Source organism: Pseudomonas sp. GW821-FHT02H06 (assembly GCF_059421525.1).
This window is the reverse complement of the sequence record NZ_JBWKVD010000006.1, coordinates 1-57,671: the sequence shown is the minus strand read 5'-3', so window position 1 is coordinate 57,671 and position 57,671 is coordinate 1. Positions and strand designations below refer to the sequence as shown.

Here is a 57,671-nt window from a genome sequence, read left to right as displayed (position 1 = left end):
TACAGGTCAATCACAGGAAATGCTGATGTCAGGACCCCACTGCACGTGGCTTCACCTGATGACATAAGGGCTAGCAGGCAGGTTTCCCGCAACGCCCACCCTTGAACCAAACAGCTCCGCTCGAAGGTAATACCATGTCCTTTAACCACTACTACCAAAGCGAACTCACGGCGCTTCGCCAGTTGGGCCGCCGATTCGCCGAGCGCAGCCCGGCATTGGCGCCTTTTCTGGGGCAGGCCGGGCGGGATCCGGATGTAGAGCGGTTGCTGGAGGGTTTTGCGTTTCTGACGGGGCGCCTGCGGCAGAAGCTCGATGACGAGCTGCCCGAGCTCAGCCATTCGCTGATGCAGCTGCTGTGGCCCAATTACATGCAGCCGCTGCCGGCTTTCAGCATCCTCCAGTTTGACCCGTTGAAGCTGGCAGGGCCTGCGTTGAGGGTAGAGCGGGATACGCCGGTGGACAGCCTGCCGGTCGATGGCGTGCAGTGCCGCTTTCGCACCTGCTACCCAACCGATGTCCAGGCGCTGGATCTGGTAGACCTGACGTACTCGGTCAAGGGCGACGGCGCGCTGTTGAGCTTGCGGCTGGAACTGAGCGGCGAAGGCCATTTGGGTGAGTTGGACCTGAGCCGTTTGCGCCTGCATTTTGCGGGCGAGCGCTACATCAGCCAGACGCTCTATCTGAGCCTTCTGCGCAATCTGGAGAGCATCGAGCTTGTGCCTTTGGACGGAGACGGCAAGCCTATACCCGGCGTCAACGGCGTGCCCATGGCATTCAGAATGCCTGGCGATCGTATCCAGCCCGTGGGGTTTGCCGAAGACGAAGCGCTGATTCCGTATCCGCTGAACACCTTCCGGGGTTATCGCTACCTGCAGGAATACTTCGCCTTTCAGGACAAGTTTCTATTCGTGGACGTGGAGGGCCTGGAGCTGCTCGCCGCGCTGGCGGAAGACACGCTCAAACAAATACGCGGGCTTGAGTTGCGTTTCGACATTCGCAAGGGCGGCGTCCAGCGCCTGCGACCGACACTGGACAACGTCAAGCTCCATTGCACGCCCATCGTGAACCTGTTCAAGCACGATGCCACGCCGATCCGCCTTGAGGGCAAACAGGACGAGTACCTGTTGATGCCGGCGCTCTACGCCATGGAAAACTGTGGCGTGTTTTCGATCGAGTCGGTGATTGGCTGGAAGCCCGGTGGCCTGGGTTACGAGGCCTACGTGCCGTTCGAATCCTTCGAGCATGACCCCAGCTTCGATGTGCCGAACCGCCGTCCGCATTACAGCATCCGTCAGCGTTCATCGTCGTTGCACGACGGCCTCGACACCTACCTGAGCTTCGGCATCCGTCACACCGAAGCCTCTGAAACGTTGTCGATCGAGATGATGTGCACCAACCAGAACCTGCCGCGCAGGCTCAAGCTTGGCGACATCTGCATCGCCTGCGAACAGACACCTGAGTTTCTGACCTTCCGCAATATCACCCCGGCCACACCCAGTTATGCGCCGCCGCTGAATCGAGACTTCCTGTGGAAGCTGATCAGCAATATGTCGCTTAACTACCTGTCCCTCGCGGACGTAAACGCCTTGAAGGTGATCCTCGAAACCTACGACCTGCCGCGCTATTACGACCCGCACGCTGAAAAGGTCAGCAAGCGCCTGCTGGGCGGACTCAAGTCGATCAGGCACCAGCATGTCGACCGGCTGCACAGAGGGCTGCCGGTACGCGGGTTGCGCACCGAGCTGACCATCGACCCGCAAGGCTATATCGGCGAGGGCGACGTGTTTGTGTTCGCCTCCGTTCTCAACGAGTTTTTTGCACTTTACGCCAGCCTCAATTCGTATCACGAGCTGCGCGTAAAAAGCACACAAGGAGAGGTGTACCAATGGACACCCCGTATGGGCCTGCAGCCCCTGCTTTGAGCGGGCTGACCCGAGGCATACGCGAATACTCGCTGTTTCAGGTCGTGTTGCTGGTCATCGACAGACTGCGCACTGCACACCCGCGTCTGAGCGATGACGACTTGTATGACCAGCTGGAGTTTCAGGCCAATCCGAGCCTTGGTTTTCCGGGCAGCGATGTGGACCGCGTGGAGTTTTTTGAAGAATCCGGGCTGATGCGTGCACGCCTGCGCTTCAACCTTCTGGGGCTTGTCGGGTCTGGATCACCCTTGCCTGCGTTCTATAGCGAGCAAGCCCTGGGTGACGGTGAGGGGGGCAATCCGACCCGCCAGTTCCTCGATCTGTTTCACCATCGCCTCCATCGGCTGATGCTGCCGATCTGGAAGAAATACCGCTACCACGCCCGTTTTGAAAGCGGCGCGATCGATCCGTTTTCGTCGCAGTTGTTCGCGCTGATCGGACTGGGCAGCGAGGAGATTCGAAGCGCACGGGAGTTGAACTGGAAGCGACTGCTGCCGTACCTGGGTTTGCTCAGCCTGCGCGCCCACTCGGCAGCACTGATCGAGGCGGTGCTGCGGTACTACTTCAAACACGCAGAGCTGACGATCGAGCAATGCATGGAGCGCCGCGTGGACATTCTCGAAGAGCAGCGCAACAGCCTTGGCCGGGCCAGCACCCAGCTAGGCGAGGATCTGGTGCTCGGCGAACACGTTCGGGACCGCAGTGGCAAGTTCCGTATTCATATCCGAGAGCTTGGCTGGCAGCGCTTTCACGAGTTCCTGCCGATCGGCGCGGGTTACCAACCGCTGTGCGCATTGGTGCGATTCACGCTGCGTGACCCGCTCGATTACGACGTTCGCCTGGCGCTGCGTCGGGAAGAAATTCGCGAACTGCGCCTGGCGGGCCAGAACGCGTGTCGACTGGGATGGACCAGCTGGCTGGGCCGAGAACGCGCGGACGGCGTGGTGACCCTGGGGAGCAAATCATTAAGGACAGCCCAACGATGACTAACGTCAACCTGCAACAACTTATCCAGGCGCTCGACGCCGAATGCCGACGCGACCTGGAGCACGCTGCCGGACGCTGTGTGGGAAGGGGCGGCAGCAAGGTCCTCGTCGAAGACTTGTTGCTGTGCTTGCTGGAACGCCCGCAGGGCCTTCTTTCCCGCGCACTCCAGGATGCCGATATAGACGCCGGTGAACTCGGCGCGGTGCTGCAGGCGCGGATGGAAGACAGCGCCTCGCGCAACCCGGTGTTTGCGCCGGAACTGGTGCAGTGGCTGCAGGATGCGTTGCTGGTCGCCAGCCTCGAACTGAGTCAGACCCTGGTCGATCAAGGGGCGTTGGTGCTCGCGCTGTTGCGCAACCCCGAGCGTTACGCGGGCAGCCGCTATCAGGCATTGCTTGCCCGGCTGAATACCGAGCGACTGAAAGCATTCGCCTTGTCGCAGAAGGAGCATTCCGACTCGGGCAAACACGGTACGGCCGGCGAGTCATTGCTGATGCGCTATACCCATAACCTCACCCAACAGGCCCGAGACGGCAAACTTGACCCGGTGCTGTGCCGTGACGAGGCCATTCGGCAAATGGTGGATATTCTCGCTCGCCGACGGAAAAACAATCCGATCCTCGTGGGGGAGGCGGGTGTCGGCAAGACGGCTGTCGTTGAAGGGCTGGCGTCGCGCATCGTCGCGGGGGAAGTGCCCCGGGCCATAAAGGGCGTTGAAGTGCTTTCGCTGGACATGGGGCTGTTGCAGGCCGGCGCCAGCGTCAAAGGGGAGTTTGAGCGGCGCCTCAAGGGCGTGATCGACGAGGTCAAGGCGTCGACCAGGCCGATCATATTGTTCATCGACGAGGCCCATACCCTGGTCGGCGCCGGCGGTGATGCAGGGGGGGCCGATGCGGCCAACCTGCTCAAGCCTGCCCTGGCACGCGGCGAACTGCGCACTATCGCGGCGACCACCTGGACCGAGTACAAAAAATACATCGAAAAGGACCCGGCACTGGCCCGTCGCTTTCAGCCAGTGCGGCTGCACGAACCGACCGTCGATGAGGCGGTGACCATTCTGCGGGGCCTCGCTCACGTCTACGAGGGAAGCCACGGCATCTATTTGCGTGACGATGCGGTGGTGGCGGCTGCGGAGTTGTCCGCTCGCTATCTCGCCGGGCGCCAGTTGCCGGACAAGGCCGTCGATGTACTCGACACGGCGTGCGCGCGCGTTCGCATCAGCCTCGCCGCTGCGCCGCAATGCCTTGAGCGTCTGCGCAGCGAACTGGCCGAAGGCAGCCGCCAGCATCAGGCGCTGCGTCGTGACGCCGAAGCCGGTCTGCCCATCGATCATCCGGCACTGGATGCATTGGAAAACCGTTTGCGCGCTGCGGATGAAGAAAGCCTTGCTCTCGAAACGCTCTGGTTGGAACAGAAAGGATTGGCCGAGCGCCTGCTGGACTTTCGTCAGCAACTGGCGCAGGCCCGTGATGCCGACGACACACACAGCATCGAAGTCCTGCAGGCCGCCCTCCACGAGATTCACCGGACGCTGACCCAAGCCCAGGCCAAAGAAAGGCTGGTGAGCTTTGAAGTCTGCCCGCGTCTTGTCGCCGAAGTGATCAGCGCCTGGACCGGGGTGCCCGTGGCGCAATTGGCGCGAGAGCACAACGCCAGAATCGCCAGCTTTTCAACTGACCTGCGCACCCGCATTCGCGGTCAGGAGCAAGCGGTCCACGCCCTTGATCGTTCGATGCGCGCTAATGCAGCCGGCCTGAACAAACCTGATGCACCCGTGGGTGTGTTCCTGCTGGTCGGGCCGAGTGGTGTCGGCAAGACTGAAACCGCGCTGGCGCTCGCCGATTTGCTCTACGGCGGCGAGCGGTTCATCACCACCATCAACATGTCCGAGTTTCAGGAGAAGCACACCGTCTCGCGTCTGATTGGCGCGCCGCCTGGCTACGTGGGTTACGGCGAAGGTGGCATGCTCACCGAAGCGGTGCGGCAGAAGCCGTACTCCGTGGTTCTGCTCGATGAAGTCGAAAAAGCTGACCCAGACGTCCTGAACCTGTTCTATCAAATCTTCGACAAGGGCGTGGCAAACGACGGGGAAGGGCGGGAGATCAACTTCCGCAATACGCTCATCCTGATGACCTCGAACCTTGGAAGCGACCTCATCAGTCACCTCTGCGCCGACGGCGCGCGTCCCTCCGCGCAGGTGCTTGAGGAGCATATCCGTCCGGTTCTCGCGCGACATTTCAAACCGGCGCTGCTCGCACGCATGCGCGTCGTCCCGTACTACCCGGTGAGCGGGTCGGTGCTGCGTGAGCTGATCGAGATCAAATTGCGCAGTCTGGGCGAGCGCTTGAACCGTCGCCAGCTGACGTTCACCTTTTCCGAGGCGCTGGTCGATCAACTGGCTGAACGCTGCAGCCAAGGCGACAGTGGCGCACGTCTGATCGACCACTTGCTGGAGCTTCACGTACTGCCCCGGGTGGCTGACCGGCTGCTCGACGCCATGGCCGCAGGCCAGCGTCTCACCTCTGTGCACGCAACGCTTGATGCTGAAGCCGCCGTGACCTGCGAGTTTGCCTGAGGTGGGCGCTATGTTCATTCAGGTGCCGCAACCGCTGGCCTATGCGGAAGCGTTACTGGAGCAATTCGCCCGGCTTGCACGCGCAGCGGACGATGCCGCGCTGCTGAGCGGGCTCGTGCTCGGACTCGGCGAGTTGAGCGGGTGCGAGCTGACTCAGCTTTATCTGCTGGACGCGACCCATACGTGTCTGGGCATGACTGCCGAGTGCCTTGAGGGCAGCGTGCAACCCCGTGAGGCTCAGAGCCTGCCAACCGATTACAACGGTGAGCAACTGCTGCAGTTTGCGCTGTGCCAAAACCGCGTTGTGTGCCTCGTCGATTTGCCGGGCAGCCTGCACGCAACCCGTTTCCTGCCGCCCGGAGCGAAGCCCTGGCAGTCCCTGCTGTGTGTGCCCATCGTCAGTGATCAACAGGCGGTGGAAGGCTTGCTCGTCTGCGCGAGCAGTCGACACCTGGAGCTGCAGGCTTTTGCCGACTCCCTTGGTCGACTGGGCACGTTCGTGCTGCATCAATTGCAGCTGCTTCAGCGCTTGAGACGACGTACCGATGATTCACCACCCGTGCGCGTCAGTGTGCCAAGCATCAGCGCCTATGGGTTGATCGGCAAAAGCGCGCCCATGCGCCACACCTGTTCGATGATCAGTAAAGTCCTGCACAGCCCGTATACCGTTTTACTGCGCGGAGAAACGGGCACCGGCAAGGAAGTGGTGGCACGCGCCATCCACGACTACGGTCCGCGTCGCTCGCAGCCCTTCATCGTGCAGAACTGCGCGGCACTCCCTGAAAGCCTGCTGGAAAGCGAGTTGTTCGGCTATAGCAAGGGGGCGTTCACCGGCGCTCTGCGTAATCGCGCCGGACTGTTCGATGCAGCCAATGGCGGGACCCTGTTGCTCGATGAAGTCGGCGACATGCCGCTGTCGCTGCAGGCCAAGCTGCTGCGCGTGCTGCAGGAGGGAGAGATACGCCCGCTGGGCTCCAATGACACGCACAAGATAGACGTGCGCATCCTGGCAGCGAGCCACCGGGATCTGTTGGCCATGGTCAGCGAAGGCACCTTTCGCGAGGACCTCTACTACCGTCTCTCGCAATTCCCCATCGAGCTGCCCGCTCTTCGCCAGCGAGGCGATGACATCGTCGATCTCGCCCGGCATTTCGCCGACAAGGCCTGCGCATTTCTGCAACGGGATGCTCTGTGCTGGTCTGACGCGGCGCTCGATCACTTGTCCGGGTACGCCTTTCCCGGAAACGTTCGCGAGCTCAAGGGGCTGGTCGAACGTGCTGTTCTGCTGTGCGAAGGCGGCCAATTGCTTCCCGAACATTTCACCCTCCGCGCGGATGCAGCCCCTGGTGCTGCCCGCCTGAATCTGCGCGAACGCCTTGAGCAGGTCGAACGCGGCCTGCTGCTCGATTGCCTGCGTAAAAACGAAGGGAATCAGAGCCTGTCCGCCCGAGAGCTTGGGCTGCCCAGGCGAACGCTGCTGTACCGCCTTGGCCGCCTCAATATCAATTTGGGTGAAATCAATGCGTAGGCACGAACGATTTTTTTCCCGCTCGCTTTCCCTCGCGCCAACCGACGGCGCCCTGTGCTCACCTCTGGAGATCCCCTGATGTTCGCTCGTCACCGGCAAGCTGCTCTGCTGACCCTTGTTCTTCTCTGTGGCGTCTCGGGCTGCAGCGGCAATTACAAATTCAACGACAACACCTATCGCCCGCTGGGTGATCCGCAGGCAGCCAACCGCGGTAACTGACCACAAGGAGCACCACCGTGGAACTGGTTTTCGAAATGCTGAGCACCCGGCAGTTTGTGCCTGCGGAGCAATGCCAAAAGACCTTCAGGCAGGCGGGCGGCGTGATCGGACGGTCGGTGGACTGCGATTGGGTCATTCCCGACCGCAGCCGGCACGTGTCCCACCACCACATCACGATCAGCTACCGCGATGGCAGCTTTTATCTCACCGATACCAGCAGCAATGGCGTGCTGAGTGGGGAGAGCAGGGTGCGTCTGCCCAAGGGGCAAGCTGTTCGCATCGAGCATGGCAGTCTGTATGTACTGGGCGATTTCGAGCTGCGTGCCCGACTGATGCGTGAGCCGGCCTCGTTTGACGGTGACGTGGGTCGCACTTGTGCAGCCGGCAGCATCATCCCCGACGACTCGTTTCTGGACCTCGACCCGCTGAGCGCGCTCGACCAGCAGGAACGCGTCCACTCGGACATCGACGAACTGATTTCGCCAGCTGCCGCCATCAAGGACGGTCCACAGCGTGCGGACTATGCCCGGGTGGACATGGAAAGCCTGCGCGTGCCAGAGCTGGTCGAAGATCCTGCAGCACACCCCGCTCCAGCACCCGCGCCAGCCGCTGTTGAGACCGAACGCCAGACCGATGATTTCTGGACCCGGTTTTCCGACGCGCTCGGTCTCGAATTCGACGATCTTGATCAGGCTGCCCGGGAGGCGCTGGCGATCAATGCCGGCCATCTGCTCAGGCAGTGCGTCGGCGGTCTCCAGCAGCACCTGCAAACGCGCAGCGAGTTGAAAAATGAATTGCGCCTGTCGCAGACCACCGTGCAGGGCGCCCAGCGCAACCCGCTGAAATCAGCGGTCGATGCGGGCGAAGCCCTGTCGGCAATGCTGCGTCCTGGCAAACCCGGGCAACTGCCCGGCGAGCTGGCGATAAGCCGAGCCTTCCATGACGTGCAGGCGCATCAGGTCGCCTTGCTGGCCGCCTGTCGCGCGACAACGCGCGCCACGCTGGAGCATTTTTCACCGGAGCAACTCACCCTGCGATTCGAGCGCGACAACCCGCCACTGCTCGCGACCTCCGGCAGTCGCTGGAGAGCCTATGGCCGCTATCACCAGGCGTTGCGTCAGGACAATGACTGGAGCGAACGCCTGCTGGCGCGAGATTTCGCCCAAGCCTATGAAGAGCAGATTCGTCTGATTTCCACCCTCCACACTGATCATCAGGGATGAAGCGCATGTTTCGCCGTACAACTTTCTTTCTACACGCGCTGACCGCGTTGATTGCCGTGCTCATCCTTGCAGGTTGCTCGACGCTGTCGCCGTACTCACACCTCACCAAACTCGACCTCAGGCTTACGGCCAGTGATCAGCTGAACCCGGATCTGAATGGTCGTCCTTCACCGATCGTGGTCCGCCTGTACGAACTCAAACACGCAGTGGCCTTCGAGAACGCTGATTTTTTCAGCCTCTATGAGCGGGCCAGAGAGTCCCTGGCTCCGGACATGGTCGCCACCGAGGAGCTTGAGCTGCGTCCGGGCGAAACGGTCGAGCTCAAGCTCAGTGTGCAGAAGGGCAGTCGCTATGTCGGCGTAGTTGCGGCGTACCGCGACCTGTCACAAGCCTCGTGGCGCTCCACGCTTCACCTCCCGCCGCGAACCGCCACCGAAGTCGATCTGACCCTTGATGAAAGCGGCATTCGGACTTCACTTGAAGCGCTTGCCGAGGCGGTTGACCAGCCATGAATACGCACAAAGTCATCTGGCAGGAGGGCATGCTGCTGCGTCCTCAGCATTTCCAGCACAACGACCGGTATTACGACGACCAGCTGAAAATCCGCACTCGGTTAATGGGTGGCTACGCCTGGGGATTCCTGGCGCTGGAGATCGATCTGCAGTTTCTGAACATGGGGAAACTGGTGATCAGTCAGGCATCGGGCATCCTGCCTGACGGCAGCGTGTTCGAGTTGGGCGGCAACACGCAGTCGCTGGCCCTCGACATACCGCCCAATACCGTCAACACGCCTGTTTATCTGGCGTTGCCGCTGGTCACCGGCAATCACGTGGAAGCCAGGCGACCGGAGCAGTCCGATGTGCTGGCGCGTTATACCGCGTATGAAACGCAAGTCGCCGATTCAAATGCAGGTGATGACGCGATCTGTCAGGTGAGCTGCGGCCGGCCCGACTTCAGATTGCTCCTGGGCGAAGAGCAGAGCGACCATGCTTACGTCAAGCTGAAGATCTGCTCCGTGCTCGACACAACCCCTGACGGCGTGGTCAGTCTCGCCCCGGATTTCGTACCGACTTACCTTCAGTCCCATGCTTCCGCCTATCTTCTGTCGTGCCTGAAGGAAGTCATCAGCATGCTCAGCCATCGGGGCGACAGCATTGCCGAGCGCATCCGCTCCAGCGGCACGGTCGCCAGCGCGGAAATGGGCGACTTCATGATGCTTCAGCTGATCAATCGTGCCGAACTGCTGCTTCGTCACTACCTGGGTCTGGAGCACGTGCATCCGGAAGAACTCTACCGCGCGTTGCTGACCCTGCTGGGCGATCTGGCGACCTTCTCGAGTGACAGCAAGCGGCCGCGCCTGGACAGCCGCTACCGGCACAGCGATCAAGGGGAAAGCTTTCGCAGATTGGTGGAAGCGCTTCGGCAGATGCTGTCGATGGTGCTGGAGCAACACGCCATCGAACTGGTGCTACAGCCGCGTCAATACGGCATCACCGTCTCGCCGCTGCACGATCGCACGTTGCTGGGTTCGGCCTCCTTTGTATTGGCGGCGAGTGCCAATTGCGATTCCGAGGAACTGCGCCATCGTCTGCCCGCGCATTTCAAGGTTGCACCGGTGGAACGTATCCGCCAGTTGGTGAACCTGCACTTGCCCGGTATCAAGCTCACCCCGTTACCGGTGGCGCCGCGGCAAATTGCGTTTCATTCGAAAAAAACCTACTTCGTCCTTGAACTCAGCTCCGAAGACTTGGCGCAGCTGGAGCGCTCCGGCGGATTCGCGTTCCACGTGTCCGGCGAGTTTGCCGAGCTTGAACTCAACTTCTGGGCCATCAGGAATTGAACGCCATGATCAGGGATAGCGATTATCAACAGGACGACAAAACCGTCCTGGTCACTCGACAGGGGCACGGCCCGGCGTCGAAGCCGATGACTGATTCCACGCCGCCGCCGCGCTTCGAGCAACTGGAAGAACGCATGATCTACGCCGCGCACCTGCGACCGGCGCAGACGTTCAATGTCGGCATGAACCCGCTTGTTGCCGCTGCCTCGGAGCTGTTGTCCGAGGTTGTACGGCTCAGAAGCGGTGACATTCCTCACGATATGGCCGCGCTGCATGAGCACCTGACCCACGTGCTGAAATCGTTTGAAGCGCGCGCGCTGCACAACGGTGCCGAGAGCAGCCAGGTCGCGGGCGCCCGCTATGTGCTCTGCACTGTTCTGGATGAGGCCGTGGTAACGAGCGGCCGGGGCAACGAAAGCGAGTGGTCGCAGATGAGCCTGCTGAGCAGGTTTCACCAGGAAACCTTCGGTGGGGAAAAGTTTTTCCAGCTGCTGGATCGACTCTCGAAAAACCCGGTGAAGCATCTGTCGATGCTGGAACTGATGTACCTGTGCCTGTCTCTGGGTTTCGAGGGCCGCTACCGGGTTCAGACCCGTGGCGTGCAGGAGCTCGAGAACATTCGCGACGCGGTTTACCGGCAGGTTCGCCAGCTGCGCGGTGATGCGCCCCGCGAGCTGTCGCCCCATTGGGAAGGCCTGAACCAACAGCGCCGCAGCCTGGTGCGCATCGTGCCCGGCTGGATGATGGTGGGCTTCACCCTGGTGTGTCTGATCGTGATGTATTCGGGCTTCGCCTGGGTGCTGGGCGAGCACCGCAAGGCCGTCCTTCAACCTTATCAGCTGTTCGATCAGCCTGCCGCTCACCCGCAATCCCAGCGGCAAGCGCAAGCGCAATCACAGCCGCAGCCGCAGCCGCAGCCGTAAACAGAGACGTGTGATGAAAAACCTTTTCAAGAAAACCGGCGCGCTTCTGCGTCAGACGTGGTTGTGGACGCTCCTGCTGGTGTTGTTCGTGGCGCTGATGGTCTGGTTCGTCGGGCCGCTCCTGGCGGTTGACGACCGAAAGTTCTGGGAGGGTTCAAGCGCCCGGCTGTTGACCATCAGTTCGCTGTTCCTGCTCTGGGGCCTTGCCATGGTGTATGTCAGCCGGCGTGCCGGGGAGCGCAAGAAAGCGGTCGAGGACAGTGAAGACGGTCAGGCGCGCCTCTTGCGCGACGATCAGATCGACGAGGAGCAGGCTGAACTGACGACGCGTTTCAAGGACGCGCTGAAAACGCAGAAGACCTCAAGCCTGTATCGCGGCCGCAGCGAACACTGGCGCACCGAGCTGCCGTGGTACCTGCTGATCGGACCCGAGGGCAGCGGCAAGACCAGCCTGCTGGAGTTTTCAGGGCTCGAGTTTCCGCTCAACACAGTCGGGCGCAAACTTACCCGCGACACCCGAGGCACTCGCCACAGTGACTGGTATTTTGCCAACAATGCCGTGCTCGTCGATACCCCAGGCCGTTACCTGACCCAGCCGAACGCCGACATCGACCGCAGTGCCTGGTGCACGCTGCTTGATCTGCTGCGCAAATATCGCCGCAACCGCCCTCTGAACGGCGTACTCGTCACGCTCCCTGTCGACACGCTCCTCCACGGCAGTGATCCTGAACTGGAGACCCTCGCGGGACAGGTGCGTGCGCGGTTACAGGAGGTGAATCAGAAGCTCCATGTCGAGGTGCCTGTCTATCTTGTGCTGAGCAAGGCCGACAGCCTTCCGGGCTTCGACGCGTTTTTCGATCAACTGACCCGGGAGGAAAGTGATCAGGTCCTCGGCACCACCTTCAAGAACGGGCAGAGCGGCACTGACGCCGCCATGCTGCGCAACGAATTCGGCGAACTGCTGGTTCGGCTCAACAGTCAGGTGATCACCCGCATCCATCAAGAGCGTGATACCTCGCGCCGTGGCGGCATTCTCGACTTACCCCATCAACTCAGCGGAATCGGCGAACGCGTGTGCGTGTTTGTGGAACTGGCGTTCACGGGCAATCGCTACCAGTTGGCGAGCCAGTTGCGTGGTTTCTATCTCACCAGCGCGCCAGGCTTTGAACAGGACATGCACTCGCCCGCTCTCGGCAGGGGTGCCAGTCCCGGGATGAGCACAGAAACGCTGCCGACACTGGGGAGGGGCCGATCGCGTTTCATCAATCACCTGCTTAGCAGAGTCATCTTCCCCGAGGCTGACCTTGCGGGCCTGGACATGCGCGAGCGCCGCCGTATCCATTGGGCCCAGCGCGCGCTATACGCAGGCGCACTGGCGTCACTCGCGCTGTTCGGCAGCCTTTGGGCCGTGAGTTTTTCCGGCAACTATGAACGCCTGGACAGCCTGGGCGCCCTTGCCAGAACCTGGGCCCAGCAGCGGTCGGCGAACGCGGTCCAGGATGACCTTTTCGCAGCGCTGAAAGTGCTGGACAGCGGCTATGCGGCGACCCGGGTTTTCCCTGGCAAAGAGGATGTCGGTTACCAGACGCGTGGCGGCCTTTATCAAGGCCAAGCGGTCAATCCGGTGGTCGAAAGCGCTTACGATCGCGAGCTTGAACGGCTGCTCTTGCCTCAGGTAGCGACGATGCTGGAGAGGCAGATTGCCGCGAGCCTTGACGATCGCGAGGGGCTCCTCAAAAGCCTGCGTGCCTATCTGATGCTGGGCATGAAAGACCGGCGGGATGCGGCGTGGCTCAAGGAGCAGGTCGCCGCTGCCTGGTCCGATCTGTACCCCGGCAATGCGGCTGCGCAAAACGGTCTGAACGCCCACTTCGAACGGTTGCTGACGCTGCCGTTTGTCCATGGCCTCAATGAACAGCGCGTGGTGCAGGCCCGGCAGGTGCTGCGTGGTGAGTCGCTGGCGAACGTCGTCTACCGGATGCTGCGCGAGCAGGCGGCGACCTTGCCGGATTACAGTTTCGACCAGCATCTCGGGCCGCAGGCAGCGCTGTTCGTCGGCACCGATTATGTGATTCCGGGGTTTTACACCCGGCAGGGCTACGAGCAGTATTTTTCGGTGCACGGCTCCCGGGTGGTGACCGATATCCTGCGGGACAATTGGGTGCTGGGCGAAGGCTCCGGTCTCAGCGACATGGATATGCGGCGCTTGATGGTTGAACTGGAGCAGCTTTATTTCCGTGATTACGCTGATTACTGGGGCGAGGCGGTGAGCGCGGTCGAGCTGCCCGGGCCTTACGATTTTGCCGACAGTGCCGAGCAACTGGCTGGCCTGACGTCGGCCCATTCGCCGGTTATCAATCTGCTCAGGGAAGTACGGGAGAACACTCGCTTCACACCTTTAGCCGAGGCACTGACAAACGCCGTCGATGCCACTGCGCAGTTGCCGGATAAGGGTGGCAAAGCCGGCAAAGTGGCGGTCGCTGCGTCAAGCAAAGCTTCCGAAGCGTTGAGTGCATCCGTCCCGGACACCGCACGCAAATCACTGCAGAACCGGTTCGATCCGCTGCACCGCCTGCTCGACGAAAAAGATGGCCCGACGGCGGACCTGGTACCTGTTCTGGCGGTACTCAATGAGCTGCAACTGCAGATGGCGAGTCTGGGCAGGGCCAGCTCGCCGGAGCAGGCTGCGTTCGACATGGCCAAGTCACGCATGGGCGGACAGCGGGATGCGCTGGGCACTTTGCGTGCGGCATCCAGTCGCCTGCCACGTCCGGTGGGCGCGTGGTTCAACACCCTGGCCGAGGACGCGTGGCGGCTGGTGCTTCGCGATGCCTATCAAAACGTGAACCAGCACTACCAGAGCGAGGTGTACAGTTTTTACGCCAAGGCGATCAGCAAGCGTTATCCGTTCAGCGCCGACAGTGCCAGCGACGTCGCACTCAGTGATTTTCGCGAGTTCTTCAAGGTTCAGGGCGTTACAGACCGCTTCTTCGACGGATTCCTGTGTCCGTTCGTGAGTGGCGAGAAAGGCAGTTATCGTCTGCGCAGTATCGACGGGCAAAGCCTGCCGATCTCCCGGGCGTATCTTGATCAGATGACCGCCGCGCGAGTCATCCGACAGGGGTTCTTCGCCGACAACCCGGCCGAGCCTCAGGTGCAGTTCAAACTTGAGCCCCATACCCTGGACTCTTCTGTCAGTCGGTCCGAATTCAAGCTGGGTGACAAGACCCTTGAATACCGCCACGGTCCGATTGTCCCGGTGTCATTCAAATGGCCCACCGATGCGCAGGCCGGTCGAACCAGTCTGGTGCTCGACAGAATGGTTGGCCGACCCCTGGGTATCGAAGAAAGCTCAGGGCCGTGGTCGCTGTTCCGTCTGCTGGATTCAATGCAACGGGAGGAGCTGACCGGTCGCGACGTGCTGGTACTGAAGGCCGATGTCGGTGGTCTGCGTGCCAGCTACCTGTTGACGAGCCAGCGTTCGCCCAACCCTTTCGACATGAGCGTGCTGCGCAGCTTCCGCATGCCGGCACAACTCTGATGGCGATCGCCGGCCAGTGGCACAGCGCTGCGCGGACCCACAGCGGCAAGGTTCGAGCGCGCAATGAAGATGCGTTTCTGGAGTGTCCAGAAAGGGGGCTGTGGGTGGTTGCCGATGGCATGGGCGGCCATCAGGGAGGCGATATCGCCAGCCAGATGATCGTCGCCAGTCTGGCGGAGCTGCCAGTGCGCGATCACTTCGATGACAGGCTTATCGGCGTTAGGCAGTGCCTGCACTGGCTGAACCGGCGGCTGGGCCAGGAGCTGACCGTCCGTGCAGGCCGACAGGACAGCATCATCGGCAGCACGGTGGTCGCACTTCTGATGGAGGAAAGCCGGGCGGCCTGTGTCTGGGCGGGTGACAGCCGCTGCTATTTGTGGCGCGGCCAGCGGCTGTATCAGCTGTCCCGAGACCATTCCCTGCAACAGCAACTGATCGACGAGCGACAGATGAATGCTCGCCAGGCCTGCGCCTACCCAGGAGCGCACGCCTTGACCCGAGCGGTGGGCGCTGCCGAGCAACTGACGCTGGAGGTGCTGGAGCTTGAGGTGTTTCCGGGGGATGCGTTTCTGCTGTGCAGCGACGGTTTGTATCAGGGGTTGAGTAGCGATGCGCTGGGTCACGCATTGAATCACGTTCAGCCGGAAACAGCGCTCAAGCGCCTGTTCGATGATGCGTTGCGCGGCGCTGCCCGGGATAACCTGACGGCTGTGGTGATTCGCGGATGACCGAGCCCGCGCAATTGATCCCGGCTGAGCATAGGGTGATTGATCCTCCCCCCAATGACCCGCCCGCCGACCTCACCTACTTCGCCTTCGCCCGGTCTCAAAAACCTGAAACGGCTCGGGTACGCACCTCGGCAGGCATGAGCGCAATGCCCGATGTCCTGGCAAGTCGTTACCGCATCGAACGCCTGCTCGGTGCCGGCGGTATGGGAGCGGTTTACCGTGCGCGCGATCTGCTGGCCGAGCAGTACGGAGATCCCGATCCTTACGTCGCGCTCAAAGTCCTCAACGAAGACTTCGCCGAGTCGCCGGACGCCAGCGCAGTGCTCTACAGCGAGTTCCGCCTGACCCGATACCTGCGGCATGACAACGTGCTGCGTGTGCACGGGTTTCATGTCGACACCTCGTGCGCGCGGGCTTTCATCACCATGGAGCTCATGCGAGGCCTGACGCTGGACAAAATGCTCTGTGAGCGGCCGCTGGGACTGCCATGGAAAGAGCTGCGCGAGATCGTTCTGCCGTTGCTGGACGCACTGGCATTCGCCCACGCTCGCGGCGTGGTTCACGGTGATATAAAACCCAGCAACATCATGCTCAGTGAAGAGGGCGTGCGCCTGTTCGACTTCGGTCTTGGCAGGGCCGAGGAGGGCGTATTACCCGGCCTGCCGCATTTGAGTCGCCAGCGCTTCAATGCCTGGACCCCAGGCTACGCTGCCCCTGAAGTGCTCGAGCACCAACAACTCTCGACAAATGCTGACGTCTACGCGGTGGCGTGTGTGATCTACGAACTGGCAAGCGGCAGACACCCCTTCCGGCATCTACCTTCGAATCAGGCCCGTGATCAGCACCTGGAAGCCGGGTTGAAACCGCCACGCCACTTACCCAGGCATGGTTGGCCTGCTTTGCGAACCGCGCTCGCTTTTGACGCCGATGCCCGCAGGATAACGGCCGGGCAGATGCGTGACGCTTTCACCAACCCCTCGTCCTGGGGGTGGTGCAGGAAAATCCGCCCATCTCGGTGAGGCCATCAGTTGTGCGGTGCGAGATCGGACGCCTTCCCGGCTAAAGCCGGTCCTACACTGGACACGATGCTTTGTAGTGGGACCGGCTTCAGCCGGGAAGAGGCCGGTGTGGACTCCATCAGTTTGCGGTGTGACGCCTGACGCCTTCCCGGCTAAAGCCGGTCCTACCCGGTGCGCGTGGTATTGCTGCGGTCACTTTCTATTCAAAGCCGCCCGAGTTTTTCCAGCGCCGCATCCGCCAGGAACGAAGAGCGGCTTTTGACGTTGTGGTCGCGAACATAACGGTCGATGCGCTGTATGACGAACCCCGGCAAGGTGACATTGACCTTCTCGGTCTTGCCCAGATAAGGGGTGATGTCGATCTCGATCATGCCCCAACCCATGTTTGCGTAATCGTCATTATCATGATGCGCTTGAGCCGATGATGGCATCGGCACGGCGTGACCGTCGGCAACCCGTTCTTCAAGACAAATATGGGCAATTTCGACCGCGGCGTTGTAAGCGTCTTCGAACGTGTCGCCAGCCGTCACCGCGCCGGGAATGTCCGGAATCTGTATGCCGACAGCCGTCGTCTCGTCGCCCCATTCGATGGCGATGGGATATTGCATGATGTGCTCCTGCGCTAGGATCAAGTGGGTGCCAGAGGTAATAGACATGCCCGCCTCCTGATGCTTTTGATCGTTCCGATGGGAAGGTCCTTCTTCGGATGCGGGACCGGGATGGAGTTGGGGCTGCACGGATGTGTGTAAAACGTGATGGCTGCCTCTGATTCGAGCCAAGGTCCAGCCCGCGGCCTCTAACTCTGCAATTAATTCCCTGCTTTTCACCAGCAGCTCCCTGTGAAGTGTGGGGCGGATGGTGAAAGTCGCTCGATGTTAGATCAAGGAGGAAGATGTATCTAGAGTTATGAATAATAGAAAGGGGCAGTTCTCTTCAGGTGTCACGACGCCGAGGAGAGCACGGCGGATTCGGTCTGAACAAGTGGCCAGCGATGGGCTGACAGGCAAATATGATCAGCATTTCGCTGGCCGCCCGCTCGACAGCGGCTGCATAAAGGGCAGCGGTTTTCTGACGAAACATCGCCGCGATGAGCGGAATAGAGCCATCCTGCAAAAAAAGATGCAGTTATTTTCATACGCAATTTGCAACACCCGATCGCCCGGTCCCTCTACCCCTCAGACGACACAACCGGGCACGTTGTCGCACCCAAGGCAGCCCGGCTCGGTTGTGCTTAATCGATTCATCTGGCATAAAAAACGGGCTTCGGGCTCGAAAATCTAGAAAAAACATAGATTAATGGGTCGACGATAGCTGCTGTCACGTCTGACCCCCGCGCGCTACCCATCAAGCCAGTTTGCTCGCTGCCCGAAGCGGAAATCTGTGCCACCCATCTGCCTTTCAACCTCATCGAGGCCATTCATTCGGCGCGACCAAACGCCGTGCATCAAAAAAGGAACGGAAAATTGAGCGATCAATCCACTCCGAACACTCCACTCTCACGATTCTGCGAAAAAGTCGGAATTCCCTATCCCATGTTCTGGGGCTTTGTCGGTCTGTTGATCTTCATGATCGGCGATGGCGTAGAACTCGGATACCTCTCGCCCTTCCTCAGTGAACGCGGCATGCCTGGCGACGAAATCGCCATGATCTTCACCCTCTACGGTGTAACGGTCGGGATTTCCTCCTGGCTCGCCGGCGCGCTCTCCAATATCTGGGGCCCGAAACGGGTGATGTTCCTGGGATTGGTCATCTGGAGCGTGTTTGAAGTGCTCTTCCTGATCTACGGATTGCAGGAACTGAGCTACTCGATGATTCTCCTGACCTACGGCCTGCGCGGCTTCGGTTATCCATTGTTCGCTTACGGCTTCCTGGTGTGGATCGCAGCGTCAACGCCGTCCCGCAAAATGGGCATGGCCGTGGGCTGGTTCTGGGTGGCTTACGCTGCGGGCCTGCCGATGCTGGGTTCTCTGGTGGCGAGCGCCGCCATCCCGCTGATCGGCGCATTGCAGACCTTCTGGTTGTCCTTTGCTCTGGTGGTCATCGGCGGCGCGATTGGTCTGATCGGGATGCGTGAAGCCCACGGCATGCGTCGACTGGCGCCCGAGGGTGAGCGGCCGATGGTGTCGATGGCGAAGAACATCACCATCATGTGGACGCGTCCGAAAGTCTCGCTGGCCGCCCTCGTCCGGGTGATCAACACCTCGTCGATGTTCGGTTTTCTGGTGGTCATGCCCGGGTTCTTCATGCACACCGTCGGCTTCACCCTGGAAGAGTGGCTACGCCTGCTGACCATCGTCTTCGTGTTCAACATCATCGGTAATCTGAGCTCAAGCGTGATCAGCACCAAGATCGGCTATCGCAACACGATCCTGTGGTTCGGCGCGGTGGGCAGCACGATCAGCACGCCGTTGTTCTTTTTTATGCCCCAGGCGTTTCCCCACGATTTCCTGATCGCTTCGATCTTCGGTGCCTTTTACGGCCTGACCCTGGCGTGTTTCGTCCCGCTGTCGGCACTCGCACCCGCGTTGGCGCCGAATAACAAAGCCGCCGCGCTGTCGGTGCTAAGCCTGGGGGCAGGGGCGTCCACATGGGTGGGCCCGGCGGTGGTCGCGATTTTCAATGAAAGCTACGGCGTTGAAGGGGTGGTCTGGGCATTCTGCGGCCTTTACGCACTGAGCGCCGTGCTGACCGCCTTCCTGAAAGATCCGGAGCCCGTGCATGACCCGATCCTGATCAAGATCAAACGCCGGATCAAAGTGTTTGCGCCGCGTATGGATTACCGTTGGGCCCATGCCGAAGACCCGAACAAAGACGTAAGCTGATTCCGGTGCTCGCGCGGCGTGACAGTCATGAAAGGGTCGACTGCCGCGCCGCGTGTCTTAATGGGGCGGGGTGATCAATCAGCGACTGCCGGCGGTTGCTCCTTGCTCAGCCCGTCGTTGATCAACACCATGCTCTGCGGTGCGGACAACGCGATGCCCATTTCCCGAAGGCGGCCCAGCACGGTAAACAACAGGTCGCTTCGAGCACTGCCCACCGAGCGCGGGCTGTTGACGTAACCGCTGGCGCTGATGATCAGGCCCGTGTTGGTCAAGTCTTTGAAGGTGACCGAGGGCGCTGGCGTATCGAGGACGGCTTCGTGCTCGGTAAACGCCTGCAACAGCAGTTCGCGGATCTGCAGGACATCCGTTTCCAGCGGCAGCGTCAGGGAAATCCCGACCACGCCCAGCGCGTTGCCCATGGTCACGTTGCGCACGTTCTGAGTAATGAACTGCGAGTTCGGCACGATCACCGTGGAGCGGTCGGACATCTGGATTTCAGTGGCACGCACGTTGATCCGGCGAATATCGCCCTCGACCCCCGCCAGGCTCACCCAGTCCCCGACCTTGACTGGCCGCTCGGTCAGCAGAATCAAGCCCGAGATGAAGTTCTGCACGATGGCCTGCAAACCAAAACCGATCCCCACCGACAGGGCGCTCACTACCCAGGTCAGGTTGGTCAGGCTGATGTGCAGGGTGGACATCACCACCGCAATCACCAGCACAAACCCGATGTAGCCGATCAGGGTCACCAGGGACGCCTGCATGCCGGCGTCCATGTTGGTTTCCGGCAGCAGCCGTTCGCCGAACCATTCTTTCAGCACGCGCACGCCCAGCATGCCGAGTACCAGGCAACCCAGTGCCATGAGAATGTCGCTTGGAACGATGTTCAGGTTGCCCAGGGATTTGTTGGTGACTTCCATCTGGGTGAAGCTTTCGAGCAACTCGCCCGGGCTTGAACCCGAGGGCAGAAAGGCCAGCAGCACGGCGGCCAGCAACAGCAAGCTGCGGCCTACGCCCGCCAGAATGGTGCTCGCCTGGGCCTGATGGCGCGGGGACAGGCCGAGTGCCGAACCCAGTGCCATGCCGCCCGGTTGCTTGGGCGACAGGAGGGTTTCGCAGACGTCGCCGAAGAACGCCACCAGCAGGTAGGCGGTTGACGCGACCACGCTCATCCACAGCAGCTTGACCGCAAGGAAGTAGGCCAGCGTCAGGTACCCGCTCAGCAACGCCAGCAAACTCAATCCGACCCACACGGCGACGACGAAGGGGATCAGCCCGGCGAGGCCGCCCGGACGCTCGATTGCAAAGCGGCGGCGGGTGCGACGGTAGCGCACCAGGCCGAAGAAAAACACCAGGGAAACCGCCAGCGCCGTCAGGCCGTTGACCGCGACGGTCAGCGCCAGGCTGCTGGCGATGACGCTGTTGATCCGCTCCTGGGTGCCGATGACCATCAGGGCCAGGGCCAACACAGGCGGAAAGCGGCCCATGGCCGTGGCAATCTCGTCAGGAATCTTCGGCAGGCGCCACGAGGGGTGCGGCAGCATCAACAGCGCGCGGCCCAGGCCGACGATGAAGGCGCAGAAGGTGATCAGCGTCTGCAGTTGGTCGAGGAGATTGACCACGTCGTTGCTCAGCACTGCATTGCTGGTGATGCCCCAGCGCAGCAGGGAAGTGGCAGTGGTGATGGTGAGCACGGTCGAAAGACCGACGGCCAGGGCCAGGGCGCTGCGGCGCAGACGGCCCTCGGGCAGCCAGCGGACCATCAGGCGGATCAGCAGGCTCTCCAGCAGGCGGCGCACCACCACCCAGATCAGCAGCGCGCCGATCACCACGCTGGCAAACAGCATCCGGTTGCCGGGGGCCAGTGCGCTGGTGAACACGCTGCGGACGTCGTCCAGCAGGCCGTTCATGCGCCTGAGGTCGTCATCGGTCGGGCGAATCAGGGTCGACCAGAACGCCGAGCTGAGAGGGCTTGCCGTGCGCGTGCTGATTTGCGAGTCGAACAGGCTGCGGCGCAGGCTGAAGATCTGCGTGGCCAGGTCCCGTGCCGACTGACTCAAGGTATTGGTCTGGCGTTCGTCGCTGACCAGCGCGTTTTTCTGGGCAGTCAATGCCTTGCGCTGGCTGGTCAGGGTGGGCGCTTCGTCCGGTTGCACCGGGCCGAGAATGTTCAGCTGATCGTTCAGGTGCTCGATGTCGACCGCCTGTTTGGCGATCAGATCATCGGCTTGCTTCTGCACCTGTAATGCGGCCTGGCGCAGGCTCGACAGCAGGTCATCGTTGGCGCTGACGGTGACTTTCTGCCGGATCTGGTCGAGCTGTTCGCTCAGGTCATCCAGGCTTGGCGCCTCGACTTCCGGCGTTGCATCAGGTTGGCTCGCGGCCTGCGGTGCGGTTTGTGGCGCGACCTGCGCCGCCGCGGCCTGTGCGAAAGCGGGCAGGGTGACGCACAGCAACAGCGCGAGCACCCCAGCGTAGAAACGGTTCAACGTGACGTGTTGCATTCGGGTTCCTTTGGGGCGTTAACCGGTTTTGCGAGCTGATCGTTTGGCGCATGTATCGAACGGAGGCGGGGCTCTCGATCATTCGTGCGCGCGGGGGCGGATGATAGCAAGGATTGGGTCGTGACGACTCACGCTCGCTGTCCATTGCCGGCAGTGGTGCGGCTGATGGAAGATCAAGAGCGTCTGCCTGGGGGCAGACTGTTTCGCCTTCGGCGAGTTACTTAATAAAGCCCCAAGTAACCAAGGGCTTGTGCTCCTGATTGGGCCCCTCCTGCGTCGGGGTTCCTTCACTTCGGTCCCGCTCCGTGGGCCCGCGCCGAACGGACATCCATGTCCTGACGGCGCTCTCGCCGCATCCATGCGGCTCGGCCCACTCCACGAGACCTGCGTTCAGCCTGCACCCAAGTCGCGACTGGTGTCGTCTGCACTCGCCGTGTATGAAGATCAAGATCAAAAGCGCATTTAGATCAGATCAAAGGCTTCCCGACTAAAGCCGTCCCACGGTCAAGGTCACCGCCAATCCCACTGCACGCATACGATGCTTTTGTAGGACCGGCTTCAGCCGGGAAGGGGCCCTCTCGGTCAACATCAATTCGTGCTGTGAACCACAGTTGGCCGATACCCCCTTCAGGTCATGTGATATTCACACTTGGCGGCACATGATCGTGTTCGGTGTTAAACAGGGCCCGTCCGACGGACCCCCGTCAATCAAGAGGTAGCAGGATGCCCACACATAACGCTCAGGTGGATCTCGCCCACCGCCCCCGTCTCGCTGATCTTCAGCCCATCACAGCCGATCCGTCATCCCATGCCACCGCGCTGCGATCAACCCCCCAAGGACGGGTCACGCCGGCGTCGCAACTGGAAGGTCGGTCAGGCTACAGCGGCGATTTTCTCGGGGAATTCGTCGTGCCCTGGCCGACGACATCAACGCCGGACGACGTGTTCCCGGTGGGCAATCCGGGCAATCGTCTGGATTACACCCACTTCTCCATCAGCATGTCCCGGAGTCGGCGCATTGCGCTGTATGTGGGCGTGAACATCGAGGGTGGCAGCAGCGTCGAGATCGTACGGAGCCAGGACCCCTGGGCCTACGACGGTCGCCTGCCGGTCGAGGCGCAGATTGGCGACGATCTGTACCGCGACAACCTGCTTGATCGCGGCCATCTGGTTCGCCGGCAGGACCCCAACTGGGGCGCCGAAGCGCAGACCGCCAATCAGGACACCTTCCACTTCACCAACTGCTCGCCGCAGATGTCCGCCTTCAATCAGAAAACCTGGCTGGAGCTCGAAGACTTCATCCTGGACAACACCCGCCGCTGGAAAGAGCGGGCCACGGTGTTTACCGGGCCGGTCCTGCGCAGTGACGACCCGCTGTACCGGGGCGTGCAAATCCCCCGAGCCTTCTGGAAAGTCGTCGCGTTCCTTGGTGATGACGGCAAACCTTCGGCCAGCGCGTACGTGATCGACCAGACCCGCGAGCTGGGCAAGCTGGAACTGATGTTTGGCGCACTGAGGACGTATCGCCGCAGCGTCACTCAGATTGAGGCGCTTACCGGCATCCGTTTTGGCGAGCTGGCGCGGTATGACGGATTTTCCAATGAAGAGCAGATCACTGGCACCCGAATCGAAGCGCCGATTCAGCGGCCGGAGGATATTCGGCTGTAGCGTTGTCCTGCGATACCGCTGCCAGGGGGCCTCTTTTTCTACGGCCATGCCCTTGCGTGCGACTTCTCCTGAAAGCGGCCCGGTCTCAGGTGCCTCGCGTCAGCTGAGTGCCGGGCATGTCTATTTGCACATACGCAATCACACTCACCATGACGATGCAGAACAGCCACTGCAGACGGCTGAGCCCGGCGATCCGGTAGATCGCCTGCAGCGGCTTGCGCCAGCGGTATTGGCGATCCACTGGCACTGCACTTTTGGGTTGCAGCCTGCCGATCAGGCCCGTGATGACGTAGGTGGCCACCCCGAGAAGTCCCAGCCATTTCCAGAGCACAAAGGCCAGGGCCATCACCGGTACGCCGTTGCGGATCACCAGATAACGCCGATTCCGCGTCAGTGTATGGCGTGCGCACCATGCGCTGAAGCGTTGATCCTCATCGTAGAAGTACTCCGAGAATCTGACCCAGTGCTCATACAGCTTCTTGCCCATGTACGTGAGTAGCAGCCCTGTCATCAAGATGAGCGGCGATATGACCACCAAGAGCAGGAGAGGGGCGGGGACGTCGAGTATCCCATTCAGCGCGAGAGTCATGGTCAGAACAATGCCCGCCCGCTGCGTGACGTGGGGCGGACTTTCCGGCCCCACCAGTGCTTTCCAGAACCACGGATTATGGTCCGGGAACCTCCGTGCCCAGTCGGGAAACCGCTTCGTGAAGTCCTCGGATAATTGTTCGCAAGCCTGCCAGTCAGCCTCGGTGAATGTCGCGACGCGTGCCTGCAGGCGTTCCGCAGACGAACCCGTCAGGAACAGCGCAGCAGCATTGGCGCGTGGGTTGGGATGCTCCTCGCCCTGGCGCACCAGCGCACGCAATTCGTCCACCCATTTCTTCTCTTCGCAGCGCCAGAGCAGCGCGTGCCATTGCTCATCAACGATGGGGACAACGGCTGACTCGCTGTCCCAGGCGAACAGTTGCCGGATCCTTTGAAACAAAGCGGGGGACCAGTGCTTATGTTCGAGAAACAGATCGAGCACCTGCACGTGAAGCGTCTGGCGACGCGCTAAATCGCCCAGCCAGCCTTGTCGACTGTGGTGCTCAAGGCACCCGATGAAGCGTGTTTCTTCGCCGGCCGCCATGTATTGCTCCAGCCTGCGGTACAACCCCATGGAGAGCAGATGGCCGAGCCGCTGATGATCGGCGTCCCGCGGGCGAATCTGCTGCCACGGCGTCAGCCACTGGCGGGTTTCAAGGCCCCAATGCAACAGGTTCGGGTGCGCGTCCGGCGCCTGTACGCACCGCATGAACAGCAGGGTCTCGACGGTCGATTCGATGCCCCGTGCGATCGCCTCATTCCACCACTGATCAACGGCAGCATCGTCGAACGTTGCGAGCAGTTCGGCGGCCTGCTCCTGAGCGGAACGCACCACTGGCCGGGTGACCGGCGCAGGCCTTTGCACCAGAGGCGCTGCCGAAACCTGTACAAACGAAGCGTCGCTGCCAACGCCATCGTCGCCGTCGCGCGCCAGTTGCAACGCGCGCTCGTAGGCCTCACGCAGTTGCTGGAACGCGGCCGGGTTTTCGTCCGGACGGGTAATTTTCAGCAGCTTGGCGTATTGGCGTTTAACACTGCGCTCGTCGGAGCGGGCAGGGAGATCGAGAATCTTCCAGCAATCGAACGTCGTGTCCATGGGTCATTGCCACCCGCCATGTTCGAGCTGTTTGAGCCGCTCGTTCAGCTCCGTGCGCGTCTGTCGGATGAGGCGCTCGTCCTGACTGTCGAGGGCGCGCTGAAACGCGCTTGCCCAGTCACCGATCAGTTCGCGGCGCTCGCCCAGGCTCTCTTGATAGAGATGCTCCAGGCGCGCGATCAACAGCGTATTGATCTGCTGATCGCGCGGATGCACCTTGAGCGCAGCGAGCGCTTGCAGGCGCTGGGCAACTTCCTCAGGGCTGAGCACGCCGGGGTTGTTTTCGATCACCAGTGCGAACGCATCGCCAGTGCCGGGAATCGTGACCTGACATTCGAGAATGCCGTTGTTGTCGTAGGTGAAGCGGACGTCAAGATCGACGTTGCCCTTGTTGTGCGGCGGAAGGGGAATCTCCAGTTCGCCCAGAGGAATGTTGTCGCGCACGAGACGACTTTCGCCCTGGAAGATGCTCACCGTCACGCCGGTTTGCCCTGCGTCGGCGGAGTAAACGGTCTTCACCCGGCTGACGGGTACGGTGGTGTTGCGCTCAATGATCGGCAGATAGTGCCCATACTCACGGTGCTGGCCGACCCGTTCTGCGACCTCGATACCCAGGGTGTAGGAACAGACGTCCGTCAGCACGACTTCTTTCAGGGCCGCATCCCGGGATTTCAGCGCCGCCTGTATCGCGGCACCGTGGGCCACGGCTTCGTCGGGGTTGAGCTGGATAGAAGGGAAGCGCCCGAACATGCCCGCCGCCAGTTTGCGCACCAGTGGCATACGCGTGGTGCCGCCGACCAACAGGATTTCGTCGAGATCGCCGATCTGCAGCCTGGCGTCGCGCATGGCCCGTTCGACCGGGTTACGCAGCCGTTCGAGCAACGGCGCATACAGCGCGGCCATGTCCTCTTGAGTGAAGGTTTGCTCCCACTGCTGGCCGTCCACCCGCAGCACGAACGCGTCGCTGCGGACCTGGCCCAAGGCAATGCGCAGGCGTTGGGCTTCGCGATGCAGCGCGTGGGCGATGGATTCGGGGGCGGGAAAGCCTGTCTGGTCGGCCTGGGCGCGAACGAAGGCCTCGGCCAGCAGCCGGTCAAAATCTTCGCCACCGAGGAAGTTGTCCCCCGCACTGGCGCGGACTTCCATCACGCCCTCAAACAGCTCGAGGATCGACACGTCAAACGTCCCGCCACCCAGATCGAACACCAGAAAAGAACATTCCTTGCCGTGTTGCGGCAAGCCGAACGCCAGCGCGGCGGCGGTGGGCTCGTTGATCAGCTTGTCGACCTTCAGGCCGGCCAGCTCTCCCGCGATGCGCGTGGCTTTGCGTTGAGCATCGCTGAAATAGGCGGGCACGCTGATGACCGCCTCAACGACCGTCTCGCCATAGGCGCGCTCGACGTCTTCCTTGAGGCTTCTGAGCACCAGCGCTGAAAGCTCTTCAGGACGGAATATATGATTGCCGAGGGCGGTCTGGTGGGCGCTGCCCATGTGCCGTTTGAACAACGCAGTGGTCAGGGAAGGGTGGGTGTGCAGGCGTTCGCGGGCGGCTTGCCCGACCAGAATCCGGCCCTCATCGTCCAGCCCGACCACGGAGGGGGTGAGCAGCTCGCCCAGCGCGTTCGGCACCAGCACGCTGGCATCGTCTTTCCAGACCGCGACCAGGCTGTTGGTGGTGCCGAGGTCAATACCGACGATCATGGGTGAGTTCCTGTGTGCAGGCTTGGGGAGCCTGGGGCTGCGATAAACGCGTTGGGTGTCATGAATGTTGTCTTCCTTGAGCCTGGGGCGGGTGTGCGCGGATTTGAGAATGATCGGCGTGCAGGGTTCAAGTGCTCATGTGGACGCACTGCGCCGACTGCGTAACATTTCGCAAAATTACAAAATAATAGGATCCAAAGGGAATTTATTTTTGCGTAAGCTATCTAGCATCACGCTTACAGACGGTTCATCGGCATCGACAAACTGCCGTCTGAACCCGAACGCTGTACCGCCCCGAAGCAAGATTTCTCTGCCAACGGCTTTTTTCACTCCCTGGAGATTCCCCGACAATGACCGTCTCATTCAGCCGCCACTGGTTACTCGCCCTCGCACTGCCGCTGCTCCTGACCGCCTGCGGCAGCAGCGAGCCTGACCAGCGCGCCGCGTTCAAGCAGTTCCTGCAAACCCGCATCATCGACAAGCCGGGCGTCCACGTGCCCAAACTGACACCGGAAGAATCGAAGTCCTTCGGCGATTACACCCAGCACTACGCCGTGATCACTGACTTCAACAGTGGTATGGACGCCAGCATGAAACCCCTCAACGGCTTCGTGCAGAAAGGCGCGTTCCATTCATTGGGCGACGTGATTGAGCGCCGCGATGATCTCAAGACGGTGCAAACCGGCGTGAACGATCTGGTCGCACAGCTCAAGCAACAGTTGGCGAAAGCTGACGCCGCCCATGCCCAGCTCAAGCAGCCGGACGATCTGAAAACCGTGTATGACAGCGCCTACGATCGCACGGTGACCGTCCCGGCCAACACGCTCCTGACCGTCATGCCGCAAGTCAATGGCACCTTCGAATCGGGCCTCAAAGTGGCGGACTACGTCGACGCTCACAAGGCGCAGATCCAGATCAATGGCTCGGTGATTCAAGTGACGGACCCCAAGGTCCAGGCTGAATTGAACACGCTGCTGCAGGACCTGAATGCCAAGGCCAAGGTGGTTCAGGAAGCGCAGACACGCATGCAGGCCGTGTTGCTGGGTCGCTGAATCCGGACCTGATAACGGCACCGAGGGTGAGTTATCCCTTGGTTGTGTAAAGCACGCAAAGGGCATCAGACCCTTTGTCCAGGGAAGCAGGCGCGCGCCAGGGATGGCACTCGGCGGCGCTGTGAAAAGGGTCGCCCCATGAAAAAGCTGAAGCTCATCGCTGTACTGGTTTTATTCCCGCTGGCGCTGAATCTGTTTGGGGTCTGGGAGCTGCAACGCAGCACCGAGGACCGCCAGGTCTACGCGGGCTATCAGGCTGACCTCAATGAAGCGCGTCCGGAGCTGCAAGCCATTGCCGCCAAAGGCGGTTCGCGCCCAGTAATGGTCGACGTCGGCGACGGCGAGAAAATGGAAGTCAACGAGGCGTTGGCCCGCGTCGCCGGGTTGCAGGACGAACTGGACACTCTGCTGCCGCTGAGCAACGTCATGGTCTGGCTCGCAACAGGGGTCATCGCGCTGGGATTGCTGGCTGCCCTGGTGGGCGGGCTTGGCTTGCTGGGCCTTAACTGGGCGGGCCGGCGCGCCATGCATTCGCGGGAACAACTGCTGCATGGCTTTACCCGTGTGACCAAACTGCTGCCCTTCGTTCTGGTAGGGCATGTGGTGGTCATGGGGGCTGCCATCGCCGCCATCGTCGCCTTCGAGGCGCTGAATCTCTGGCACGCCGGGCGACTCTCCGCCGGCGAAATGAAATTCATGTTCGCTGCCATGGTAGTTGTCGCGGGTTGCCTGTATTCGATTTGGCAAATGGGCACGCAGTTGCGCGTCATGCTCAACATGTTCCAGCCCACGCCGATGGATGTGATGGGAGAGGCCGTCACCGCCGAACAGGCGCCGGTGCTTTGGGCTTACGTCAACGAGCTGTCCCGAAAACTGGGCGCACTGCCGCCGGATCACATCGTGTTGGGCATGGCTGCCGGCTTTTACGTCACCTCCGGCGACATCGCCCTGGCGCCGGCCAACATCACCTTGAAGGGCCGCACCCTGCATGTGCCGCTGGTGTATCTGGGCATTCTCGATGAATCCGAGACTACTGCCGTCATCGGCCACGAGCTGGGGCATTTTGCCGGCGCGGACACCGAGTTCAGCATGCGCTTCGTGCCGATTTACCATGGCATCGAGCGCAGCCTGGTGGTGATCGGGCAGACCCTGGTCGACAGCGAATGGCTGCAACGGGCGACCCTGCACCCGGCGTTCATGCTGGGTGCCTACTTCATGGAAAGCTTCGACCACGCGGTGATGCACTGGAGCCGTGTGCGCGAGCTGGAAGCCGATGCCGCCGGTGCGCAGCTGGCGGGCAATCTGGCGGCCGCGTCGGCCCTGGTGCGTATTTCCGCCATCGATCCGCTGCTTCAAGACCGCCTGGCCACTCATATCGCCCAAGCCACTCATGTCACCCCCGAGCAGAGCGCCGTTCAGGATCTGCCCACGGCACTTCTGCATGAGATGGCTGCGCTGCCGCTGACCCTCCCTGAAGATGAAATGGCCACGCAGCTGCCCCACCCGTCAGACACCCATCCTTCGAACGGCGAGCGCGTGGCGTCTCTCAAGGTGTCCATCGACGATGCCGTGCGCACGGGCACGCGGCCCCTGGATGCACCGCAAGCCTGTGCGGCGATGGATCGCTACTTCGCGCGGCCCGAGGTGTTGCGCAGCCGCCTGACGGACGATTATCTGAGCCATCATGTTCAGCAGGACGCTGCGATCGTGGAGATGTTGCGCACCCACGCCGACAACGTAACCGGCGACGTTGCACTGCACGAAGGGGCGCGCTTGCGGGGTCAGATCCTGCTCGGGTTCAGTGGCCTGCTGGCGGTGGGGGGATTGATCCTGCTGCTTGCACCGCTGCTGTTTCCAGGCGTGGCACGACGTGATCCAGAGCCGTTTTTTGTCGGTGGCGGCATCGCTCTGTTCATCATGATTTGCATGCTGCCCTTTGGGTTGCGCCTTTTCAGGCGTGCGTACAAGACCGCGCTGCTGCTGACACCGGATCACCTGGTATTCGCCAACCTCAAGCAGCCGCTGGCTACTCGCGATATCGCCGATTTCAACCTTCAGTTCGGCAACGGCGTCATCCTGACTGTTCAGCTTGAAGACGACGCGCCGTTGCCCGAGCTGACCTCACGCTCGTTTTTCGCGCCCGATGTCGTGCTCAACAAGAAGAAACGATGGCTGATGCTGCCGCTCATTCAGTTCTGTCGCGATAACAAAAAACTCAAGGCTCCTGAACTGGCTGAACTGATCGCGAGCTACATCGACGCCGGTGCGGCGCGGCATTTGCTGCAGCAGCGGTTTGAGCAGGATAGAGAATTGAAGGCCGGGTGAATGGCGGACTTCCCGGGTACCGCGATCCCCGGTAGGACCGGCTTCAGCCGGGAAGACGCCGGTGTGACCACTGCACATGGCGCGGTGAATCACCTGGCGCCTTCCCTGCTAAAGCCGGTCCTACGAAACGCACGCGACCCCACCGCTCGTCACCTGTCCCGTCAGATGACCCGCCTTTCACACAGCATGCCCATACTGCCCCCGTCTCTTCATTCAAAACGGAGCACGTTATGACACTGCAATTCAATGTCCGGGATTTCGGCGCTGTTGGCGATGGACATACCTCTGACACCGCGGCCATTCAAGCCGCCATCGATGCGGCAGCGAAAGCCGGCGGCGGCGACGTTTACATTCCTGCCGGCACCTGGACCCTGACCCCGGGCGGAAAGCCCGCCGACGGCGCGCTGATGCTCAAAAGCAACGTGTTCATCAAGGGCGACGGCATGGGCGCCACGGTGCTCAAGCTGGCAGACGGCACCGATCAGACGGTCACCGGCATCATCCGCTCGGCGAGCGGCGAGGCGACCCACGATTTCGGCGTCAGCAACCTCACCCTCGACGGCAACCGGGATGCCACCAGTGGCAAGGTCGATGGCTGGTACAACGGCTTTCTGCCGGGCCAGCCGGGTCAGGACTCCAATGTCACGCTGTCGGGCGTGGAGATTCGCGATTGCTCGGGCTACGGCTTCGACCCCCACGAACGCACGGCGAACATGCTCATCGAAAACAGCGTGTCCCACGGCAACGGCCTTGACGGGTTCGTCGCCGACTACCTGATCGACAGCACGTTTCGCAATAACCTGGCCTACGACAATGACCGTCACGGTTTCAACATCGTCACGACCACCCACGACCTGGCGCTGCTGAGCAACGTCTCCCACGACAATGGCGGCGGCGGTATCGTCGTCCAGCGCGGCAGCGAAAACATTCCCTCGCCGTATCACATCACCATCGAGGGTGGCGAGGTCTACGGCAACGCGGCTGAAGGCGTGCTGGTGAAGCTGTCTAATGGCGTTGACATCAGTGGCGTGGATATTCACCACAACGGCACGTCCGGCGTGCGTGTCTATGGCAGCACGGACGTCGAAGTCCGCGGCAATCTGATCCACGAGAACGCGCAGAAAGCCGGCATTCCTGAAGTGCTGATCCAGCCGTTCGACGATCGCGGCGGCGTCTCCGGGAAGGTTCATCCGTCTGACCACAACACCTTCGCCGACAACATCATCACGGGCGGCGACAAAAGCACTTTCGGCGTGGCGGAGGAGAGCGGCCAGTCAGGCAGCAATTCGGTTTATGGCAACACCTTCGCTCATCTGCAGCAGGGTTTGGTATCGCTGCAAGGCGCGGGTGACCACGTCGGGACCAACCCCGTGCTGAATGCCATCGACGGCGGCAGTGCCAGCGATTCCCTCGATGGCACGGCCAAGGCCGACTCCATCAATGGCAGGGACGGGGCAGACACATTGAACGGTGGGTCGGGCGCGGACCTGCTGTGGGGCGGCGCCGGCCATGACCGATTGCTCGGCGGCAGCGGCAACGACACCCTGATCGGCGGCGCCGATGCCGACGTGCTGTTCGGCGGCGCAGGTTCGGACCTGTTCCGCTTTGCCTCGGTGTCCGACAGCTACAGGACGGCGACCGCCAGCCATGCCGACCGCATCGGCGACTTCGATGCCGCTCACGACACCATCGATGTCTCGGGCCTCGGCTTTACCGGATTTGGCGACGGCCATGACGGCACCTTGAAATTCACCACCAACGCCGAGCACACCCGGGTTTACCTGAAGGACCTGGACGCCGACGTGCAAGGGCATCGGTTCGAACTGGTGCTGGACGGTGATTTCAAAGCCGGTCTCCCTTCAAAAGCGATGATATTTGCCGACGCTCCGGCGTCGCTGGCCAGCGCCTCAACCACAGCGGATGCCGTGTCGGTGGCGCTGGTAGGCGTGGCTCAGGATCATCCGGAGATTGGGGTGGTTTAACGCAGCTTCAGGTCCACGTCGGCAACATGCCGTGATGATCTGAGACTGGCACGCGCCGTGAGGCAATACTCACGGCGTGATGCCAGCCGATTCCCGCACCCAATTCCCGCACCAACCTTTGCATCCTCATGACCTTCCCGCTAAAGTCGGCCTCCGGGCGTCTGCTGCGCCTGCGGTCCGCGCGAAGGGGTTTCCCAAGGCAAGCGTTTCCCCGATCATTCATTCCAGCTCCCGGCTTGTCGGCGGACCGAGCCCTGTAAGGAGTTGGCATGCCTGCCACTAATGCGTCCCGTCAACACGGTCTGCTCGATCTACCTGCGCTGCGCAAGCACGCAAAACGTCTTCTCAAAGCCCTGAAAAACAACGAAGCGGACGACGCCCGAACGCAACTGCGCGCGATGGGCCTGTCGGGCCCGGACTATCGGCTCGCCGACACCCAATGGCTGGTGGCCCGCGAGGCGGGGTTCGCCAGTTGGCCCAAATTGATCGCCCATGCCGACGCCGTCGCGTTTGCCGCCCGTCATCCGGACTTCGCGGCGACGGGTGAAGCACAGGTCCAGCACTGGCGCTGCGGCAACGACATCGAGCGTAGCCTGCGGGTTGCCGGCTTTGCAGGGTCGTTCCATATGTTCGACGACCCCATGGTCATGGGCCCGGTGCCCGCGCTGCCCGACGATGAGTATTGGGCGGTGCGTGCCGCGTTTGCCGAGCAGGCGTTTGGGCTGTCACCCCGTGACGCCGAGCAGCGCCAGGCGATGCAGCGTGACGCGTTGGCACGCCTGAATGCCGACAGTGAACTGGTGCTGTGGTGAGAGGGCGATGCGTACGATCAACTGTTTCTGGTTCGACTGCTGGCGAGTCTACCCAGCGTGCCGCGCAGGCTGGAGCTGATCGAGATCAATCGGGTGCCCGGCGTCGAGCGATTCATCGGCATCGGGCAACTCGACCCGGACGTACTCGCCTGGCTCTGGCCCCAGCGGCGCGCCATCGGTGAGGACGCCCTGGCACTGGCCCGGCAGGTATGGGCCGCCTACACCGCCCCCGATCCAAGTCGCTGGGCTGAGCTCGCGGTGCAACACCATTCGGCGCTGCCGCTGCTCGGCCCCGCCTTGGCGAGGCAACTGCAAGAGCTGCCCGGCGCCGAGGATGGCTTGAGCCTGACCCAGCGATTGATCCTGCGCATTCTCGCGGAGAAAGGCGAGATGGCAGCGGGCAAAGTGTTCGGTCACTTGATGGTTAATTATGAGCCGCTGCCGTATCTGGGCGACATGATGTTCCATGCGCTGCTGAGACCTCTCATCGATGCACCGCAACCGCTGCTGCACGAACAACCGGGCAGCGAGTGGCCCAAGCGCCTAGTCCGGCTGACGGCGCAGGGTGAGCGGGTAGTGCGCGGGGACTTGAACGGGCTTGATCTTGATCCGGCAGAGCGTTGGGTCGGCGGTGTGCGGATTGTTGCCGATCGCTCGCCCTGGGTGGTCAGTGCAGAAGGGCGGGTGTGGCGTCGCTGACTACGCCGGAAACGCCAGCAACTTCTCCATGATGATCGTCCGCTCCTCGCCATGGTATTCATCGCGAATGGTTGAGTAGCCAAGCGACCGGTAGAAGCCCTCGGCCGTGATGGAAGAGGGCACGCGCAACTGACTGACGCCGTTGATGGCGGCGGCTGATTCAACCACCGCCATCAACGCGCGACCGGCGCCTCGGCCTTGGCAGGCGGGGGCGACGAATACGCTGCGGACGGTGGCCTGATCGAGGCTCGCCGTGGCAATGATTTCTTCGCCGTGGGTCGCCACGTACACCTGCCGCTGCGCCAGCAAGCGCAGGATCGCCGACGGGGAAAAACTCAGTTCCACCTGCGCAATGACGGCGGCGGAATAGTCCTGGCGATTGGACTCGCGAAGGGCGGCCACGATGACGCGGCTGATCGCGGTGGCGTCCTTGTCCGTTGCCTTGCGGATCGAGCAGTTCATGGGGCAGTGCTCCTGGCAAAACTGAAAAACACGACGATCCTCTTTGGGCACACCATTCGCAGCGTCAATGAAGGAATGGCGCGCCTCTCTCCCTTCTTACGCCGCCGACAAATGCTCATAAAGAATCGTCGCGCCAACCAGCATCAGCACAATGCCGCCGATGATTTCAGCGCGCTTGCCCACCACCGTGCCCAGCACGCGGCCCAGCATCACGCCGATGGTCACCATGACCGTCGTGGCGACACCAATGGCCGCGGCAGCCACCAGGATATTCACGTTGACGAAGGCCAGGCCAACGCCCACGGCCAGCGCATCGATGCTGGTGGCGAAAGCGGTCACGGCCAAGATCAGGAAGGAGTGCTGATTGGGTTTTTCTTCTTCGGCGTCTTCATGCTTGAGGCCGTTGTAGATCATGTGCACGCCGAGCACCACCAGCAGGGTGAAGGCGATCCAGTGATCCCAGTTCTTGACGTAGGACGTGGCGGCCTGGCCGATCAGCCACCCGATCAGGGGCGTGATGCCTTCGATGACGCCAAAGATGATGCCGGTGCGCAAGGCTTCTATGAGGCGGGGCTTGTGCAGGCTTGCGCCTTTACCGATGGCCGCTGCGAAAGCGTCCGTGGACATGGCCAAAGCAAGAAGAATGAGGGAAATCGGGTTCACGGTTATGTTCCAGTCGGGCAATGAGTCAACGACGCAGCCACACGCCCGACTTTAGGCATGGATGCATCGTTGGTCTCGCCAACCCGAAGGTGTTCGTGCCACGGCAGGCCGCCGAGAATGTTGACACGAACGCTCTGTGACACGGGGTCCAGAGCAGGCTACTCCCCAACAAGGGCCGCCACTATAACGCGTGAATGTAAAAAAAATGTCGGCGCCTGATGATTTTGTTCAGCGAATCAGCACACCGCTCAACCCGCTTCCGACGTGGCGATACAGCCCAGGATTCTCAGATACAGACTCACCGTCGTCCCCGCCCCGGGCGCTGTTTCGATGCGCGCGTCACCGCCCGATTTGATTGCGAAATCTTTTACCTGAGCCAGCCCCAGCCCTGTGCCTTCGCCTGTCGCTTTGGTGGTGAAGAAAGGCTCGAACACCTGGCGCGCGACCTCGGCAGGCATGCCAGGGCCGTTGTCACTGACGCTGACCACAAGGTAATCGCCCTGTTGCAGCGACAGATCATCCTCCACATGCACCCAGCGGGTGGACACCCGAATCTGGCCGGAACCCTTCAGCGCATCACGGGCATTGCTGAGCAGGTTCATCACGACCGCGTGCAGTTGGGCTTCGACACAGAGGACGCCCCAGCCCCATTCCGCCAGATCGAAGTCAAGATCGATGCCTTCGCTCATCGAATGGCGCATCAACGGCTGCGCGGCGTGGAGGCGTGCGGTCACATCGATGCAGATCAGTTCAGGGCCGTCACCGCGCACGCTCGACATCAAATAACTGATGAGCTGCCGGCCTTGTTCAACGGCCTGCAGGCCGGTCTCGGCGAAACGCTCGACGTCCACTGGCCTCCGGGAACGCAGGCGGGTCAACTGAAACGCAGCGCTGACGCTCTGCAGCAGGTTGTTGAAGTCATGGGCAATGCTTGCGGTGAGCATGCCCAGCGAGGAGATGCAGCCGGAATTTTGCAGCAGCGGGGTGACTTCGCTCGGGTTCTGCTCGGCTTGCTGGAATTGATCCTTAAATTGCGCCAGCTGCCGTTCACGTTGTTTGCTCAGCAAGCGGGCTTCCAGCAGCGCCGCGGCCTGCCGGGCCAATGCCTGGAGGGCGAGGGATTGGCGTTCGCTCAGCTGACGGGCGCATGTGTCGATCACACAAACGGTCCCTAACGCGACGCCGCTGTCCGTGACAATCGGCGCGCCTGCGTAGAAACGAATGAAGGGCGGGCCGAGCACCAGAGGGCTGGAAGCGAAGCGAGGGTCGAGGGCCGCGTCTTCGACGACCAGCACTTGCACGGGATCAAGAATCGCATGGCCGCAGAAGGCCAGATCCCGATGGGTTTCCTGCACCCCGAGGCCCACGCAGGCCTTGAACCACTGGCGCTCCCGATCGACCAGCGACACCAACGCAATGGGCGCGTCGCACAAGGTGGTGGCCAGTAGAACGATGTCGTCGAATGCCTTTTCGTTGGCACTGTCCAGCACGTCCAGGTGTTCGAGCGAGAGGACACGCTCTTCCTCGTTGAAAGGAAATGGGGCGGGATGGTGGGCCATCGATAGTCTGCGCCGGGAAATAAACAATCGCGCATGATGCGCTGTGGCCCGTCGCCCGGCAAGGCCATCGCCCTGTCGATGGTCGGGCCGGGCCGTTAACCTCCTTTTCAAGCACGTTTCGCAGTCGCGCCGTTCCAATATCGAGGCCGCGTGCCTGGGAGTGGCCGTGACTGGCCATGTCGGTTACCGGTGGGTTGACGCGCCGTATCAGGCTGCAGCTGTCTTCAAAACCCCGATGCAACCGATTCGATCATGCCCCTGAACCATTCCTGAGCGGGATTCCCATTGCCACGACGATGCCAGATGAGATGAAACGTGATCTCCGGCAGCGCGACCGGCGGCGGGAACAGGACCAATTTCCCTCCCGACGGCGAGCTGAGGGCGATGCGTTTCAGGACGGTGGCAGTCATGCGGGAAGAGGCGATGATCGCCGGCACCGCGAACATCTGCGGCAGCGTCAGTGCCAGGGTGCGTTGCTTGCCCAACTGAGCCAACGCCTGATCCACCAAGCCGTGTCGATCACCCTCGGGCGAGACCAGTACATGGGGCAGCGAGAGGTAAGTGTCCATGTCCATGCCGCGCAGGGCTGCCGGATGGCCATGGGCGACGAGGGTGACGAAAGCGTCACGCAGAATCGGTCGCGTGAAAATGCGACCGTCTTGATGGCTGGGCAATACACCGATTGCCGCATCAATCACTCCCGCATCCAGCATGTCCACGGCATGGTCGCGGTCATTGACTGCGTGAACGTTGATCGACAGGTGTGGCGCGTGTTCGCTCAAGGTCTGCAGCAGCGTGGGGAGCAGCACGAAGGCGGGATAGTCCGACAAGCCAAGGTTCATTGTGAGCACGGCATCGGCCGGGACAAAGTCAGGCATTTTCACCAGGGCGGCTTTTATCTGGCTCAGCGCCTCGGCGACAGGTTGGCCCAACTCACGGGCACGGGGCGTTGGAAGGAGGCCGTCAGGGCTGCGCAAAAAAAGCGGATCGCCCAACAGCGTGCGCAAGCGCGAAAGCGCGGCACTCATGGCCGGTTGGCTGACGCCGACCTGAGTCGCGGCGCGTGTCACGTTGCGCTCGTTCATCAGGGCATTGAATGCGGCAAGCAGGTTCAGATCGATGCCATGAAAATCCATAAATCAAATAAACCTATATACGAGCCATTTGTTATACGGATGGTAGCCCTGCGCTCACACTCTCGCCATACCCCAAGCCGAGAGCAACCTTATGTCTACCGCAGAACTTGCCACCCGCCTTCAAACCGAACGGCAGGCCGTTGAGACCCTCTACCGCGCGTTCAGCGAGAACAATCCCGACCTCGTCGACAGCGTGCTGGCTGCCGACTGGGATGACATCCCCCTGGCACCCGGGCAAGGCCCAGGCCCCGAGGGCATCAAACCGATTATCCGCAGCCTCGCCGACGCGTTTCCGGATGTGCGCATCGTCATCCACGACATGGTTCAGGCCCCTGGTCAGGTCGCCGTACGGGCTGAAATAACCGGCACCCACCTCGGCGAGCTATTTGGCATCGCCGCCACGGGCAAACAGGTGAGCTTCCGTTTGCATGAGTTTCACGCACTGGAGAACGGGCGGGTCGTTACCACGTGGCACATGGAGGACTGGTTCGGTCTGTTCCTGCAACTCGGTCAATTCCCTCAAGCCTGAGCAACGAAGAGAAAGCCCTCATGAAAACAGCGTCCATTTCTGTATTCGGCGGTCCTGAGGTCGTCACGCTGCACAACCTCGATCTGAGCAAGCCAGGCGTTGACGAGCTCCTCGTGGGCGTCGAGGCCGCCAGCGTCAACCCGCTGGATCTGAAGATCATCGCTGGGTACATGCAGCCGGTCTTTCCGGTTGAGCTGCCATACACCCCGGGCACCGATTTCAGCGGCATCGTCAGCAGCGTCGGTGAGCAGGTGAGCCACCTGAAACCCGGTGATCGCGTGTTCGGCCGCAGCACCCCCACTGCGGGTGGCGCCTTTGCCCGGCAGCTGATAATCGCTGCCACCGAGCTTTGTCTGATTCCGGCTTCCATGAGTTTCGAGCAGGCGGCGGCGCTGCCGACGACCTTCGGCACTGCGCAGCAGGCGTTGTTTGAGGTGGGGCAATTGAAGCCCGGTCAACGCGTCTTGATACATGCGGGCGCGGGCGGTGTGGGCAGCATGGCGGTGCAGTTGGCGCACGCGGCTGGCGCTTATGTCATCGCCACGGCTTCGGCGCGCAACATCGAGCGGGTGAAAAGCCTGGGTGCAGACGAGGCGATCGATTATCGCACCGAGGATTTCACCACCCTGCGTGACATCGACCTGGTGCTCGACACGGTCGGCGGCCCGACGCTGGAAAGCTCCTGGTCGGTACTCGGCAAGGGTGGACGGATTGCGACCCTCGTGGAGTTCGACATCGAATCCCGCGAAGACCATGCCGGGGAAGCCGTGTTCTTTGCCAGCGCCACCCCCTATCTCCAGGAGGCGGTGCGGCAGTTCAGTGCAGGGCAATTGCAGGTTGTGACCGACTCGATCTTCGCCCTGGACGAGACCCGCGCCGCACTGGAGAAAGTCGCCACCGGGCATGCCTGCGGTAAGGTCATTATCCGTACGGCCCATTGATTCAGTGGCGTCATCCATGTCACGACACGCCGATGGCTCATAGGTTTGGTGTTCGCGGGCACGCGCAGCCAAAGCATGGGGTCATGAAATCGAAGGCTGTAGACGGGAGTGGCGGCTGGATGGTTGCAGCTACACCGATGCGGATCTTGAAGTCCTATAACGAGTGGGTTGATGCGGATCACCGGCGCTAAGCGTTGAACGAGGGGAACGCGCATGAGCCGTTCCCCTCGTCGCACCCCGCCTGTTAGCCGAGGGCAGCCTCGCTGGCCATGCCCACGAGGGTCACTTCCTGCGCCTGCGCAAAGATCATGTCGGAGTTGCGCAGGTCCAGGGTCCAGTCGCCGGTGAGGGCGATTTCGAAGCGATGGCCCTGAGCGTCCGCTTCCACATCCTTGAGGTAGGTGCGGTCCAGGTCGTCGTTATAGATCATTTTCAGTGTGGTCCCGGTACCGTCACCGAAACCCGTGTAACCCAGCGCCGACACGTCGATCTTGTCGTTGTTGTTGGCGAACCGGACAATCAGGTCCACGAAGCTCTGGCTGTCGGTGCGATAGCTGTCGCTGGCTGCCGTGTAGCGGAACACGTCAGCGTCATTGATGCCATCTCGGCCATAGACTGAAAGGTTCGGGTCGTCGCCGCCGCTCAGCAGGTCGGCACCCGCGCCCCCGATGATCACATCCGAGCCTCTGCCGCCATCGATGCGGTCGTTACCGGCCAGGCCGTAGATGACCTCCGACATGGCACTCCCCGTGATCACGTCCTTGCCAGCCGTTCCTTCGACGGTGGGGGCCGTGAACACCAGATTGTTACTGTTCAACTGCCCCGTCAGGTTGCCTTCGAGCGCCAGTTCAAAGCGCTGCCCGTCGACATTGGCATCGAAACTTTTCAGGTAAGTGCGGGTGCCGTCAGCGTTGGCCTGGATGGCCAGCGTGCCATTGTGGCCGTCGCCAATGCCGGTGAAACCCAAAGCAATCAGGTCTACGCGGTCCTGGGAGGCGTCGAAGTCCAGAATCCGGTCGCTGCCGGTTTCCGTAGCGGTGCGGTAGCTGTCGCTGATCTGGCTGAAGCGGAAAATGTCTGCGCCCATCCCGCCTGTCAGTACGTCACGGCCACCGGCGCCTTGCAGCACGTCGTCACCGCCCAGGCCGCGGATGATCTCTGCCGTGTCGTTGCCAATCAGGTGATTGGCCTCGCTGGAGCCGTCCACGTGGTATTGGCCGTCCTGGCTGCCAAAGGTGGTGTCCAGGCTGCCATCGGCGTTCAGTCGAGTGATCACGTCGCCGGCGATAAGGATCTTGCCATCGGGCTGAACGATAGCCGAGTGGGCATAGGCGGAGTCCCCTTGGGGCACCTGAAGGGTGAGCTTGCCATCACCGCTGAAGGAGGTGTCGAAGGAACCGTCCGCATTCAGCCGCAGCACGTTGAAGGCGGTACTGTCATGACTCTCGCCGGCAATGATGATCTTGCCATCGGCTTGCACGGTGATCGCGGCGCGGTAGTCCAGCCCCAGGGCGGTATCGAAGTACACCACGCCATCCACGCCAAACGTGGTATCCAGGTTGCCGTCGGCTGCAAGTCGCTGAACGGCATACACCGGATCGCCCGGGTCGTGTGGCCCCTCGGAGCCCACGTACAGCCAGCTGCCGAGTAAGACGCTGCCGTCGGGCTGCACAACGGTGGCGATATTGCCGGTGCCGTAATAGCCGGTCGGGTTGAGGACGAGTGTGCCGTCGACACCGAAGTTTTCCGCCGGCGTACCGCTGCTGTCCAGCTTGAAGACAACTGCTTGCGAGGTGCCGCGAGCGCTGACGTACACCGAACCATCGGCTGTGGCGTAAATCGCCATTCCATCGGTGCTGATCGGTACATCGAGGGCTGCGGCGCCGCCTTTGCCGAACGTGGTGTCCAGGGTGCCATCGAGGTTGAAGCGTTCGACTTTCAAACCGCCAAGCCCAGGCTGCGCCGACAGGACTTTACCGTCGGCCTGCACGGCCATGACGTAGTAAGCCTCATCTTCCGGATCCAGGCTGGCGGGCACGAGGGCAATCCCGTCCTGGCTGAAACTCCTGTCCAGGCTGCCGTCGCTGTTCAGGCGCACCGACGTGAAGCTGCCGCGTGTTCCGTAGCTTTCATCGCCCGGCGAGCCTGGATAACCAATGGCGGTCTGGAAGCTTTCGCCGCCGACGAGGATCTTGCCGTCCGGCTGAAGAATGATGCTCCAGGTTTGATCGGCCCCCGTGGAGGGGTCCACTTGCACGGTGCCCGGGCCGGTTCTTACGGTGTAATCGATGGTGGGCTTGCTGTCTCTTGAAGCCATGACATTGTCCTTTTGACATGGAGCTTGATGGGATTTGAAGGCGCCGAGGGAATGACGCTCAGGGGTTGACCGTGTGGGTTTCAATAAATGCGAACGAGGTTCCCTGTCGGCAAAAAACCGTCAGGCTGCGCGAGAGCGGGCGGCTCAACAGCTTTGGGCTTCGCTCGGTCCACGTCTCGAGCGCATCACACGATGGGCCGCTCACCCTGTTCACATTGCTTAAATATTGCTGTGACACAGTTTCATGTCGCTTGATCAAGCATCCAGCAGAAACGGACAGCTGACCCAGGGATTTCGGGCGGTTGGCCGGTTCTGTCAAAGGACTCATGAAATGAATGTCACTGTCTTAAGCGCAGGATACGCAGGACTTACCCAGGCTCGATGCCGCCGCTGGGCGATAGCCCAATGACGGTGCTGATCACCGGGGTTGCGGGATTCATCGGCTTTCACATGGCCAGAACGTTGTGCAGCCAGGGCGTTCAAGTGGTGGGCATCGACAACTTGAACGATTACTACAGCGTCGATCTCAAGCGTGCCCGACTGGCGCAGCTCGAACACTTCCCCTCTTTTCAGTTTCAGCCCATCGACATCGTCGACCCACACGCGTTGCTCGGGCTGTTCAGCGCGTCCGGGTTCAGTGAGGTCATTCATCTGGCGGCGCAGGCCGGTGTTCGGTATTCCATCGACAACCCGGGCGTGTACGCCGACGCCAACCTGGTCGGGTTTCTCAATGTCCTTGAAGCCTGCCGCGCGTATCCCGTGAAACACCTCATTTATGCGTCGAGCAGCTCGGTGTACGGCGCCAACACCAAGATGCCGTTTGCCGTGGAAGACGCCGTTGAACAGCCCGTTTCCCTGTACGCCGCGACCAAGCGCGCCAACGAGCTCATGGCCTACAGCTACTCGCATCTGTACCGGATTCCTGCGACGGGCCTGCGGTTTTTTACCGTCTACGGCCCCTGGGGGCGGCCGGACATGGCGCTGTTCAAATTCACCCGGGCCATCCTCAAAGGCGAGCCCATCGATATCTACAACGACGGCGAGATGGCGCGCGATTTCACCTACGTCGACGACATCATCGAGTCGATGACCCGGCTCATGCCGCGGCCCCCGCCGCTCATGGACGGGGTCGCGCCGTGTCAGCTGTTCAACATCGGGCGAGGGGCGCCGGTGAAGCTGCTCGACTTCGTGCAGTGCCTGGAGGCGGCGCTGGGGATTCAGGCCCGGCGCAACTACCTCCCGCTCCAACCGGGGGACGTGCTGCAAACCTGGGCGGATGTCTCCGGGCTGGCGAAATGGATCGACTTCAGTCCGCAGGTTGGGCTTGAGCAGGGCGTGGATGAATTCGTGCGCTGGTACGGCGACTTCTATTCCTGCGACCAGAGCAAACAGGCCAGACAATCAAAACAAGAGGCGCGGTGGGCGTGATGAGTGAATCGGTGTTTGTGTCGGTATTGATCCCGGCAAAAAACGAAGCGCAAAACCTGCCTTCGTTGCTCAATGAAGTACGCAGCGCGCTGGCCGGGGAGCGCTACGAGGTGTTGGTGGTCGACGACGGCAGCACCGACGACACGCTGCGTGTGCTGCAGCAGATCAAGGCCTCAGGATTTGAGCCCCTGCGCATCCTTCACCACGGGGTTTCCCTCGGGCAGAGCACGTCGATCTGGCATGCCGCCCAGGCCGCGCGCGGTGAGTGGCTGGCGACCCTGGACGGCGATGGCCAGAACGACCCCGCCGACTTGCCCGGCATGCTGGCGCTGGTCCGCAATGCCGGGCAGGGCACCGACCTCAACCAGGGCCAGCCGGTGAAATTGGTGGCGGGGCATCGGGTCAACCGGCGAGACACCGCCAGCAAGCGCTGGGCGTCCCGCTTCGCCAATGCTTTGCGCAGCCGCCTGCTCAAGGACGCGACGCCCGATACGGGCTGCGGGCTGAAGCTGATTCATCGAGCGGCGTTTCTGCAGCTGCCTTACTTCGATCACATGCACCGCTTCATTCCCGCGCTGATCCAGCGCCATCACGGCCGAATGATCGTTCATCCGGTTCACCACCGTCATCGTCAGGCCGGCGTTTCCAACTACGGCAATCTGGACCGTGCGCTTGTGGGCATCCTCGACCTGTTCGGGGTCTGGTGGCTGGTGCGCCGCACGCGACTCAACACCCGGCCCGAGGAGATGAACGGATGAATTTCACCCGCGAAACGCTCTGGCTCACGGTCGGATTTCTCGGTCAGGCGGTCTTCACCGGCCGTTTCGTCTTGCAATGGCTGTACAGCGAAATCAAGAAACGCAGCGTGATTCCGGTGGGCTTCTGGTACCTGAGCATGCTCGGCAGCGCGTTGTTGCTGCTCTACGCCATCTACCGCGAAGACCCGGTGTTCATCATCGGTCAGTCATTTGGCTTCGTGGTTTACCTGCGCAACCTGCAGCTGATCGCCAAACACAAAGACCTTAAGGAATAGCCGGTGGGACGTGTTCAATCTCCCGCGTGGCAGTGCGTGGCGCTGGTGGCGCTCGCGCTGCTGCTGGTCGGCGCCGGCTTTGGCATCCGGCAGCCGCTGAATGTCGACGAAGAACGGTTTCTGGGCGTCGCGCTGGAAATGCTGCACAGCGGCAGTTGGCTGATCCCCCATCGGGCCGGTGAAATCTACGGCGACAAACCACCCTTGTTCATGTGGACGGTCGCGGTGTTCACCTGGCTGACCGGTTCGCCGTCGCTGGCCCTTTTCATCCCGGGCCTGCTCTCGGCGGGAACGGCCACCGCGGTGTTGTACGACCTGGGCCGGCGCCTGTGGTGCCGCAGGGTGGGTCGCATCGCCGCGCTGCTGTTTCTGGCGACTTACCAGACCTACAGCATTCTGCGCACCGGCCAGATCGACAGCTTCCTGTGCCTGTGGGTCGCGCTCGGCTTCTACGGCATGGTCCGTCATCTGCTGCTGGGACCGGCGTGGGGCTGGTTCTACGTCGCGTGTCTGGCCATGGGCCTGGGCATCATCAGCAAAGGGGTGGGTTTTCTGCCGGCATTGATGCTGGTGCCCTACGTCTATGCCGTCCGAAAGGGCTGGCCGGGTGTGACCGTCATGCCGGGGCAGGGGCTTCGCTGGGCGGCCGGTTTTCTGGTGGTGCTGGCGGGATGTGCGGTCTGGCTTGCCCCGCTGCTCGCCACCGTCTGGCTCAAGGGTGGCGTTGACGAAGTGGCGTACCTGAAGGAAATCCTGTTTCACCAGACCGGTGGCCGCTACGCGTCGGCCTGGGATCACCGCGAACCGTTCTGGTATTTCCTGACCGTCATTCTCCAGTACTGGCTGCCGCTGGTGCTGGCGTTGCCGTGGCTGGTGCCCGCCTGGCGTCGCCAATTGCGAAAGCACGACGCCCGGATCTTGTTGTTGCTGGGCTGGGTGGTCCTGGTGGTGCTGTTTTTCTGCCTGAGCACCGGCAAGCGCAAAATCTATATCTTCCCTGCGCTACCCGGCCTGGTGCTGGCCGCCGCGCCGCTGATTCCGTGGCTGCTTCGCCGCTGGTTTGGCAATCGTCCGAAGGCCCGCGCTGTGTTTGGCGTGGCGGTGGTGGCATGGTTTTGCCTGTGGTTCGGCCGTGGCTTCGTCGAACCGTTCACCGACGGCCCCAACCCCCACAAGGTGCTGATGAGCGAAGCTTCCCGGGTGACCGACGGCGCTGAACTGGTGCTGGTCGGCTGGCGGGAAGGGCACTGGCTGTTCGCCCGCCAGCCGGTGGTGCATTTCGGGTTTGCCGATCAATCCGCCGTCGAACACGCCGCGCTCTGGTTGCGCACCCATCCATCCGCCTTTGCCCTGGTGCCCGCCGCCGAACTGGAGCGCTGCTTCGTGGCCGACAAGGCTCGCCAGTTGGGATCAACGTCGAGGGCCGAGTGGTTGATCGTCGGCGCCGACGCGGACAATGGTCGTTGTCAGCCGCCGGCGCCCGTGCGCGCTTATCGCTTCTCGTGGGGTTCTGACGCGCTGTAGGCCCGTGGCGCGCACGGGCCCTTGGTTAGAATCGGCAGCTCGGCGTCTCTACGGATCATTCACCGCCGTTCAAAACACCCCTTGAGATCCTCAATCAAGCCTGGCCCGGTCGGCACCCAGCCCAATCGCGCCCGGGTTTTGCTGCTGTTGCTCGACATATCCCGTCCCACAAAGCTCGACAGCCAGCCGAACTGCGCCATCGCCTCGTCGGCTGGCACTGAAACAACGGGCAGTCCCAGGCCTTCACCCAGGGCTTCGGCGATGAGGTGGAAGGGGATGTGGCTTTCGGCGGTTGCATGATAGCGAGCGCCGGGTTGGTGTTTTTCCAGCGCGAGTCGGTACAGCTGGGCTGTGTCTGAAATGTGCGCGGCGGACCAGTGATTCATGCCTGCGTCGACATATGCGGAGACGCCGGTCCCCCGCGCGTGCTTGATGAGTTCGGTGACCAGACCCTGTTTGACCGTGTCGTGGATCTGCGACAGACGCATCACCACCACGTTGAGGCCGCGTTGCAACAGCGCCTCTGCTGCCCGTTCCGAGGCGGCGCGGGGATTGGGATGCTCGGCATTGAAATGATCCTCATCGGCAGGCTCGCCCGGTGCCGACGAGCCCATCGGTGTGGCCGAAGTGATCACTAACGGGCGCTGCGAGCCGTTCAGCGCTTCGCCCAGTGCGGCGATGGCCCGCGCATCTTTCTGGCAGTTGTCGACGAAGTGGGCGAAGTCGTGATCGAACGCGGTGTGAATGACCGCGTCGCACTGCTCGGCGCCGAGTCTGAGGCTGGCGAGGTCTTCGAGGGTGCCGTGATGGGGCTCGGCGCCGATGGCGCGCAATGCGTCGGTGCCCGCTTGAGAACGGGTCATGCCCAGCACCTGGTGACCCGCGGCGAGTAGTTCCCGGGCGACGTGGGAGCCGATAAAACCTGTGGAGCCGGTAAGAAATACGCGCATTGCAGAAAACTCCTTTTGCTGAAGCCGGCAGGATGCGCGTAACGTTTATCCGCCTAAAAGACGTGACGTTATCAGGGTATAAAAACCAACAGGATCATCATGGCCAACCCCTCTGCTCATTTGCTGGGCACGTATCTGAAGGATTGCCGGGCGCGCCTGGACCCCGCCAGTTTCGGCTTTTCCGGCCGACGACGGACACCGGGTCTGCGCCGGGAAGAAGTCGCGCAGCGCGCCAATATCAGTGCGACCTGGTACACGTGGCTGGAGCAGGGGCGGGGCGGGGCACCCTCGGCGCAGGTGCTGAACCGGATTGCGGAAAGTCTGCTGATGACCGAACCCGAGCGCGAGCACCTGTTCATGCTCGCTTTCGGCCATCCGCCGGAAGTGGTCTACAGCGCGCCCGACGGGGTGACGCCGCGACTGCAACGGGTCCTCGACACCCTTGCGTTCAGCCCGGCGTTTATCAAAACGGCAACATGGGACGTGCTGGCCTGGAACACCGCAGCGGCGGCGGTCTTCACCGATTACAGCCTGCTGCCGGTGGGGCAACGCAACATCTTGCGCCTGATGTTCTGCAACCCGCGCGCCCAAGCCCGCCAGGCTGACTGGAACGCGGTGGCGCGGTTCATCGTTGCGGCCTTTCGGGCGGACGCGACCCGCGCCGGCGCGGCGTCCGAGGTCACCCGGCTGGCGGAAGAGCTGTGCACCCTGAGCCCGGAATTCGCGGTGCTGTGGCGAGACAACGACGTGCGGCTTCAGGGCGAAGGCACCAAACGCCTGCGCCACGACCCCCATGGCATCATTGAGCTGGAATACTCGAACTTTGCGGTGGACGGGCGACTGGATCTGTCGATGATCGTCTATAACCCGGTCACCGCCGCCGATGCCGATCGCGTACGGGCGGTGATCGAAGACCAGTCCCGGCTGAAACCGGAGCTTTCTGTGGGACTGGCTTTAGCCGGGAATGCTTCGGCAATCACACTGCAAAATTGATGGCGTACGCGCTGGCCTCTTCCCGGCTGAAGCCGGTCCCACTGACACCGCGCGCCCCCTGTGGGACCGGCTTTAGCCGGGAATGCGTCGTCAATCACACTGCAAAATTGATGGCGTACGCGCTGGCCTGTTCCCGGCTGAAGCCGGTCCCACTGACACCCCGCGCGTCCCGTAGGACTGGCTTTAGCCGGGAAGGCGTCGGTAGTCACGCTGCAAAATTGATGGCGTACGCACTGGCCTGTTCCCGGCTGAAGCCGGTCCCACTGACACCGCGCGCCCCGTAGGACTGGCTTTAGCCGGGAAGGCGTCGGTAATAACACCGAAAAATTGATGGCGTACGCGCTGGCCTCTTCCTGGCTGAAGCCGGTCCTACCAGGGGTAGGCGGCGCATCGCAAATGGAGGGTGTTCAAACCGCCTCGGAAGGGTGGATCGCTTCAGGGGTGGATTCGGTCGTGGCTTCAGCATTGGCCTCAGCCAGCTTCAACCGGTCGGCCTTGCTGACGTAGGTGTCTTTGTTCTTCGGCGCCAGTTTGGCACTCGCCTTTTTTGCGTTGGCTCTGAGGATCTGGTTAAGTTTCTTGCGACGGTTCATGCCTGGTTACCCGGTGTGCAGATGCTGGACGGTGAAAAGGCAGGCAGTGAATCAGATCGCCGCTCAATCTGCCACACGCGTCTGCCACTATTGCCCCAATCGGGGACAAGGCGTCAGCGCATACCGACCCTTTCCTTTAAAGAAGAAACCGCAGAGAACCACGATGGATCTTGAAGACAGCTCATACCTGACAACCGTAGAGGCACTGGAAGCGGTGTATGGCCCGATCGCGCCGCCATCTCTGATCAAAGAAGTTGACCACATTCACCCGGTTTACCGGCCCTTCATCGACGCCGCGTCCTTCGTGATCCTCGCCTCGTCGGGCGCAGGCGGCCTGGATGCCTCGCCGCGGGGCGATCAGCCAGGCTTCGTGCACATCGAAGACAGCCAGACGCTGTATCTGCCAGACCGACGCGGCAACAACCGCATCGACACCCTGCGCAACATCGTCGAAGACCCGCGAGTGGCGCTGCTGTTTCTCGTACCGGGCGTCGGCGAAACCCTGCGCGTCAACGGCACGGCGCAGATCTCCATCGCGCCCGACCTGCTGGAGCGTTTTGCCGTGGACGGGAAGCCGCCGAAGTCGGTGCTGCGAATCACCGTCACCAGCGTGTATTTCCAATGCAGCCGGGCGGTGATCAGGGCAGGGCTGTGGGATGCGTCCAAGCAGGTGCCGCGCAGCGCGCTGCCGACAGCGGGTCAGATTCTCAAGGAGGTTTCGAAGGCAGCCATCGACGGCGAGGCCTACGACAAGGCGCTGCCAGGCCGGATCGTCGACACGCTTTATTAGGCCAGTCGTTCCGTGCAAGGGGCAGCCGTGGGACTCGGCCGGGGATGGCTCGCCGACGCGTTGCGCCTTACCATTGATGCCCGTCTACGATCAAAGCGACGACATGCCGTGAACATCAACTTCGACCTCAATGACCTCCAGGCTTTTCGTGCGGTGGTTGAAAAGCAGGGCTTTCGCCGGGCGGCCGAGTCCATCCGCATCACCCAGTCGGCACTGAGCCGTCGCATCGAAAAGCTGGAGTCCGCCCTGGGGGTCAAGCTGTTTGAGCGGACCACGCGAAAGGTCTCGTTGACCAACGTCGGGCGAGCGTTTCTGCCCCAGGTCGAACGTCTCCTGGACGACCTGGATCTGGCGCTGCTCAGCATCGGCGACGGCGGCGCCAACCGCAGGGGCACGCTGACCGTGGCCTGCGTACCGTCTGCGGCCTACTATTTCCTGCCCCATGCGATCCGCAGCTTTCACGGGCAATACCCGTTGATCAACATCAGGCTGATCGACGTCTCGGCCAACGAAGTCAGTGCAGCGGTGGCGTCAGGGGAAGCCGATTTCGGGGTGAGTTTCACCGGCAACCTGGCGCCGGAAATCGAGTTCAGTCCGCTGCTCGAAGAGCACTACGTGATTGCCTGCCGCCGCGACCATCCGCTGGCCGTCCTCGACACCGTCACCTGGGCTCAGGCGTGCGAACACGACTGCATCACGCTGGATAAATCTTCGGGCAATCGTCTGGTGCTGGATCGCGCGCTTTCAGGTTTTCAGCCGGGCAGGAACAGCGTCTGCGAAGCACGCCACGTGACGACGGTGCTTGGCCTGGTCGAGGCGGGGCTGGGCATTGCGGTGGTGCCGTCCATTGCGATGCCGATCTCTGCCCACCCGATCCTGGCCAAAGTGCGGCTGGTGGAGCCGGAGGTGATCAGGCAGATGGGCGTGCTGAAACGCCGCGGACGCACATTGACGCCCGCGGCACTGGAGCTGGAGCAGCGGATTCGCGCGCTGCCCGGGACGTTACCGCGGGACTGAGTCCAGGCCGGTCTCGCGAATGCTCGCCTGGGCGTCGGGGGACGACAAAAACTTCAGCAGCTCCTTCGCTTCAACGGGGTGATCGGCATTTTTCGGAATCCCGGCGGCATAGCGGGTCACCGATTGCACGTCTTCCGGAATCTTGCCGACGAAGGTCACGCCGGGGATCGGCAACAATTCGGCGACCTGCTGGAAGCCCAGCTGGTAGTCACCCTTGGCCACGACGGAGGCCACCGGAATGCGCTCGATCATCTTGCTTTTGGGCGCCAGCTGCGGCTGAACGCCGAGCTTCTTGAACAGCTCTTTCTCGATGTAGACGCCGCTTGCGCTGTCTGAATAGGCCACTGACTTGGCCGCCAGCAGGGTGTCTTTCAGCTCGGCATCGGTGCCGATGGCAGGTTTGTCGGCGCCGGCCTTCACTACCATGCCGATGCGCGAGTCCGCCAGTTCCACACGCGAGGCGGCGTCGACCTTGCCCTGCTTGATCAAATCATCCAGAGCGTAGCCCACCATAATCACCACATCAGCGTGCTCGCCGCGACTCAATCGGTTGGGGATGGCTTCCGCCGCTTTACCCATCGACGGGCCGAGCACCGTTTTCAGCGTGTTGCCGCTGTGCTCTGCGTATTGCGGCCCCAGGTGTTGATAGGCGGCAGTGAAGCCGCCCGAGGTCATGACGGTCAGCGCTTCGGCGTAGGCAAGGTTGCCGTAGGCGCAACTGGTCAGCGCCATAACGCAGAGGGGTTTTAGTAAAGAGTTCATGACAGGGTCCTTCAAGCAGTGGCAAGTGACTGAGTGGCGAGACGGCGGTACAGCACCAGCGTCGCGGTAAAGGCGCACAGGGCGGCGAAGATCATCCAGTAGGCCGGCGCGGCCTTGTCCCCGGTCAGGTGAATGAGCCAGGTCGAAACAGCCGGCGTGAAGCCGCCGAAAATTGCTGTCGCCAGGCTGTAGGCGAGGGAGAAACCGGCCACGCGCACCTCCACAGGCATCATTTCCGTGAGCGCGGGAATCATCGCTCCGTTGTAAATGCCGTAGAGAAACGAGAACCACAGCAGCACTTCGAGCATGTGGGCAAAGGTCGGCGCCTGGGCCAGGAATGACAGCGCGGGATAGGCCGTCAGCAGCGTCAGCAATGACATCGCCAGCAGCAGCGGCTTGCGCCCCAGTCGGTCACTCAGCGCGCCGCCGACGGGCAGCCAGAAGAAGTTCGACACCCCCACCAGCAGCGTCACGATCAGCGCATCACTGGTACTGAGCTGCAGCACCGAGCGGCCGAAGGTCGGTGCGTAAACGGTGATCATGTAAAAGGCGGTGGTGGTCATCGCCACCATCAGCATCCCGAGGATGACCACACTGGCGTTGCCGAGGAGGGTTGCGAACACTTCCTTCATCGTCGGGCGGTGTTTGCGCGTGGTGAACTCCGCGGTTTCTTCAAGGCTGCGGCGCAGCAGGAAAATGAACGGGATAATCAGGCAGCCGACGGCAAACGGAATGCGCCAGCCCCATGCCGACAGCTCGGTCGGGGCAAGCCATTGATTGAGGCCGTAACCCAGGGCGGCGGCGACAACGATGGCCACTTGTTGGCTAGCCGATTGCCAACTGGCGTAGAAACCTTTGCGCCCCGGCGTTGCCATTTCGGCGAGGTAGACGGACACGCCGCCCATCTCTGCACCTGCGGAGAATCCCTGCAGCAGCCGTCCGAGCAAGACCAGCGCCGGTGCCCACAGGCCGATCGTGGCGTAACCCGGCACCAGGACAATCAGCAAGGTGCCACTGGCCATGATCGCCAGGGTCACGATCAGACCGCGACGGCGGCCGACATCGTCGATGTACGCGCCCAGCAGCACGGCGCCCAGCGGCCGCATCAAGAACCCTGCACCGAAGACAGCGAAGGTCATCATCAACGAGGCGAACTCGTTGCTGGCGGGAAAGAAAGCGGAGGCGATCTGGGTGGCGTAGAAGCCGAAGAGGAAGAAGTCGAACTGTTCAAGAAAGTTTCCGGAGGTGACCCGGAAGACCATTCCTGCCCTGGACTTCCCGGAGGAGGTCTGGCTTGGCGGTTGATGCATGTTGTTCTCCAGCGTTTTTTTTGAGTTTGTAAGCGCTTGTAACTGGAGATTCTGTGGCAATTTTCAGACGACGATAATCGTTATTTTTTCATCCTTTGATGCATGGATCGGATCAATTGCGAGGTCGTGGCGGGTGCTCACAGGCTGGAAAGGCGTCGGCAGCCGTGGTCTACGGCCGCCGACCGGAATTGTCAGCGGGACTGTGTGCCTTTGAGCATCAGCTCTTCAACATCCGGCTGAACCTGATTCACCGCGCCCAGGTATTCAATCAGCTCGGCTGCCCGACTGCCGCGCAATCCTGCGGTGGTCAGGGACTTGTCGCGCACGTAGGTGTAGAGCCCGGAAACGGCGAACGTCTTGAGCTGAGCAATGTGCTTCGACTGTTCAGGCAGGGTGTTCTGGAACACGTCGCTCTGGAAAAAACGACGACGTGCCAGTGGCGACTTGAACGCGATTTCCATCACGGCCAGTTCGGCGCGGGCCGGGTTGGCAAAGTGCGCGACGTTGGGCGCAGGTGGGTGCTGGCCATCGTTCTCGAAGGGTTCGCAGAGGTGCATACAGACTTTCACCACTTCATCGGACGCTGCCAGCAGCGGTCCCAGATCTGACTTCAGGTACGCGTGCAGCTGCGCCAGGGTTTCCCGCGGGCTGAAGTGGATGTGAATACGGTCGAAGGTGTCGGTGCCGTTGAACCGCTCATCCGCCAGCGAATTGGTCAGCGTCAGCGAGCCTTGGGGCAGGGCGTAGGCCAGGGTTTCGTCGAACATGTTTTGCTCGTCCGAAAACAAAATCGGGCTGGCCTCCTGAAACTGCTTCTGGTCCGCAGCGGACTCGAAACCGATCTCCACCCCACCGTCCAGTTCGTAATCCTGAATCTCGCTGATGCCCTCGGCGAGGGGCCAGAGGTGCGCGTCCTGCTGCCGGGAAAAGTGGTGCTGGATGTACAAGCCAAGGCCCGGAAGCCGCGAGCACAGCGGGCCGTGGACGTCGCGCCAGTAATGGGCGAATACGTCATGGGGCACGCGCTCCCGTCGTTTGACGGTGGTGTAGCTGTTGATCTCGATCATGGGGCACCTGTCAGTCGGGAAATGTTCATTCGTAGTGATCGGATGCAGGTGCCGCTGCAGGGTTCAACGTTTTTACCGGACGTCGTCGGCAGGCCTACTCGGAAGCGACCTGCGTGACGCGAATCTCCGTCAGCCCGAGCTGGCCGGCCTGTTCGATGATTTCATCCGGTTCGGCATCGGCGTTGGGCATGATCAGGCTGTTTTCGCTGTCGCCGAAATGCAGCTCAAGCAGGTGCATCGCGGCGTCGCTCGCTGACAGTTTCGGCTGATTCAGGTCGAAGCGATGATTGCGGGGTTCAGCGTTGAAGCGGTAGTCGACTGAATAGATGGGCATGCATGGCTCCATAGATGAGAAACGCTGGTCGGGTTACTTGCCGTTTTGTTTGTGCCTGACGTACATCACCGCCGTGCCACTGGACGCGGGTCTGGCTTGCAGCTCGAACGCCTGCGGGTAGCCCTTGATCAGGTCACTGAGCTTTTTGTAGCCATGGGTGCGCGGGTCGAATTCCGGTCGCAGCTTGGTGATGTTGGTGCCGAGGGCGCCGAGCTGCACCCAGCCATCTTCGTCGGCGATGTCGTCGAGAATTTTTGCGATGAAGCTGATGGGCGCTTTGGGCCGTTTTGCCGTCTCGGTCGCTGCGGGTTTGGCCATTTCTGACTGCGCGGGAGCGTCGAGCGTTTGCTCTGCGCTGGCGGCGGCAATCACCTCTTCGCGGAGCAGTTCGATGTAGATGAATTTGTCGCAGGCCGCCACGAACGGTCGCGGCGTCTTCTCTTCTCCGAAGCCGATCACGGTCAGGCCCTCTTCGCGCAGTCGCGAGGCCAGGCGGGTGAAATCGCTGTCGCTGGAGACCAGGCAGAAGCCATCGAAGCGGCGCGTGTACAGCAGGTCCATGGCGTCGATGATCAGCGAGCTGTCGGTGGCGTTCTTGCCTTTGGTGTAGGCGAACTGCTGAATGGGCTGGATCGAGTGGTCGAGCAGGACCTTCTTCCAGCCGCCGAGCTGCGGCCCGGTCCAGTCGCCATAGATGCGCTTGACGCTGGCGACGCCGTATTTGGCGATTTCTTCGAACAGGCCTTCGACGATGGCGGCGGGGGCGTTGTCTGCATCGATCAGAACGGCGAGGTGTTTTTGAGCGTGGCTGGAGGGGTTGGTGGCCATGGATCTTCCTTGGCAGGGGAAAGCCACACCATACCTGCAAATCCTCATCGCAAACAGGCAACCCATTCTGTCTGCTGCGGCTCGGTTGTTCATTCATCGAGCCGCTGGCGAGGTAGGACTAGTCCGGCACGGGCGTGGGCAAGTCTGTGCCGCTGTGCCATGCGTGGAGGTTGGCCATGACCAGATCGGACATCGCCTGCCGGGTGTCCCACGTGGCGCTGGCCATGTGCGGGGTGAGCAGGAGGTTATCCAGATCAAGCAGCGCATCGGCGGGGTGCGGCTCGTTTTCGTAGACGTCCAGCGCAGCGCCCGCCAGACGACCTTCGGCCAGGGCCTTTGCGAGGGCGATTTCATCGACCACGCTGCCACGGCCGACGTTGATCAAATAGCTCCTCGGTCCCAGCGCCTCCAGCACCTGCGCGTCCACCAGATGATGGGTGCTGGCGCCGCCACCGACGGCGACGACGAGAAAATCCACCGCCGCAGCCAGTTCAACCGCCGACGCGTAATAGGTGAACTCGACGTCCTGAGGCTGGCGCCCGGTGTAGGCGATCGACATGTCGAAGCCTTGGGCGCGACGGGCGATGGCAGCACCGATGCGGCCCAGACCAATGATGCCCAGTCGCGCCCGGCTGACCTTGCGGCTGAAGGCGATGGGGCCATCTGCCCAGGCGCCCGAGCGGGTGAAACGGTCGGCCACCCGCAGATTGCGCGCGATACCCAGCATCAAGGCCATGGCGAAATCCGCCACGTCTTCGGTGAGCACATCGGGGGTGTGGGTGACGCGGATGCCACGTTCCCACGCCGCCGCCACATCGACGCCGTCGTAACCCACGCCGAACACGGCAATGACTTCCAGCGCAGGGAGGCTGTCGATCAACTGGCGGCTGACGGTGGATTCGCCATTGGCGACCATGGCGCGGATGTCGGCGGTCGATTCGCCGACGCCGGTGCCATCCTGATCGGCTTCCACCACCTCATAGGTCACGTTGAGCGCGTCGTCGAGCATGGCCGGTAAACGGGCGATTTTAAGGAGCCTTGGCTTCATCTAAACCTCTTGGGACAGGCGCAGCAGCGGGAGCAGTTGCGCGGGCGGTGACCGGTGCGGCACGGGGCGCGCGGGCCAGGAACAGTCCCAGCACACCGCCAGCGACCAAAGCTGCGGAGACCAGCAGCAGCGCGTAGTCGTAGCTTTGCGTGGCGTCCTTGATCCAGCCCATGACCGGCGGCAGGCCAAGGCCGGCGATGTTGGCGATGGAGTTGATCAGCGCGATGGACGCCGCAGCGGCAGCACCCGACAGGTATTCGGTGGTCGTCGCCCAGAACACCGGCGTGGCGGCCCAGTTCAGACCGACCGCCACCACCAGCAAGCCGTACGCCAGCCACGGGTTGCTGGTCCACACCGCCAGCGCCAGCAGCACACCGGCCGTCATGAGCGGCAGCGCCAGGTGCCAGCCGCGTTCGCCCTTGCGGTCGGAATGGGTGCCGTTGAAATACATGAACACACAGGCAAACAGGAAGGGCAGCGCGGACATGACGCTGACGGTGAACGATTCCTGGCCGGACACCGACTTGACGATCAGCGGCAGGAACAGCGTGATGCCGATGGTGCCGAACGCCTGCAACAGCCAGAACAGGCTCAACAGCCAGACCTGACGGCTGCGAAACGCGGTCTGCCAGGCGGCATGGTGGGAGATCGGCGAGCTCGCTTGCTCGGCAGCAATGGTCCGGCTCAGCCATTCCTTCTGATCGGCGTGCAGCCAGTGGGTGGTCTGCGGCGAATCCGGCAGGTAGCGCAACACAACGATCCCGAGGATCACCGCCGGCAGGCCTTCCAGCAGAAACAGCCAGCGCCAGCCGCTGACGCCGAAATACCCGTCCAAGTGCAGAAACGCCCCCGACAGCGGCAGGCCGATCACCGACGCCAGCGCGGCGCCGATGTAGAAGAACGACATGGCTTTGGCCCGATCGGTCTTCGGGTACCACTGCGACAGGTAGTAAATGATCCCCGGCGTAAAACCGGCCTCGGCGGCGCCCAGCAACAGGCGCATGCCGTACAGCTGATTGGCGCTCTGCACGAAGGCCATGCCCGCAGCGACGATGCCCCAGGTGATCATGATCCGCGCAATCCAGCGCCGCGCGCCGACCCGCGTGAGGATGACGCTGCTCGGGACTTCGAGAAGGATGTACGTCAGAAAGAACAGGCCCACGCCGATGCCATACATGCGAGCGGTCAGGCCCAGCTCGGCATTCATCTGCAACGCGGCGACGGAGATGTTCGACTTGTCGATGTACGCGACCATGTACAGCAGCATCAGGAAGGGGATCAACTTGAGGTTGAGGCGCTTCATGGTGCTGGCGTGCAGGCCCGAATCCATTAATGGCTGGGGCATGGGATTTCCTGTTGTTTTTATATAAGGAGCTGCGGGAAGCGAAGACGTCCCACCATAGACGACATATCCTGATACCTCAATATGTGATTATCCGTCCCATATAGTGGGATCTACCGAGTTGAGGCTGATCCGAGATCTCGAGCAATGCGCAGGACGTGTGGGAGTGAGCTTGCTCACGAAAGGGCCGGGGCATTTGGTCACTTTCTCTGCGGACTGAAGATAGCCTTCGCGAGCAAGCTCGCTCCCACAAGATCGAGGAACGGCTTGAGATTTCGAGTGATGGGCAAGGCGTGTGGGAGTGCTCCCACGGGATCGCGGAACGGCTTGGGATTTCGAGTCATGCGCAGGACGTGTGGGAGTGAGCTTGCTCACGAAGGGGCCGGGACATTCGGCCACTTTCTCCACGGACTGAAGATAGCTTTCGCGAGCAAGCTCGCTCCCACGGGATCGAGGAACGGCTTGAGATTTCGAGTCATGCGCATGACCTGTGGGAGTGAGCTTGCTCACGAAGGGGCCGGTACATTTGGCCACTTTCTCTGCGAACTGAAGATGGCCTTCGCGAGCAAGCTCGCTCCCACAAGATCGCGGAACGGCTCGAGATATCGAGTGATGGGCAATGCGTGTGGGAGTGCTCCCACGGGATCGCGGAACGGCTTGAGATTTCGAGTCATGCGCAGTACGTGTGGGAGTGAGCTTGCTCACGAAAGGGCCGGTACATTGGGCCACTTTCTCTGCGGACTGAAGATAGCTTTCGCGAGCAAGCTCGCTCCCACGGGATCGAGGAACGGCTTGAGATTTCGAGTCATGCGCATGACCTGTGGGAGTGAGCTTGCTCACGAAGGGGCCGGTACATTTGGCCACTTTCTCTGCGGACTGAAGATAGCTTTCGCGAGCAAGCTCGCTCCCACAAGATCGCGGAACGGCTCGAGATATCGAGTGATGGGCAATGCGTGTGGGAGTGCTCCCACGGGATCGCGGAACGGCTTGAGATTTCGAGTCATGCGCAGTACGTGTGGGAGTGAGCTTGCTCACGAAAGGGCCGGTACATTGGGCCACTTTCTCTGCGGACTGAAGATAGCTTTCGCGAGCAAGCTCGCTCCCACGGGATCGAGGAACGGCTTGAGATTTCGAGTCATGCGCAGGACGTGTGGGAGTGAGCTTGCTCACGAAAGGGCCGGTACATTGGGCCACTTTCTCCGCGGACTGAAGATAGCCTTCGCGAGCAAGCTCGCTTGTATGGTTAGACTTGAAGGGGTGGTGGGACGAACAGTTCGCATCTGACTGCTGC

The 57,671-nt window shown here is 61.8% G+C and carries 45 protein-coding genes and 2 pseudogenes (1 of these 47 running past the window's edge); 28 read left to right on the top strand and 19 right to left on the bottom strand.

The window, feature by feature from the left end; all coding sequences use genetic code 11:
* From tssE to AC07VF_RS12090, 13 genes are all read left to right on the top strand, one after another.
* Positions 1–26, top strand: partial view of a type VI secretion system baseplate subunit TssE gene (gene tssE / locus AC07VF_RS12150; RefSeq protein WP_423574311.1) — the end only. The gene continues 394 nt to the left of window position 1, outside the view; the window shows 26 of its 420 coding nt (coding positions 395–420); the start codon falls outside the window, past its left edge; its stop codon occupies positions 24–26.
* Between the two features lie 108 nt (positions 27–134).
* Positions 135–1,922 carry a type VI secretion system baseplate subunit TssF gene (gene tssF / locus AC07VF_RS12145; protein WP_495009475.1) on the top strand — a complete coding sequence of 596 codons (1,788 nt, stop codon included), beginning with the start codon at positions 135–137 and terminating at the stop codon, positions 1,920–1,922.
* On the top strand, positions 1,886–2,908 hold the full coding sequence (gene tssG, locus AC07VF_RS12140) for a type VI secretion system baseplate subunit TssG (protein ID WP_495009476.1): 1,023 nt from the start codon (positions 1,886–1,888) through the stop codon (positions 2,906–2,908). The genes tssF and tssG overlap by 37 nt, the downstream gene beginning before the upstream one ends.
* Complete coding sequence (gene tssH, locus AC07VF_RS12135) at positions 2,905–5,484, top strand: type VI secretion system ATPase TssH (RefSeq protein ID WP_495009477.1); 2,580 nt, start codon at positions 2,905–2,907, stop codon at positions 5,482–5,484. Before tssG ends, tssH begins: the two co-directional genes overlap by 4 nt.
* A 10-nt stretch (positions 5,485–5,494) precedes the next feature.
* Complete coding sequence (locus tag AC07VF_RS12130) at positions 5,495–7,012, top strand: sigma-54 interaction domain-containing protein (RefSeq protein WP_495009478.1); 1,518 nt, start codon at positions 5,495–5,497, stop codon at positions 7,010–7,012.
* Positions 7,013–7,090: 78 nt separating this feature from the next.
* Entirely contained in the window at positions 7,091–7,231 is a 141-nt protein-coding gene (locus AC07VF_RS12125) for a type VI secretion protein (protein WP_495009479.1), read from the top strand.
* Positions 7,232–7,248: 17 nt separating this feature from the next.
* Complete coding sequence (gene tagH, locus AC07VF_RS12120; RefSeq protein WP_495009480.1) at positions 7,249–8,454, top strand: type VI secretion system-associated FHA domain protein TagH; 1,206 nt, start codon at positions 7,249–7,251, stop codon at positions 8,452–8,454.
* A 5-nt stretch (positions 8,455–8,459) separates the two neighbouring features.
* Positions 8,460–8,966 carry a type VI secretion system lipoprotein TssJ gene (tssJ, locus tag AC07VF_RS12115; RefSeq protein ID WP_495009481.1) on the top strand — a complete coding sequence of 169 codons (507 nt, stop codon included), beginning with the start codon at positions 8,460–8,462 and terminating at the stop codon, positions 8,964–8,966.
* On the top strand, positions 8,963–10,294 hold the full coding sequence (gene tssK, locus AC07VF_RS12110) for a type VI secretion system baseplate subunit TssK (protein WP_495009482.1): 1,332 nt from the start codon (positions 8,963–8,965) through the stop codon (positions 10,292–10,294). The genes tssJ and tssK overlap by 4 nt, the downstream gene beginning before the upstream one ends.
* Positions 10,295–10,299: 5 nt before the next feature.
* The gene (gene icmH / locus AC07VF_RS12105) at positions 10,300–11,217 is read left to right on the top strand and encodes a type IVB secretion system protein IcmH/DotU (RefSeq protein WP_495009483.1); all 918 of its coding nucleotides are present in this window, start codon (positions 10,300–10,302) and stop codon (positions 11,215–11,217) included.
* A 13-nt stretch (positions 11,218–11,230) separates the two neighbouring features.
* Positions 11,231–14,758, top strand: a complete 3,528-nt coding sequence (gene tssM, locus AC07VF_RS12100; protein WP_495009484.1) for a type VI secretion system membrane subunit TssM — start codon at positions 11,231–11,233, stop codon at positions 14,756–14,758.
* Positions 14,758–15,486: a PP2C family protein-serine/threonine phosphatase gene (locus AC07VF_RS12095; RefSeq protein ID WP_495009485.1), complete on the top strand. Its 729-nt coding sequence runs from the start codon at positions 14,758–14,760 to the stop codon at positions 15,484–15,486. Before tssM ends, AC07VF_RS12095 begins: the two co-directional genes overlap by 1 nt.
* Before the next feature lie 35 nt (positions 15,487–15,521).
* Positions 15,522–16,505, top strand: coding sequence for a serine/threonine-protein kinase (locus tag AC07VF_RS12090; RefSeq protein ID WP_495009486.1), 984 nt, complete (start codon positions 15,522–15,524; stop codon positions 16,503–16,505).
* Between the two features lie 203 nt (positions 16,506–16,708).
* Here AC07VF_RS12090 and AC07VF_RS12085 read toward each other — a convergent pair whose 3' ends face one another.
* Both AC07VF_RS12085 and AC07VF_RS12080 read right to left on the bottom strand, forming a co-directional pair.
* Positions 16,709–17,113 (bottom strand): type II toxin-antitoxin system HicB family antitoxin, encoded by a 405-nt coding sequence (locus tag AC07VF_RS12085; protein WP_495009511.1) that lies wholly within the window; start codon positions 17,111–17,113, stop codon positions 16,709–16,711.
* Positions 17,114–17,133: 20 nt separating this feature from the next.
* A pseudogene (locus tag AC07VF_RS12080) lies at positions 17,134–17,332 on the bottom strand (type II toxin-antitoxin system HicA family toxin).
* A gap of 636 nt (positions 17,333–17,968) precedes the next feature.
* Here AC07VF_RS12080 and AC07VF_RS12075 point away from each other — a divergent pair.
* Positions 17,969–19,327, top strand: a complete 1,359-nt coding sequence (locus AC07VF_RS12075) for an MFS transporter (RefSeq protein WP_346625794.1) — start codon at positions 17,969–17,971, stop codon at positions 19,325–19,327.
* A 74-nt stretch (positions 19,328–19,401) separates the two neighbouring features.
* Here the strand turns inward: AC07VF_RS12075 and AC07VF_RS12070 are convergent, their stop codons facing one another.
* Positions 19,402–21,831 carry a DUF3772 domain-containing protein gene (locus AC07VF_RS12070; RefSeq protein WP_495009487.1) on the bottom strand — a complete coding sequence of 810 codons (2,430 nt, stop codon included), beginning with the start codon at positions 21,829–21,831 and terminating at the stop codon, positions 19,402–19,404.
* A gap of 723 nt (positions 21,832–22,554) precedes the next feature.
* Here AC07VF_RS12070 and AC07VF_RS12065 point away from each other — a divergent pair.
* A complete protein-coding gene (locus tag AC07VF_RS12065) occupies positions 22,555–23,499 on the top strand; it encodes a DNA/RNA non-specific endonuclease (RefSeq protein ID WP_495009488.1) in 945 nt (314 codons plus the stop codon).
* Positions 23,500–23,584: 85 nt separating this feature from the next.
* Here AC07VF_RS12065 and AC07VF_RS12060 read toward each other — a convergent pair whose 3' ends face one another.
* Positions 23,585–25,183, bottom strand: a complete 1,599-nt coding sequence (locus AC07VF_RS12060) for a J domain-containing protein (protein WP_495009489.1) — start codon at positions 25,181–25,183, stop codon at positions 23,585–23,587.
* A gap of 3 nt (positions 25,184–25,186) precedes the next feature.
* Entirely contained in the window at positions 25,187–26,884 is a 1,698-nt protein-coding gene (locus AC07VF_RS12055) for an Hsp70 family protein (RefSeq protein WP_495009490.1), read from the bottom strand.
* Between the two features lie 350 nt (positions 26,885–27,234).
* Between AC07VF_RS12055 and AC07VF_RS12050 the strand changes: the two genes are divergently transcribed.
* The 4 genes and pseudogenes from AC07VF_RS12050 to AC07VF_RS12035 all read left to right on the top strand — a co-directional run bounded on the left by AC07VF_RS12050 (position 27,235) and on the right by AC07VF_RS12035 (position 33,754).
* Complete coding sequence (locus tag AC07VF_RS12050; RefSeq protein ID WP_192173482.1) at positions 27,235–27,936, top strand: DUF3053 domain-containing protein; 702 nt, start codon at positions 27,235–27,237, stop codon at positions 27,934–27,936.
* Positions 27,937–28,074: 138 nt separating this feature from the next.
* On the top strand, positions 28,075–30,261 hold the full coding sequence (locus AC07VF_RS12045; RefSeq protein ID WP_495009491.1) for a M48 family metallopeptidase: 2,187 nt from the start codon (positions 28,075–28,077) through the stop codon (positions 30,259–30,261).
* A gap of 230 nt (positions 30,262–30,491) precedes the next feature.
* Positions 30,492–32,243, top strand: a complete 1,752-nt coding sequence (locus tag AC07VF_RS12040; RefSeq protein ID WP_495009492.1) for a right-handed parallel beta-helix repeat-containing protein — start codon at positions 30,492–30,494, stop codon at positions 32,241–32,243.
* Between the two features lie 269 nt (positions 32,244–32,512).
* A pseudogene (locus AC07VF_RS12035) lies at positions 32,513–33,754 on the top strand (DUF1835 domain-containing protein).
* Here AC07VF_RS12035 and AC07VF_RS12030 read toward each other — a convergent pair.
* The 4 genes from AC07VF_RS12030 to AC07VF_RS12015 form a co-directional block, all read right to left on the bottom strand.
* A complete protein-coding gene (locus AC07VF_RS12030) occupies positions 33,755–34,216 on the bottom strand; it encodes a GNAT family N-acetyltransferase (protein ID WP_495009493.1) in 462 nt (153 codons plus the stop codon).
* Positions 34,217–34,312: 96 nt separating this feature from the next.
* Entirely contained in the window at positions 34,313–34,879 is a 567-nt protein-coding gene (gene mntP, locus AC07VF_RS12025; RefSeq protein ID WP_495009494.1) for a manganese efflux pump MntP, read from the bottom strand.
* 248 nt (positions 34,880–35,127) lie between these two features.
* On the bottom strand, positions 35,128–36,438 hold the full coding sequence (locus tag AC07VF_RS12020) for an ATP-binding protein (RefSeq protein ID WP_282372032.1): 1,311 nt from the start codon (positions 36,436–36,438) through the stop codon (positions 35,128–35,130).
* Positions 36,439–36,662: 224 nt separating this feature from the next.
* Complete coding sequence (locus tag AC07VF_RS12015) at positions 36,663–37,574, bottom strand: LysR family transcriptional regulator (RefSeq protein WP_495009495.1); 912 nt, start codon at positions 37,572–37,574, stop codon at positions 36,663–36,665.
* A gap of 91 nt (positions 37,575–37,665) precedes the next feature.
* On the opposite strand from AC07VF_RS12015, the gene AC07VF_RS12010 reads away from it, so the two are divergent.
* Both AC07VF_RS12010 and AC07VF_RS12005 read left to right on the top strand, forming a co-directional pair.
* Complete coding sequence (locus AC07VF_RS12010; protein ID WP_282372030.1) at positions 37,666–38,103, top strand: ester cyclase; 438 nt, start codon at positions 37,666–37,668, stop codon at positions 38,101–38,103.
* Positions 38,104–38,123: 20 nt separating this feature from the next.
* The gene (locus tag AC07VF_RS12005; protein ID WP_192173496.1) at positions 38,124–39,044 is read left to right on the top strand and encodes an NADP-dependent oxidoreductase; all 921 of its coding nucleotides are present in this window, start codon (positions 38,124–38,126) and stop codon (positions 39,042–39,044) included.
* Between the two features lie 244 nt (positions 39,045–39,288).
* Here AC07VF_RS12005 and AC07VF_RS12000 read toward each other — a convergent pair whose 3' ends face one another.
* Complete coding sequence (locus AC07VF_RS12000) at positions 39,289–41,361, bottom strand: calcium-binding protein (protein ID WP_495009496.1); 2,073 nt, start codon at positions 41,359–41,361, stop codon at positions 39,289–39,291.
* A gap of 405 nt (positions 41,362–41,766) precedes the next feature.
* Here AC07VF_RS12000 and AC07VF_RS11995 point away from each other — a divergent pair, with 405 nt between their 5' ends.
* Genes AC07VF_RS11995 through AC07VF_RS11980 form a run of 4 tightly spaced genes read left to right on the top strand, consistent with a single transcriptional unit; the run spans position 41,767 to position 45,346 of the window.
* Complete coding sequence (locus AC07VF_RS11995) at positions 41,767–42,789, top strand: NAD-dependent epimerase/dehydratase family protein (protein ID WP_495009497.1); 1,023 nt, start codon at positions 41,767–41,769, stop codon at positions 42,787–42,789.
* A complete protein-coding gene (locus AC07VF_RS11990; RefSeq protein WP_495009498.1) occupies positions 42,789–43,547 on the top strand; it encodes a glycosyltransferase family 2 protein in 759 nt (252 codons plus the stop codon). Before AC07VF_RS11995 ends, AC07VF_RS11990 begins: the two co-directional genes overlap by 1 nt.
* Positions 43,544–43,822, top strand: coding sequence for a lipid-A-disaccharide synthase N-terminal domain-containing protein (locus tag AC07VF_RS11985; RefSeq protein WP_192173500.1), 279 nt, complete (start codon positions 43,544–43,546; stop codon positions 43,820–43,822). The genes AC07VF_RS11990 and AC07VF_RS11985 overlap by 4 nt, the downstream gene beginning before the upstream one ends.
* 3 nt (positions 43,823–43,825) lie before the next feature.
* Positions 43,826–45,346, top strand: a complete 1,521-nt coding sequence (locus AC07VF_RS11980; protein WP_495009499.1) for an ArnT family glycosyltransferase — start codon at positions 43,826–43,828, stop codon at positions 45,344–45,346.
* A 59-nt stretch (positions 45,347–45,405) separates the two neighbouring features.
* Here AC07VF_RS11980 and AC07VF_RS11975 read toward each other — a convergent pair whose 3' ends face one another.
* Complete coding sequence (locus AC07VF_RS11975) at positions 45,406–46,296, bottom strand: SDR family oxidoreductase (protein WP_282372021.1); 891 nt, start codon at positions 46,294–46,296, stop codon at positions 45,406–45,408.
* Between the two features lie 99 nt (positions 46,297–46,395).
* Between AC07VF_RS11975 and AC07VF_RS11970 the strand changes: the two genes are divergently transcribed.
* Positions 46,396–47,289, top strand: a complete 894-nt coding sequence (locus tag AC07VF_RS11970; RefSeq protein ID WP_495009500.1) for a helix-turn-helix transcriptional regulator — start codon at positions 46,396–46,398, stop codon at positions 47,287–47,289.
* Between the two features lie 407 nt (positions 47,290–47,696).
* On the opposite strand, the gene AC07VF_RS11965 is transcribed toward AC07VF_RS11970, so the two are convergent.
* The gene (locus AC07VF_RS11965) at positions 47,697–47,882 is read right to left on the bottom strand and encodes a DUF2986 domain-containing protein (RefSeq protein ID WP_495009501.1); all 186 of its coding nucleotides are present in this window, start codon (positions 47,880–47,882) and stop codon (positions 47,697–47,699) included.
* A 163-nt stretch (positions 47,883–48,045) separates the two neighbouring features.
* Here AC07VF_RS11965 and AC07VF_RS11960 point away from each other — a divergent pair, with 163 nt between their 5' ends.
* Positions 48,046–48,672 carry a pyridoxamine 5'-phosphate oxidase family protein gene (locus AC07VF_RS11960; RefSeq protein ID WP_495009502.1) on the top strand — a complete coding sequence of 209 codons (627 nt, stop codon included), beginning with the start codon at positions 48,046–48,048 and terminating at the stop codon, positions 48,670–48,672.
* Between the two features lie 108 nt (positions 48,673–48,780).
* Positions 48,781–49,689, top strand: coding sequence for a LysR substrate-binding domain-containing protein (locus tag AC07VF_RS11955; protein ID WP_192173506.1), 909 nt, complete (start codon positions 48,781–48,783; stop codon positions 49,687–49,689).
* Here the strand turns inward: AC07VF_RS11955 and AC07VF_RS11950 are convergent.
* The 7 genes from AC07VF_RS11950 to AC07VF_RS11920 form a co-directional block, all read right to left on the bottom strand.
* Positions 49,675–50,421, bottom strand: coding sequence for a substrate-binding domain-containing protein (locus AC07VF_RS11950; protein ID WP_244655981.1), 747 nt, complete (start codon positions 50,419–50,421; stop codon positions 49,675–49,677). The genes AC07VF_RS11955 and AC07VF_RS11950 overlap by 15 nt on opposite strands.
* 41 nt (positions 50,422–50,462) lie before the next feature.
* The gene (locus AC07VF_RS11945; RefSeq protein ID WP_495009503.1) at positions 50,463–51,761 is read right to left on the bottom strand and encodes an MFS transporter; all 1,299 of its coding nucleotides are present in this window, start codon (positions 51,759–51,761) and stop codon (positions 50,463–50,465) included.
* A 191-nt stretch (positions 51,762–51,952) separates the two neighbouring features.
* Positions 51,953–52,828: an EthD domain-containing protein gene (locus AC07VF_RS11940; RefSeq protein ID WP_495009504.1), complete on the bottom strand. Its 876-nt coding sequence runs from the start codon at positions 52,826–52,828 to the stop codon at positions 51,953–51,955.
* Positions 52,829–52,922: 94 nt separating this feature from the next.
* A complete protein-coding gene (locus tag AC07VF_RS11935) occupies positions 52,923–53,162 on the bottom strand; it encodes a hypothetical protein (protein ID WP_192173510.1) in 240 nt (79 codons plus the stop codon).
* A gap of 33 nt (positions 53,163–53,195) precedes the next feature.
* Entirely contained in the window at positions 53,196–53,990 is a 795-nt protein-coding gene (locus AC07VF_RS11930) for an NYN domain-containing protein (RefSeq protein ID WP_192173511.1), read from the bottom strand.
* Between the two features lie 118 nt (positions 53,991–54,108).
* The gene (locus AC07VF_RS11925; protein ID WP_495009505.1) at positions 54,109–55,038 is read right to left on the bottom strand and encodes a 2-hydroxyacid dehydrogenase; all 930 of its coding nucleotides are present in this window, start codon (positions 55,036–55,038) and stop codon (positions 54,109–54,111) included.
* Entirely contained in the window at positions 55,019–56,383 is a 1,365-nt protein-coding gene (locus AC07VF_RS11920; protein ID WP_495009506.1) for an MFS transporter, read from the bottom strand. The genes AC07VF_RS11925 and AC07VF_RS11920 overlap by 20 nt, the downstream gene beginning before the upstream one ends.
* Positions 56,384–57,671 lie beyond the last annotated feature (1,288 nt).

Bases quoted from the DNA above. Each gene is read 5' to 3' on its own strand.
- AC07VF_RS11970 (WP_495009500.1), top strand. From the start codon at position 46,396: ATGGCCAACCCCTCTGCTCATTTGCTGGGCACGTATCTGAAGGATTGC.
- AC07VF_RS12050 (WP_192173482.1), top strand. From the start codon at position 27,235: ATGACCGTCTCATTCAGCCGCCACTGGTTACTCGCCCTCGCACTGCCG.
- AC07VF_RS11990 (WP_495009498.1), top strand. From the start codon at position 42,789: ATGAGTGAATCGGTGTTTGTGTCGGTATTGATCCCGGCAAAAAACGAA.
- AC07VF_RS12070 (WP_495009487.1), bottom strand. From the start codon at position 21,831: ATGCAACACGTCACGTTGAACCGTTTCTACGCTGGGGTGCTCGCGCTG.
- AC07VF_RS11950 (WP_244655981.1), bottom strand. From the start codon at position 50,421: ATGGCGCTGACCAGTTGCGCCTACGGCAACCTTGCCTACGCCGAAGCG.
- AC07VF_RS11920 (WP_495009506.1), bottom strand. From the start codon at position 56,383: ATGCCCCAGCCATTAATGGATTCGGGCCTGCACGCCAGCACCATGAAG.
- AC07VF_RS12060 (WP_495009489.1), bottom strand. From the start codon at position 25,183: ATGGACACGACGTTCGATTGCTGGAAGATTCTCGATCTCCCTGCCCGC.
- tssG (WP_495009476.1), top strand. From the start codon at position 1,886: ATGGACACCCCGTATGGGCCTGCAGCCCCTGCTTTGAGCGGGCTGACC.
- AC07VF_RS11975 (WP_282372021.1), bottom strand. From the start codon at position 46,296: ATGCGCGTATTTCTTACCGGCTCCACAGGTTTTATCGGCTCCCACGTC.
- AC07VF_RS12020 (WP_282372032.1), bottom strand. From the start codon at position 36,438: ATGGCCCACCATCCCGCCCCATTTCCTTTCAACGAGGAAGAGCGTGTC.
- AC07VF_RS11930 (WP_192173511.1), bottom strand. From the start codon at position 53,990: ATGGCCACCAACCCCTCCAGCCACGCTCAAAAACACCTCGCCGTTCTG.
- tssF (WP_495009475.1), top strand. From the start codon at position 135: ATGTCCTTTAACCACTACTACCAAAGCGAACTCACGGCGCTTCGCCAG.
- AC07VF_RS12055 (WP_495009490.1), bottom strand. From the start codon at position 26,884: ATGATCGTCGGTATTGACCTCGGCACCACCAACAGCCTGGTCGCGGTC.
- tssJ (WP_495009481.1), top strand. From the start codon at position 8,460: ATGTTTCGCCGTACAACTTTCTTTCTACACGCGCTGACCGCGTTGATT.
- AC07VF_RS11945 (WP_495009503.1), bottom strand. From the start codon at position 51,761: ATGCATCAACCGCCAAGCCAGACCTCCTCCGGGAAGTCCAGGGCAGGA.
- AC07VF_RS11985 (WP_192173500.1), top strand. From the start codon at position 43,544: ATGAATTTCACCCGCGAAACGCTCTGGCTCACGGTCGGATTTCTCGGT.
- AC07VF_RS11935 (WP_192173510.1), bottom strand. From the start codon at position 53,162: ATGCCCATCTATTCAGTCGACTACCGCTTCAACGCTGAACCCCGCAAT.
- AC07VF_RS11995 (WP_495009497.1), top strand. From the start codon at position 41,767: ATGACGGTGCTGATCACCGGGGTTGCGGGATTCATCGGCTTTCACATG.
- AC07VF_RS12065 (WP_495009488.1), top strand. From the start codon at position 22,555: ATGCCCACACATAACGCTCAGGTGGATCTCGCCCACCGCCCCCGTCTC.
- AC07VF_RS12010 (WP_282372030.1), top strand. From the start codon at position 37,666: ATGTCTACCGCAGAACTTGCCACCCGCCTTCAAACCGAACGGCAGGCC.
- AC07VF_RS12130 (WP_495009478.1), top strand. From the start codon at position 5,495: ATGTTCATTCAGGTGCCGCAACCGCTGGCCTATGCGGAAGCGTTACTG.
- tssM (WP_495009484.1), top strand. From the start codon at position 11,231: ATGAAAAACCTTTTCAAGAAAACCGGCGCGCTTCTGCGTCAGACGTGG.
- AC07VF_RS12040 (WP_495009492.1), top strand. From the start codon at position 30,492: ATGACACTGCAATTCAATGTCCGGGATTTCGGCGCTGTTGGCGATGGA.
- AC07VF_RS12095 (WP_495009485.1), top strand. From the start codon at position 14,758: ATGGCGATCGCCGGCCAGTGGCACAGCGCTGCGCGGACCCACAGCGGC.
- AC07VF_RS12085 (WP_495009511.1), bottom strand. From the start codon at position 17,113: ATGCAATATCCCATCGCCATCGAATGGGGCGACGAGACGACGGCTGTC.
- AC07VF_RS12125 (WP_495009479.1), top strand. From the start codon at position 7,091: ATGTTCGCTCGTCACCGGCAAGCTGCTCTGCTGACCCTTGTTCTTCTC.
- AC07VF_RS12045 (WP_495009491.1), top strand. From the start codon at position 28,075: ATGAAAAAGCTGAAGCTCATCGCTGTACTGGTTTTATTCCCGCTGGCG.
- AC07VF_RS11960 (WP_495009502.1), top strand. From the start codon at position 48,046: ATGGATCTTGAAGACAGCTCATACCTGACAACCGTAGAGGCACTGGAA.
- AC07VF_RS11965 (WP_495009501.1), bottom strand. From the start codon at position 47,882: ATGAACCGTCGCAAGAAACTTAACCAGATCCTCAGAGCCAACGCAAAA.
- AC07VF_RS12005 (WP_192173496.1), top strand. From the start codon at position 38,124: ATGAAAACAGCGTCCATTTCTGTATTCGGCGGTCCTGAGGTCGTCACG.
- AC07VF_RS12015 (WP_495009495.1), bottom strand. From the start codon at position 37,574: ATGGATTTTCATGGCATCGATCTGAACCTGCTTGCCGCATTCAATGCC.
- tssK (WP_495009482.1), top strand. From the start codon at position 8,963: ATGAATACGCACAAAGTCATCTGGCAGGAGGGCATGCTGCTGCGTCCT.
- AC07VF_RS12030 (WP_495009493.1), bottom strand. From the start codon at position 34,216: ATGAACTGCTCGATCCGCAAGGCAACGGACAAGGACGCCACCGCGATC.
- icmH (WP_495009483.1), top strand. From the start codon at position 10,300: ATGATCAGGGATAGCGATTATCAACAGGACGACAAAACCGTCCTGGTC.
- AC07VF_RS11940 (WP_495009504.1), bottom strand. From the start codon at position 52,828: ATGATCGAGATCAACAGCTACACCACCGTCAAACGACGGGAGCGCGTG.
- tssH (WP_495009477.1), top strand. From the start codon at position 2,905: ATGACTAACGTCAACCTGCAACAACTTATCCAGGCGCTCGACGCCGAA.
- AC07VF_RS12000 (WP_495009496.1), bottom strand. From the start codon at position 41,361: ATGGCTTCAAGAGACAGCAAGCCCACCATCGATTACACCGTAAGAACC.
- AC07VF_RS11925 (WP_495009505.1), bottom strand. From the start codon at position 55,038: ATGAAGCCAAGGCTCCTTAAAATCGCCCGTTTACCGGCCATGCTCGAC.